Genomic DNA, 55,912 nt, shown 5'->3' with positions numbered 1-55,912 from the left:
CCCTCACCGACCCGTCCCAGCCGCTGGAGGACGTCTGCGACCAGGTCCTCAACACCCTCGACACGCATCACGGCGAGGACGACATCGCGTTGCTGATGGCACGTGTACAGGGGCTGCCGTCCGGCTCCGTCGGCGACTGGACGCTGCCCCGCGAGCCCCGCAGCGTCGGCCGGGCCCGGGAGTACGCGCGCGGCCGGCTGCTCGGCTGGGACCTCGAACCGCTCGTCGACACCACCGAACTCCTCGTCAGCGAGCTGGTCACCAACGCGTTGCGCTACGGCGAGGGCGAGATCAGGCTCCGGCTGCTCCTGGACCGGACGCTGGTGTGCGAGGTGTGGGACGCGGGGCTCGTCCAGCCGCGCCGCCGCCGCGCCCGGGACACGGACGAGGGCGGCCGTGGGCTGCAACTGGTCGGCATGCTCTCCGCGGCGTGGGGTTCGCGCCGTACGCCGCGCGGCAAGACGGTGTGGTTCGAACTCCCGCTGCCGGGCGGTGAGGGCGGTGTCACGGACCCGGCGGAGGCGTTGCTGAGTCTGTTCTAGACGCCGGGTCCGTTTCGGGCGGGGACCCGTTCCCGGCCGGTGCCGTCCGGAACAGCCCGCCGCCGTCCCTGCGCCCCCGGGTGGCAGGCCCGCCGAAGCTCGCGGGTCCGACGCCGCCCGGGTGGTGCCGCGCCTCGAGCAGGATGCCGCCGAGCCGGGCGCCGCCCGTCCACAGGCCCTCGCCGTACGGCGTCCCGTACGCCCGTACGTCCCGCTCCGCGAGCCGGCGGGCCTCCCGGGCGAGTACGTCGGCCTCGCGGGCGTCGGCGAGCGCGTCGGCGGGCGCGGGCGGCACAGCGGTGGCCACCGCGGCGCTCAGCCGCCGCTCGGCCTCCGCGAGCCGCGTCCGCGCCTCCCAGCCGACGGCCCCGCGGTGCGTGGTCACCCGGTCGGCGGCCGCCCCGACGGTACTGCGGGCGACGAGCACGGCCCGCTCGAGCCGTGCCCGCGCCCCCGGACCCCGCGCCACCCGGTGCACGGCCCGGTCCAGCCCCACGGCCACCTGCTCGATGCGCCGCAGCGCGCCCACGGGGTCGAACCGCCCCTCCTCGTCCCTCTCCTCGCGTACCCGCGCCACCACCGACTCCCCGTGGGCGATCGCCCGGGCGGTGTCCGTGCCCAGGAGCCCGCGGGCCTCCGCCAGACCGGCCTCCACGTCGGTCAGGGCCGCGGGCAGGCGGTCCGTCGCCGCCGTCAGCTCCGCCGCGAGCCGGACCACACCGTCCAGGAGGACCGTTGCCTGGCCGGTCGCGGCCTCGGCGGCGCGCAGCAGCGCCACCGCGTCGTCCGTCACGCCGTCCCGCAGCGCCTGCCTCGCCCGGCCCAGGACGGCCGTGGCGAACAGCAGCCGGTCCTTGGCCTGTTCGTCGTGGCCCGCCACCGGCAGACGGGCCGACAGGGCGTACCGCGCGCGCATCCCGGCGAGCGTGCGCTCCGTGTCCGGGACCCGGGCCGCCACCTCCCGCAGCCGCGCCCCGGCACGCTCGAGCGCCTCGGGCGCGGTCCGCTCCAGCGCGCGGATCCGGTCCAACCCGGGCGCCCGGGCGTCCAGCCGCCGCCCGGCCGCCTCGCACCGTTCGACGATCTCCTCCAGCAGCCCCCGCGCCGGGCTCTCCCCGTCGTCGAACCGCTGCCGCAGCCGACACGCCTGTGCCAGCTGAGCCGCGGCGAACTCCACCGCCTCGCCGCACTCCCGTACCGCCTCGCCCCCGAACGCCTCGGCCGCCTGCCGCAGTTCCTCCCGGCTGGTGCGCACACAGTCGTCCGTCTCGACGAGCAACCGCCCCGATCGCCGGTCGAGTTCGTCCAGCGGTACGACGGTGGGCAGCACCCCGCCCGGCGTCGTACGGGTCGCCGTGCGCAACCGGCGCCGCACCGACGCGTACGACGCCACGGCGACGGCGGCGACCGCGGCGACCAGCGGCAGCACCAGATCCCCGGTGGAGACGTGGTGCGGGGCCAGCACCACCGCGAACACGACAGGCACCCTCCGCACGGCTCGGAACACGGCGGCCAGGCGCGGCCGGCGTCGACGGTGGGGCGGCGTCACATTTCGGAGCGTATGGCTGAATACGCTGCACCGCGACCGGGGTGCGGCGCCTGATGTACAGGGGGCGGATCTGGTCCTCCCCAGTGGTTGGTGCCATGATCAGGACAATGGACTCCGGGGGCTCGATGCTGCACATCACCTCACTGATCGCCGTGTACGTGCTCGTGGTGCTCTACGCCGTAGCGGGCGTCCTGGTCCTCACGACCGGCCGGGTCGCACCCTGGGCGCGGGGGGAGGTGCTGCGGCCGCGTCTGTGGGGCCCCGGAGCGCTGCTCTTCGCCGCCGGCACGGGGTTGTGCCGCTACGCCTCCACCGTGCGCGACCTCACCGTCCTCGACATCCTCTTCGCGGTCGGCCTGCCCCTGATGATCTGCGGCGGAGTACTGCAGTCGCTGGGACGGCGCGCCGAACGCGCGTCCTCATGACGCCCGCCCGCACCCCCCGCACCTTCGACGCCGAGGGGGAGCACGCCCTGCTCCGGCTCCCCTTCGGCCCCCGTCGCGGCGCCCCGCGCACCGACGGGCTGGACGAGGACCGGCTGCGCCTGTACCGCCCCGCCCTGCACCCGTCTCCGGTGGCGGGCCCCCTCGGCCTCCTCGACGGCGACTGCCGGGATCCGGCGCCGATGCCGGGCATCGCGGAAGACGGCCTCGAACGAGCACCGGAGTTCGTACGACGGTGCCCAGCACGATGACCGGCATGCCCTGGGCGCTGGTGGGGGTGGCCGCGTCGGCGCTGGCCGCGGACGCGGCGACGGGGGGTCGCCGCGATCGCGACGGGCCGGGTGCCGCGGTGGGGCGGGCGCAGGATCATGCGGCCGAAGCTGGGGGGACACGGCACGCCGGTGAGCGCCGTCGGCATGTCCGGTCACGTGTTCCTCGGCCCCCTCGACGAGGCCCCCTTCGCCCATATGCCCCTCGCGGCCCCGGGCTTCGGGCTGTGGTCCGCCGCGCGGCGGTGCAGATGCCGGCCCGGCACCCCGGCCGCCCCCGGGATCCCGCCGCTACGAAGAACGCCTCCCGATCTTCGAGCCCAGCCACACCAGCGGGTCGTACTTGCGGTCGACCGCCCGTTCCTTCAGCGGGATCAGGGCGTTGTCCGTGATCCTGATGCCCTCGGGGCAGACCTCCGTGCAGCACTTGGTGATGTTGCAGTAGCCGAGGCCGTGTTCGTCCTGGGCCGTGCGCTTGCGGTCCAGGCCCCGCTCGGCCGCCGCGTCCAGCGGATGCATGTCCAGTTCCGCGACCCGCATCAGGTACCGCGGCCCCGCGAACGCCTGCTTGTTCTCCTCGTGGTCGCGCACCACATGGCAGGTGTTCTGGCACAGGAAGCACTCGATGCACTTGCGGAACTCCTGCGAGCGGTCCACGTCCTCCTGCATCATGCGGTACTCGCCCGGGCCCAGCCCGGCGGGCGGGACGAAGGCCGGGACCTCGCGCGCCTTGACGTAGTTGAAGCCGACGTCCGTCACCAGGTCGCGGATCACCGGGAAGGTGCGCAGGGGGGTGACGGTGATCGTTTCCTCCCGGTCGAACACCGACATCCGCGTCATGCACATCAGCCGCGGCCGTCCGTTGATCTCCGCCGAGCAGGAACCGCACTTGCCGGCCTTGCAGTTCCAGCGCACCGCGAGGTCCGGGGCCTGGGTGGCCTGCAGACGGTGGATGATGTCCAGTACCACCTCGCCGTCGTTGACCTCGACCTTGAAGTCCTCCAGGCCGCCACCGCCCGCATCGCCCCGCCACACCTTGAAGCGGGCTTCGTAGCTGCTCATTCGTACAGCTCCTCTTCGGCCAGGTACTTCACCAGCTCCTCCTTCTCGAAGAGGGCGAGCAGGTCGGGGCGGATGGGGTCGGTGGTCTCCCGGGTGAGCGCGATCTGGCCTCGGACCGGGTCCGTCGCCGCCAGGCCCCCCGTCGGGTCGGTGAGCCGGCACAGCAGGTTGACGCGCCGCCACGCGCGGTCCATCGACGGGAAGTCCTCGCGGGTGTGACCGCCGCGCGACTCCGTGCGCTCCAGCGCGGCCCGCGCCACGCACTCGCTGACCAGCAGCATGTTCCGCAGGTCCAGCGCCAGATGCCAGCCCGGGTTGTACTGGCGGTGCCCCTCGACGCCCGCCCGGCGCGCCCGCACCCGCAGCTCCGCCAGCTTCTTCAGCGCCTGCTGCATCTCCGGCTCGCGGCGGATGATGCCGACCAGGTCGTTCATGGTCTGCTGGAGTTCCTGGTGCAGGGTGTACGGGTTCTCCGACGGGCGGCCCTCCTCCCGGACGTCCTCGCCGGGCGCCGGGCCCTCCGCCGAGAACGGGCGCAGCGCCTCGGCCGCCGCCGTGTCCACCTGGACGTCGTCCACGCGGGGCCGCTCGGCCAGTTCCATGGCGTACTGCGCCGCGTGCAGACCGGCCCGGCGCCCGAACACCAGCAGGTCGGAGAGCGAGTTGCCGCCCAGCCGGTTGGAGCCGTGCATGCCGCCGGCCACCTCCCCGGCCGCGTACAGGCCCGTGACCCCGCGGGCCGCCGCCGTGTCCGAGTCGACCGCGACGCCGCCCATCACGTAGTGGCAGGTCGGCCCGACCTCCATCGCCTCGGCGGTGATGTCGACGTCCGCCAGCTCCTTGAACTGGTGGTACATCGACGGCAGCCGGCGCCGGACGACCTCGGCGGGCATGCGCGTCGACACGTCCAGGAAGACCCCGCCGTGCGGGGAGCCCCGGCCCGCCTTCACCTCGGCGTTGATGGCGCGCGCCACCTCGTCCCGGGGCAGCAGCTCGGGCGGGCGGCGGTTGCCGTCCGGGTCGTCGTACCAGCGGTCGGCCTCCGCCTCCGTCTCCGCGTACTTCTCCTTGAAGACGTCGGGGATGTAGTCGAACATGAACCGCGTGCCGTCCGCGTTCATCAGCACCCCGCCGTCGCCGCGCACCGACTCGGTGACGAGGATGCCCTTCACCGACGGAGGCCAGACCATGCCGGTCGGGTGGAACTGCACGAACTCCATGTTCAGCAGTGGTGCCCCGGCGAGCAGCGCCAGCGCGTGCCCGTCGCCGGTGTACTCCCAGGAGTTCGACGTCACCTTGAAGGACTTGCCGATGCCGCCCGTCGCGATCACGACCGCGGGCGCCTCGAGGACGAAGAAGCGGCCGGACTCGCGCTCGTAGGCGAAGACGCCCGACACCCGGCCCGCGGCGGAGCCGTTGTCGGATGCGGTGTCCTTGAGGATCCGGGTGACCGTGCACTCCTGGAACACCTTCAGCCGGGACTCGTAGTCGCCGGTCTCCTCCTTGTCCTCCTGCTGGAGCGCGACCACCTTCTGCTGGAGCGTGCGGATCAGTTCCAGCCCCGTGCGGTCACCGACGTGCGCGAGGCGCGGGTACTCGTGGCCGCCGAAGTTGCGCTGGGAGATCCTGCCGTCCTGGGTACGGTCGAACAGGGCGCCCCAGGTCTCCAGCTCCCAGACGCGGTCGGGCGCCTCGCGCGCGTGCAGTTCGGCCATCCGCCACTGGTTGAGGAACTTCCCGCCGCGCATGGTGTCGCGGAAGTGCACCTGCCAGTTGTCGTGCGGGTTGGCGTTGCCCATCGCCGCGGCGATGCCGCCCTCCGCCATCACCGTGTGCGCCTTGCCGAACAGCGACTTGCAGATCACGGCCGTGCGGGCGCCGCGCTCGCGGGCCTCGATGGCGGCGCGCAGCCCGGCGCCGCCGGCTCCGACCACGACCACGTCCCACTCCTGCCGGTCGACCACGGTCATCACAAGGCCTCACTGTCGTCAGAAGAAGCGCGGATCGGCGAAGACGCCGGACGCCACCAGGTACACGTAGAAGTCGGCGAGGGCCACGCTGACCAGGGACGCCCACGCCAGCAGCATGTGCCGGGCGTTGAGCCGGCTGATGAACACCCACGCCCGGTACCGCACCGGGTGCCGGGAGAAGTGCTTGAGCTTTCCGCCGACGATGTGCCGGCAGGAGTGGCAGGAGAGGGTGTACGCCCAGATCAGCGCGATGTTCACCAGGAAGACCAGGGTGCCGAGCCCCATGTGGCCCCAGTGGTAGTGCCGGTCGCGGAAGGCGAGCACGGTGTCGTAGGTGAGGACGCCCGCCACCAGGAGCGCCGCGTAGAAGAAGTACCGGTGGAGGTTCTGCAGGATCAGCGGGAAGCGGGTCTCGCCGGTGTACTTCCCGTGCGGCTCCGCCACCGCGCAGGCCGGGGGGGACGCCCAGAAGCCGCGGTAGTAGGCCTTTCGGTAGTAGTAGCAGGTCAGGCGGAAGCCCAGCGGGAAGATCAGGATGATGATCGCCGGGGAGATCGCCCACCAGCTGCCGAAGAGGTCCGCGTTGGGCCCCGCGTGCATGGTCCGGCACCGCTCCGCCAGGCACGGCGAGTAGAACGGCGAGACGTACGGCGCCGCGTAGTAGTGCGCGTCGGCGAAGGCGCGCCAGGTCGAGTACACGACGAAGGCCAGCAGTCCGGCGACGGTGCCGGCCGGGGCCAGCCACCAGCGGTCGGTGCGCAGGTGGCGCCCGGGGATCGCGGCGCGCCTGCCGGTCCGCTCGCCGCCGGGCGCGGGGACGTGGGTGTCGGGGGGTTCGGTGCCAGTGGCCAACTTGGGACGCACCTTCTTCGTCAGGGGGCGTGCCGGTCGCGGGCGCCGAGTCCCTCGTCGTCCGAGTCCGTCCACAGGGTGGTGTCGTACGGGGTGTCGGGGATGGTGACGAGATCGGGCCGCCGCACGGTGCCTGCCGCACTGGCCGCCTCGCGCAGCAGCGCCACGCTCTCGCGCAGGTGGTCGGTGTCGGTGCGGACGCGGCGGATGTCGAGCCCGCCGCTGCCGATCTGCCGCTCCAGCCGCCCCACCGACCGGCACAGGTCGTCGAGGCAGCGTTGCACCGATGTCAATTCGTCGTGCACGGACATGACGTGACCTCGCTTCCGCGGATCCCTCGGACCGGGTGGCAACGCTCATGCGCCTGCGAGTGTTGCGCGTCACACCAACCGGAGGGAAGGGACATGCAGCGATTGGCCGACTCACGGGGGTGTGTGCGGGTGCGTTTTCGAATCTCCTGCCACTCCGGGGGCGAAGGGGCGGAGGGCCGGATGTGCCGCCGAATGCGCCATCCGGGTGAGACCGCCCGGCCGTGTCGCCGTGTCGCCGCATCCTGTCGGCCTCCTTCCTCTTCAGTGGGCGCATACATCTGATCAGCTCCAAATACCCTGAATACTCCCAAACCGGATCATATCGCCCTAAGCCCGCTCATCCGCGGAGCGGCCCCTCGGAGGTAGACGTGATGTCCCACGACGGCGTCGGACCGCGCGCGGTACTGCGCTCGGTCGCTTTCCTCACCGCGGGAGCCCTCGCGGCCTCTGCGCTCGCGGCCTGCAGCGCCGACGACGAACAGCAGAGCAAGCCGGTCGCCGCGCAGGACATCGCTCCCGCCGCCCGCTCCCTCGTCGCCGACGGCGGCACCGTGCGCTGGGCCGTCGACGCCGTGCCCGAGACCCTGAACACCTTCCAGGCCGACGCCGACGCCGCCACCACCCGGGTCGCGGGTGCCGTCCTGCCCTCGCTGTTCCGGCTGGACGCGCACGGCCGTCCGCAGCGCGATCCGGACTTCCTCGAGTCCGCCAAGGTGGTGTCGACCGAGCCCAAGCAGGTCGTCGTCTACCGCCTCAACCAGCAGGCCGTCTGGAGCGACGGCCGGGAGATCGGCGCTGACGACTTCGCCGCCCAGTGGCGCGCCCTCGCCGGCAAGGACAACGCCTACTGGACCGCCCGCAACGCCGGCTACGACCGCATCGAGAAGGTGGAGCGCGGCGCGAACAACCTCGAGGTCAAGGTCACCTTCGCCAAGCCGTACGCCGACTGGCGGTCGCTGTTCTCCCCGCTGTACCCGAAGGACGTCACGGGCACCCCGGACAGCTTCAACGACGCCGCGCGACGTGGCCTGAAGGTCACCGCCGGGCCCTTCTCCCTCGCCAAGGTGGACCACAAGGGCGGCGAGGTCACCCTCGCCCGCAATCCGCGCTGGTGGGGACGGCCCGCCAAGCTCTCCCGGATCGTGCTCGTGGCCGTGCCGCTCGACCAGCGGGCCGCCGCGCTCGCCGACGGCAAGGTCGACATGGCGGAGGTCGACCCGGAGGACGCGCAGCGGATCACCCTCGCCGCCCGCGACAAGGGCAGCAAGCCGCTTCAGGGCCCCTCCGCCACCACCGGCGGTGACCCGGGCGCGCCCGGCGCCGCGCAGCAGCAGGACCTGCGCGGCTTCGTGGTCCGCAAGTCCCTGGAACCCGCCTACACCCAGCTCGCCCTCAACGGCTCCCGGGGCCCGCTCGCCGACGAGCGGGTGCGCCGGGCGGTGGCCCGCGCCCTGGACCGCACCGAGCTGGCCGGGCTGGTCCTCAAGCCGCTCGGGCTGCCCGCCGTGCCGGTCGGCAGCCATCTCGCGCTCGCCGGACAGGACGCCTACCAGGACAACAGCGGCTCTCTCGGCAAACAGGACACCGCCCAGGCCCAGGCGCTGCTGACCGAGGCGGGCTGGGTGCCCGGCGGCCCGGTCAAGGGAGAGCAGAAAAAGAAGAAGGGCGTGGCCGGGGCCGAGGGCCACACGGCGCGGCCCGGGGACGGCACGGCCACCGACGGCGCCGGCACCGTCGGCCAGGACGACAAGCCGCCCGCCCACGACCCCCGCGACCACGCGAACAAGCCCGCCGACGAAGGGGCGGGCAGGCACCTCGAAGCCGAGCGCCGCCGGGAGCACGGCCGGCGTCCGGGCGGGGCGCCGGGGGCGTACGCGCCCAAGGGCACGGCCGCTCCGGGCGGTGCCGCCTCCGGGGTGCTCGCCAGGGACGGCAAGGCGCTGCAGCTGCGGTTCGTGCTGCCCTCCGGGCCGGGTTCGAAGACGCTGCGGACCGTCGGTGACCGCATCGCCCGCATGCTGGAGAAGGTCGGGATCAGCACGGAGATCACCACCGTCCCCGACAACAGCTACTTCAAGGACCACATCGCGTCCGGGGACTACGACCTGGCGCTGTACTCCTGGCCCGCGACCGCGTTCCCCGCCACCGACGCCCGGCCGATCTTCGCCAAGCCGGTCCCGGCGGCGGACGGCTCCCTGAGCGTCGAGCAGAACTACACCCGGGTCGGCACCGACCAGGTGGACCAGCTCTTCGACCAGGCGATCGCCACGCTGGACGAGGACGAGGAACGGGACCTGGTCCGCAAGGCCGACGCCCACATCTGGGCCACGTCGGCCTCGATCCCCCTCTACCAGCGCCCCCAGCTCACGGCGACCCGCACCAACCTGGCCAACGCCGGTTCATGGGGCTTCGAGACCCCGGTGTACGAGGACATGGGCTACCTGAAGAAGGCCGCGAAACCCTCACCGAGCGCCTCCTAGTGCCGTGCCGGGCGTCGCGAGCCGGTGAACCTTTCCGGTCACAGCGCTAGCTGCGGGCGGTCGCGCCTCCCCCGGCGCCCCGACGGCCTGGGGGACCCCGGACGGGGCACGGGTGGGCGCCGGTGCGCCCCCTGCTCGAAGAGCTTGGGGGAGGACCCCGTGGCGCCGGGCTGCGGACCCACCCCCCCCCGCCCACCTGCGGCACCGGGGGCCTCGCAAGCACCGTGACCTGCACCGACGTAACCCGGCGCCCCCAAGCGGCAGCGCCCCCGTACCATGGGGTGAGGCCGTGGCACGTTCAGCCCGGCAGGGCGCGCGTACCCAGGAGGTATGCGCAGCCGTCCTCACACTCCGGGAGAACGCCTCAATATGGCTGTGACTGCAACGCGTCACGACATCCGCAACGTCGCCATCGTCGCGCACGTCGACCACGGCAAGACGACCATCGTCGACGCCATGCTGAAGCAGGCCGGCGCCTTCGCCGCGCACCAGCTCGAGCAGGTCGACGACCGCGTCATGGACTCGAACGACCTGGAGCGTGAGAAGGGCATCACGATCCTCGCCAAGAACACGGCGGTGAAGTACCACCCCAAGCACGGCGGGGAACCCATCACCATCAACATCATCGACACCCCCGGCCACGCCGACTTCGGCGGCGAGGTCGAGCGCGGTCTGTCGATGGTCGACGGCGTCGTGCTGCTCGTCGACGCCTCCGAGGGCCCGCTGCCGCAGACCCGTTTCGTGCTGCGCAAGGCGCTCCAGGCCCGGTTGCCCGTCATCCTGTGCATCAACAAGACGGACCGCCCCGACGCCCGTATCGACGAGGTCGTCAACGAGACCTACGACCTCTTCCTGGACCTGGACGCCGACGAGGACCAGATCGAGTTCCCGATCGTCTACGCCTGTGGTCGCGACGGCATCGCCTCGCTGACCAAGCCGGAGGACGGCACGGTCCCGGCGGACTCCACCAGCCTGGAGCCGTTCTTCTCCACGATCCTGGAGCACATCCCGGCCCCGACCTACGAGGAGGGCGGGCCGCTCCAGGCCCACGTCACCAACCTCGACGCCGACAACTTCCTCGGCCGTATCGCGCTGCTCCGTGTCGAGCAGGGCGAGCTGCGCAAGGGCCAGACCGTCGCCTGGATCAAGCGCGACGGGACGATCAGCAACGTCCGCATCAGCGAGCTGATGATGACCGAGGCCCTCACCCGCAAGCCCGCCGAGAAGGCCGGCCCGGGCGACATCTGCGCCGTCGCCGGCATCCCCGAGATCATGATCGGCGAGACCCTGGCCGACCCGGAGAACCCGGTCGCGCTGCCGCTGATCACGGTCGACGAGCCGGCGATCTCCATGGTGATCGGTACGAACACCTCGCCGCTGGTCGGCAGGGGCGGCACCGGCAAGGGGGCCAACGCCAAGGCCACGGTCAAGGACCGCAAGGTCACCGCCCGCCAGGTCAAGGACCGTCTCGACCGCGAGCTGATCGGTAACGTCAGCCTCCGGGTGCTGGACACCGACCGCCCGGACGCCTGGGAGGTGCAGGGCCGCGGCGAGCTGGCGCTGGCCATCCTGGTCGAGACCATGCGCCGCGAGGGGTACGAGCTGACGGTCGGCAAGCCGCAGGTCGTCACCAAGGAGATCGACGGCAAGACGCACGAGCCGTTCGAGCGCATGACGATCGACGTGCCCGAGGAGCACATGGGCGCGGTCACCCAGCTCATGGGCGTCCGCAAGGGCCGTATGGACAACATGTCCAACCACGGCTCCGGCTGGGTCCGCATGGAGTTCGTCGTGCCCTCCCGCGGGCTCATCGGCTTCCGCACCGAGTTCCTGACCAGCACCCGCGGCACGGGCATCGGCCACTCCATCCACGAGGGCTTCGAGCCGTGGGCGGGCCCGCTGCAGACCCGTAACAACGGCTCGCTGGTCGCCGACCGCTCCGGCACGGTCACCGCGTTCGCGATGACGAACCTGCAGGAGCGCGGCACGCTGTTCGTGGAGCCGGGCACCGAGGTGTACGAGGGCATGATCGTCGGCGAGAACTCCCGCTCCGACGACATGGACGTCAACATCACCAAGGAGAAGAAGCTCACCAACATCCGCTCCGCCACGGCCGACATCGCCGAGTCGATCGTGCCGCCGCGCAAGCTGTCGCTCGAGCAGTCCCTGGAGTTCTGCCGCGACGACGAGTGCGTCGAGGTGACGCCGGAGGCGGTCCGCATCCGCAAGGTCGTCCTGGACCAGCGCGAGCGGGCCCGCGCCGCGAGCCGCGCCAAGCACGGCTGATTTCCGGCCATCTGCATCAGGGCCGGGCGTTCCGCGAGACGGGGCGCCCGGCCCTGACGTGTACACGGCGGGATAGGGAAAACCCTTCACTTGGTTGCAGGAGCCGCACGGTCCGGGGATGCGCACTACCCTGCTGCGGAGGTGCATTCCGGCCACGCCGGACGGATCGCTGACGAACGGGCTTCGCGGGGCGGCCGTTTCACGGCACGCGTTCCCCGGAGGCGGACGGCGCGTGCGGGTGCGCATCGGCGTGCGCACACGGCGCCGAGGCCGCTGCACACCTTCCCCGTAACCGCAACCGGTTTTTCCCGACGAGTGTCCGGAATGCGGACACCCAGCCCCGGTAGATGTGTAACAAGTCCGTTTCGCAGGGATCTTTCGGCAAACCGTTTGTCCGGATTTTGGAAGATGTACGCGCCAGGTGTGATGGAACCGAGACCTCAGGGGTGTGGTTCGTCCCCGGTCGATGGCAGATAGTTGGGCGCGTAGAGCTCGGATCAACGGGTCACGCCGCCGGCGGCGCCGACTCACGAGCGCGGGGGCACCTGACCATTTCAGGCACCGGTGACGGTGATGTGTCTCGTGCCCCTCCATGCGGTGAACCAATGGACTCATGAGGAGGAGCCCCATGCGTGGTGCCAAGAGCGCCAAGTGGGTTGCGATAGCGGCGGTAGTGGCGCTGGGTGCGACGGCCTGTGGTGGCGGCGGGGACAACGGCAGCTCGGGCAGCGGCAAGGGCAACGGCACCCTGTCGATGGAGATCGGTGAGCCGCAGAACCCCCTGGTCCCCACCAACACGTATGAGACCGAGGGCGGCCAGGTCATCAACGCCCTCTTCACGGGTCTGACCAAGCTTGACGCCAACAACAAGGTCGTCAACGCCATGGCGCAGTCGATCGAGACCAAGGACAACAAGGTCTGGACGATCAAGCTGAAGCCGGGCTACACCTTCCACAACGGTGAGAAGGTCACCGCCCAGTCCTTCGTCGACGCCTGGAACTACGGCGCCAACCAGACCAACGCCCAGCAGACCAACCCGCTGTTCAGCCACATCCAGGGCTACAGCGACCTGAACCCGGGCCAGGGCAAGAAGCCCAAGACCGACAAGCTGTCGGGTCTGAAGGCCGTCGACGACAACACCCTCCAGGTCACCCTGAGCGGCCCGTTCTCGGCGTTCCCGTCGCAGCTGTCGTTCACCGCGTTCGTCCCGCTGCCCAAGGCGTTCTTCAAGGACCCGAAGGGCTTCGGCGAGGCCCCGATCGGCAACGGCCCCTTCATGATGAAGGGCAAGGTCAAGCACAACCAGGAAATCGACACCGTCAAGTACGACAAGTACCCGGACGCCTCGAAGATCGAGCCCAAGGCCGTCGACTTCAAGATCTACTCGAACCTGGACACGGCCTACAAGGACCTCGTCGCGGGCAACCTCGACATCGACATCAACGTCCCGACCTCGGGTCTGCCGACCTACAAGAAGGACCTGCCGGGCCGCACGATCGACGAGGCCGACTCGGCCGTCGGCTACATCGGCTTCCCGATCAAGTACAACAAGGCGTTCCAGAACGCGGACCTGCGCAAGGCCATCTCCATGGCGATCGACCGCAAGACGATCGCCGACAAGGTCTTCGTCGGTGCCCGTACGCCCGCCGACGACTACATCAGCCCGATCATCGACGGCTACCGCAAGGGCGCCTGCGGTGAGGCCTGCACCCTGAACGTGGCCAAGGCCAAGGAGCTCTACAAGCAGAGCGGTGGTCTGCCCGACAACAAGCTGGAGATCGGCTACAACGCCGACGGCGGCCACAAGGAGTGGGTCGAGGCGGTCGCCAACCAGCTCCAGCAGAACCTGGGCATCAAGGTGACGGCCAAGCCGTTCGAGCAGTTCCAGACCATCCTCAACGACCTGGACGCCAAGAAGTACCAGGGCGCCTTCCGCATGGCCTGGAGCATGGACTACCCGGACATGGAGGACTACCTCCGTCCGATCTTCTCGAAGGACGCCATCACCACCGGCTCCAACTACTCGGGCTACGTCAACGAGGACTTCGAGAAGCTCCTCGTCAAGGGCGACCAGGCCCCGACGCACGAGGATGCCGTGAAGATCTACCAGCAGGCCGACGACGTCCTTCTGAAGGACCTGCCGTACATCCCCGTGTACTTCTACACCCTGAACGCCGGCTACAGCGACAAGATCAAGTCGATGTCGATCGCCGGTCACCAGGTCCTGTGGGACACGGTCAAGCTCGGCTGAGGCCGGTCTGAGCAGTCCCGACACAGCGGACAGGAGGGTGAGCAGGGGGGACGGACGTCTTCCCCTGCTCACCCCCTTCTGCCGTCTCCCGTCCGACAGTGCCGCCGCCCCGGCCACGGGCGGATCGAGCACCCCCCTCTGGAGCACCCATGGGCCGATACGTCGTGCGCCGCCTCCTGCAGGTGATCCCTGTGGTGATAGGCGTCACGTTCATCATCTTCTGCCTGGTCTTCGCGCTGCCCGGCGACCCGATCCAGGCACTGGCCGGCGACAAGCGCGCCGACCCGAACATCGCGGCGATCATCCGCGCGCACTACCACCTCAACGAGCCGCTGTACCAGCAGTACTGGCACTACATCAGTGGTGTCTTCACCGGCGACCTCGGTGAGACCTACAACGGCCGTGCCATCTCGGACATCGTCGCGGAGCGGTTCCCGGTCACCCTCAAGCTGGGTCTGACGGCATTCGGCATCGAGGCCGTCATCGGCATCCTGGCGGGCATCATGTCCGCGCTGAAGAAGGGCAAGTTCCTCGACAACGTGGTGCTGGTCGCCACGCTCGTGCTGATCTCGATCCCGGTCTTCGTGCTCGGCAGCGTGCTCCAGCTGGAGCTCGGAGTGAACCTCAAGGCCACGCCGGTCGCCGGCATCGACAAGGGCTGGCCGCAGAGCTACATCCTCCCGGCCATCGTGCTCGCCTCGACCTCGATGGCGTACATCGCGCGACTGGTACGGACGAGTCTGACGGAGTCGATCCGGGCCGACTACGTCCGCACCGCGATCGCCAAGGGTCTGCCGCGGCGGCGGGTCATCGGCCTGCACGCGATGCGCAACTCCCTGATCCCGGTCGTCACCTTCCTGGGCTTCGACCTCGGCGCCCTGATGGGCGGCGCCATCATCACCGAGCGCGTGTTCAACATGCCGGGCATCGGTGGCCAGCTGGCCCAGTCCGTCTATCTGCGCGAGCGGCCGGTGGTCGTCGGTCTGGTGACCCTGCTGGTGCTGATCTACCTGGCCGCCAACCTCCTCGTAGACCTGATGTACGCCGTGCTCGACCCGAGGATCCGCTATGAGTGAGAAGACGATAGAGAGGCCCACCACCGACGAGGCCTCCCTCGCCAAGGAGATCGAGGCCGAGGAGAAGGCGGCGGCGCGTCAGGCCAGCCTGCTCAAGGACGGCTGGGCGGACCTGCGCAAGCGGCCCATGTTCCTCGTGACCGCCTTCGTCATCGTCTGCCTGCTCGCGCTGGCGGTGGCGCCCAGCCTGTTCACGGCGCGGTCCCCCTTCTCGGACGGCTTCTGCCAGCTGCAGAACTCCATGAACGGACCCTCGTCCGGGCACTGGTTCGGCTTCGACGTGCAGGGCTGCGACATCTACACGCGGACCGTGTACGGCACCCGCAACTCGATCGTCGTCGGTGTGGTGACCACCGTCGCCACCACCCTGATCGGCGGCCTGCTGGGCATGCTGGCGGGTCTGCTCGGCGGCTGGGCCGACGCGGTGCTGTCCCGGATCACCGAGGTCTTCTCCGCCCTGCCGCTCATCGTCGGCGGTCTGCTGATCATGTCGATCTGGGGCGGCGGCGACGTGTGGACGGTGTCGTTCATCATGGCGATCCTCGGCTGGCCGCAGGTCTTCCGGATCATGCGCGGCGAGGTCATCTCGAACAAGTACAACGACTACGTGATGGCCGCCCGTGCGCTCGGCGCGGGCTCGGGGCGGATCGCTTTCCGGCACATCCTGCCGAACACGCTCGCCCCCGTCATCGTCATCACCACGATGAACCTCGGTGTCTACATCGCCGCCGAGGCCGCCCTGTCCTACCTGGGCATCGGCATCCAGTACCCCAACATCTCCTGGGGTCTGATGATCAGTGACGCCCAGGACAGGTTCCTGACCTCGCCGCACGCGCTGCTGTTCCCGGCCAGCGCCCTGAGCATCACCGTGCTGGCGTTCATCATGCTCGGCGACGTCGTCCGCGACGCCTTCGACCCCAAGATGCGCTGAGGGAGGCGTACGTGACCACCATCCAACCGACGGACGCCGTCCCGGCTCCGCGTCCCGGAGACACCGGGAAGACCGGCCCGCTGCTCGAAGTGCGGGACCTGCGCGTCGAGTTCCAGACCCGTGAGGGTGTGGTCCGAGCCGTCAACGGCGTCAACTACTCGGTGAACTCCGGGGAGACGCTGGCCGTGCTCGGCGAGTCCGGGTCCGGCAAGTCCGTGACCGCGCAGGCGATCATGGGCATCCTCGACATGCCGCCGGCCCGCATCCCCCAGGGAGAGATCCTCTTCTACGGCGAGGACATGCTGAAGATGTCCGCCGAGGAGCGGCGCAAGCTGCGCGGCGCGCGGATCGCGATGATCTTCCAGGACGCGCTCTCCGCGCTCAACCCCGTACTCAGCGTGGGTTTCCAGCTCGGTGAGATGTTCCGCGTCCACCAGGGGCTCTCCCGCAAGCAGGCCAAGGCCAAGGCCATCGAGCTGATGGACCGGGTGAAGATCCCGGCGGCCGCGGCGCGCGTGAACGACTACCCGCACCAGTTCTCGGGCGGTATGCGCCAGCGCATCATGATCGCCATGGCGCTCGCCCTGGAGCCGGACCTGATCATCGCCGACGAGCCGACCACGGCCCTCGACGTGACCGTGCAGGCCCAGGTCATGGACCTGCTCGCGGAGCTGCAGCGCGAGTACCACATGGGCCTGATCCTCATCACCCACGACCTCGGGGTCGTCGCGGACGTCGCCGACAAGATCGCGGTGATGTACGCGGGCCGCATCGTGGAGACGGCGCCGGTGCACGAGCTGTACAAGCGCCCGGCCCATCCCTACACCCGGGGCCTGCTCGACTCGATCCCGCGCCTGGACCAGAAGGGCCAGGACCTCTACGCGATCAAGGGACTTCCGCCCAACCTGCTGAAGGTGCCTTCCGGCTGCGCCTTCAACCCGCGGTGCGAGAAGGCGCAGGACATCTGCCGCACGGAGCTTCCGCCGCTGGTCCCGGTGACCGAGCGGGACGGAACGGAACTGCCCGGCCGCGCCAGCGCGTGCCACTTCTGGAAGGAGACGATCCATGGCTGAGCCGACCAAGGCCGGCGAGCCGCAGGACGCGACACCGAACGTCTCCGCCGTGGAGGTCGCCGACGTGCACTCCGAGGAGGAGACGGTCGCCGCCCTCGACGCACAGCTCGACCGGGGCGAGCCGATCCTGCAGGTGCGCAACCTGGTCAAGCACTTCCCGCTCACGCAGGGCATCGTCATCAAGCGTCAGATCGGCGCGGTGAAGGCCGTCGACGGTGTCTCCTTCGACCTCTACCAGGGCGAGACCCTGGGCATCGTGGGCGAGTCCGGCTGCGGCAAGTCGACGGTGGCCAAGCTCGTGATGAACCTGGAGCGGGCGACGGCCGGTGAGATCTTCTACAAGGGCCAGGACATCACCAAGCTGTCCGGCAGGGCCCTGAAGGCCGTCCGCCGCAACATCCAGATGATCTTCCAGGACCCGTACACGTCGCTCAACCCCCGTATGACGGTGGGCGACATCATCGGCGAGCCCTTCGACATCCACCCCGAGGTGGCCCCCAAGGGCGACCGGCGCCGCAGGGTGCAGGAACTCCTGGACGTCGTGGGTCTCAACCCCGAGTACATCAACCGCTACCCGCACCAGTTCTCGGGCGGTCAGCGGCAGCGCATCGGCATCGCCCGCGGCCTCGCGCTGAACCCCGAGGTGATCATCTGCGACGAGCCGGTCTCCGCCCTGGACGTGTCGGTCCAGGCGCAGGTCATCAACCTGATGGAGCGACTGCAGGACGAGTTCGACCTCTCCTACGTCTTCATCGCGCACGACCTGTCCATCGTCCGGCACATCTCGGACCGCGTGGGCGTGATGTACCTCGGCAGGATGGCCGAGATCGGTACGGACGAGCAGATCTACGAGCACCCGACGCACCCCTACACCCAGGCGCTGCTGTCGGCGGTCCCCGTACCGGACCCGGAAGCCCGTGAGCACCGCGAGCGGATCATCCTGACGGGCGACGTGCCCTCCCCGGCCAACCCGCCCTCGGGGTGCCGTTTCCGCACCCGCTGCTGGAAGGCCCAGGACAGGTGCGCCCAGGAGGAGCCCCTGCTGGCGATCCCGGAGCGCTTCAAGGACGCCGACTCCCCGGCGGCCCACGAGTCGGCGTGCCACTTCGCCGAGGAGAAGGACGTCGTGCACGCGGCGTGAGTTCTCCTTGAACGAAGGGTTCCCGGCACCTCGCGCAGGTGCCGGGAACCGGCTTTTCGGCCCCGGCCGGAAGCCGGGGCTACCGGGCGATCGGCCAGAAGGACGCACGGGTACGGGTGCGTACCCGTAGCCCGGTCCCGGAAAGCTGGAAGGGACGCCCGGTCCGCGTGCCCGACCTCAACCCGTGAGGGCGGGGCGGGCCTCGCGGCTGACACCCCGCCTGCGTCCGCGCCCCGTGGCACGCCACCTGCGCTCGGGTCCTGGAGCGCCGGCTGGAGGCGTCTGCGGTACGTCCTCAGCCCCGCGCGGAGTGGTCGAGCGGCCCGTCCGGCGAAGCGGAGGCTTCCCGACGTCGGCGGTACCAGGTCAAGGAGCGTGGGCCGGCGTCGTCTTGCCGCAGCCGGACTCGCCGACCAGCGCCACGATCTCCCCGGGTCGGACGTCGAGGTCCACACCGTCTCCCACCCGGGACGGCGCACCGCCGTGGCGCCCGGGGAAGGCCACGTGCAGTCCCTCCGCGCTCAGCAGAGGCGCTGCCGTCGGTGAGGTCGTCATGGGCCGCTCCTTGCGTCTTCCTCCTCGGCCGCCGCCCGGCCCCGGGGCTACTTGCGCGCAGGCCGCGCGGCGGCCCGGGCCGGTGTCCCGCAGTTCCTGGTCCTCGGCGGCGCAGGTCTCCAGGGCCACCGGGCAGCGCGGGTGGAAGGAGCAGCCGGGCGGCAGGGCGGAGAGGTCGGGAGGATCACCCGCCAGGCCGCGCGGGGCGTAGCGGGAGGCCGGGTCGCCGATGCGCGGGAAGGCGGCGGACAGGGCGGCGGCGCAGGGGTGCCGGGCGTCCTCGTAGAGCTGACGGGCCGGTGCCTCCTCGCCCCCCGTCCCGCGTACATCACCGCCGGCCGGTCGCAGGTCTCGGCGAGGACGGCCAGATCGTGACTGGCACGGGCGCTCGGCGGCGGCCATGCGCACCCGTGTCGTGCTCCACGTGGGCGGCGGCCATTCGGGTGGAATTGCCGGAGAGTTGGACTCTTTGTTCTGTTATTGACCCGTAACGGGCGATGCTCCGATGTCGTTAGCAGGCCCCCACCCCGAGGAGGCACCCCATGCGCGGAGCCAGGCTCGCCCTGTGGGCGGCGGTGACCGTCCTCGTGGTGGCCGCCTGCGGCGGGGGCGCGGACGGCGGCGGCACCGCGCCCGGGGTGTTCAGCTCCTCCTGGGGCGATCCGCAGAACCCGCTGGAGCCGGCCAACACCAACGAGGTCCAGGGCGGCAAGGTGCTCGACATGATCTTCCGGGGTCTCAAGCGGTACAACCCGAGGACCGGCGCGGCCGAGAACATGCTCGCCGAGAAGATCGAGACCTCCGACTCGCGGAACTTCACCGTCACCGTCAAGGACGGCTGGAGGTTCAGCAACGGGGAGCCGGTCACCGCCCGGTCCTTCGTCGACGCCTGGAACTACGGCGCGAGCCTGAGGAACAACCAGAAGAACGCCTACTTCTTCGGGTACATCGAGGGCTACGACAAGGTGCACCCGGCCTCCGGCACCCAGACCGCCGACACCCTCTCGGGACTGAGGGTGACCGGCCCGCGCACCTTCACCGTCCGGCTCGGCCAGAAGTTCTCCACGTTCCCGGACACCCTCGGCTACGTGGCCTTCGCCCCGCTGCCCCGGGCGTTCTTCGACCACCACGCCGACTGGCTGAAGAAGCCCGTCGGCAACGGCCCGTACCAGGTCCGCTCCTACACGCGGGGCTTCATGATGTCCCTGCGGAAGTGGGACACCTACCCGGGCCCGGACAAGGCCCGCAACAACGGCGTGGACCTGAAGGTCTACACCGACAGCAACACCGCCTACACCGACCTGCTGGCCGGCAACCTCGACCTCATCGACGACGTCCCCGCCTCGCAGCTGAGGAACGTGAGGTCCGATCTCGGCGGCCGGTACATCACCGCCCCGGCCGGCATCATCCAGACCCTCGCCTTCCCCTACTACGACCCGCGCTGGAGCAGACCGGGGATGGAGAAGGTCCGCACGGGCCTGTCCATGGCGATCAACCGGAACCAGATCACCGACACGATCTTCCACCACACCCGCACCCCCGCCAGTGACTGGACCTCACCCGTCCTCGGCACCGACGGCGGCTTCAGGAAAGGCCTGTGCGGCGACGCGTGCCACTACGACCCCGGCCGGGCGAAGAAGCTCATCCAGGAGGGCGGCGGACTGCCCGGGGGACAGGTCCGGATCACCTACAACGCGGACTCCGGCTCGCACCGGGAGTGGGTGGACGCCGTGTGCAACTCCGTCAACAACGCTCTGGGCGACGACCGGGCCTGCGTCGGCAACCCGGTCGGCACCTTCGCCGACTTCCGCAACCGGATCGGGCAGCACAAGATGTCCGGGCCGTTCCGCGCCGGTTGGCAGATGGACTATCCGCTCATCCAGGACTTTCTCCAGCCGCTCTACTACACGAACGCCTCCTCCAACGACGGCAAGTGGTCGAACAAGGACTTCGACCGTCTCGTCGACCGGGCGAACGCCGAGAGCGACAAGGCCGCCGCCGTGCGGCTGTTCCAGCAGGCCGAGGGCGTCGTCCGGGACAACATGGCCGCCATCCCGCTCTGGTACCAGAACGGCAGCGCCGGCTACTCCCGGCGCCTCACGAACGTGGCCCTCAACCCCTTCAGCGTCCCCGTGTACGACCAGATCCAGGTCCGCTGAGCCGCACGCCCGCCCGCCACCCCCGGAGGCCCCATGGGACGGTACGTCGTCCGGCGCCTGCTGCAGATGATCCCGGTCTTCTTCGGCGCCACCCTGCTCATCTTCCTGATGGTCAACGTGATGGGCGACCCCGTCGCGGGCCTGTGCGGCGAGCGGCAGTGCGACCCCGCCACCGCCGCCCAGCTGCGCCGGGAGTTCGGCCTCGACAAGCCCCTCTGGCAGCAGTACGCGACCTACATGGGCAACGTCTTCACCGGCGACTTCGGCACCGCCTTCAACGGACAGAAGGTCACCGAGCTGATGGCGACCGCCTTCCCGCCCACCATCCGGCTCACGATCGTCGCGATCGTCTTCGAGGTCGTCATCGGGATCGCGCTGGGCGTCGTCACCGGGCTGCGCCGCGGGCGCCCCGTGGACACCACCATCCTGCTGCTCACCCTCGTCGTGATCTCCGTGCCGACCTTCGTCACCGGTCTGCTGCTCCAGCTGCTGCTCGGTGTGAAGTGGGGCTGGACCAGTCCGTCCGTCTCCCCGGCGGCCACCCTCGGCGAGCTGATCGTGCCCGGCCTCGTCCTCGCCTCGGTCTCCCTCGCCTATGTCACCCGGCTCACCCGGACCTCGCTGGCCGAGAACCGACGGTCCGACTACGTCCGCACCGCCGTCGCCAAGGGACTGCCGCGCCGCCGCGTGATCACCCGGCATCTGCTGCGCAACTCGCTCATCCCCGTCGTCACCTTCATCGGCACCGACATCGGCGCCCTGATGGGCGGCGCCATCGTCACCGAGCGGATCTTCAACATCCATGGCGTCGGCTACCAGCTCTACCAGGGCATCCTGCGGCAGAACACCCAGACGGTCGTCGGCTTCGTGACCGTGCTCGTGCTGGTGTTCCTGATCGCCAACCTCCTCGTCGACCTCCTGTACGCCGTGCTCGACCCGAGGATCCGCTATGCCTGAGCAGCCACGGTACGAGCGGAAAGGGGCCGTCGCGGGGACGGGCATGGGCGGTGCCATGGACCTCGCGGCCGGTGAGGCGGCCACCCTGGAGGGGGGACCCGAGGGCCCGGCCGGCCGGCCGCGCAGCCTCTGGTCCGACGCCTGGCGCGACCTGCGCCGCAACCCGGTCTTCCTCCTCTCCGCGCTGGTGATCCTCTTCCTCGTCCTGATCTCCCTCTGGCCGTCCCTGATCGCCTCGGGCAACCCCCTCACCTGCGAGCTGTCCAAGGCCCAGGAAGGCTCCCAGCCCGGGCATCCGTTCGGATTCGACGGCCAGGGCTGCGACGTGTACACCCGGACCGTCTACGGGGCCCGCACCTCCGTCACGGTCGGTGTCTGCGCCACCCTCGGCGTCGCCGTCCTCGGCTCGGTGCTCGGCGGGCTCGCCGGGTACTTCGGCGGCGGATGGGACGCGATCCTGTCCCGGGCCACCGACATCTTCTTCGCCATCCCGGTCGTCCTCGGCGGGCTCGTCCTGCTCTCCGTGGTGACCAGCAACACCGTCTGGCCGGTCGTCGGGTTCATCGTGCTGCTCGGCTGGCCGCAGATCTCCCGGATCGCCCGCGGCGCGGTCATCACCGCCAAACAGCACGACTACGTCCAGGCCGCCCGCGCCCTCGGCGCCTCCGACACCCGCATCCTGCTGCGGCACATCGCGCCCAACGCGGTCGCCCCCGTGATCGTCGTCGCGACCATCGCGCTCGGCACCTACATCGCCCTGGAGGCCACCCTGTCGTACCTCGGCGTCGGGCTGAAGCCGCCGAGCGTGTCCTGGGGGATCGACATCTCCGCCGCCTCCCCGTACATCCGCAACGCCCCGCACGCGCTGCTGTGGCCCTCCGGCGCCCTGGCGGTCACCGTGCTGGCGTTCATCATGCTCGGCGACGCGGTGCGCGACGCCCTCGACCCGAAGCTGAGGTGACGGCCGTGCTGCTCGAAGTGCGGGACCTGTACGTGGAGTTTCGGACCCGGGAGGGGATCGCCCGGGCCGTCAACGGGGTCGGTTGCAGTGTGGACGCCGGGGAGACGCTGGCCGTGCTCGGCGAGTCCGGCTCCGGCAAGTCCGTCACCGCGCAGGCCGTCATGGGCATCCTGGACACGCCGCCCGGCAGGATCACCGGTGGCCGCGTCCTCTTCCAGGGGCGGGACCTGCTCACCCTCAAGGAGGAGGAGCGGCGCAGGATCCGTGGTGCCGGAATGGCCATGATCTTCCAGGACGCCCTCTCCGCGCTGAACCCCGTCCTCACGGTGGGTGACCAGCTCGGCGAGATGTTCGTCGTGCACCGGGGAACGTCACGCAGGGAGGCCCGTGCCCGGGCGATCGAGCTGATGGACCGGGTACGGATCCCGGCCGCCCGCCAGCGCGCGCGGGACTATCCGCACCAGTTCTCCGGCGGCATGCGCCAGCGCGTCATGATCGCCATGGCGCTGGCGCTGGAGCCCGCGCTGATCATCGCCGACGAGCCCACCACCGCCCTCGACGTCACCGTGCAGGCCCAGGTCATGGACCTGCTGGCCGAACTGCGGCGCGAGTACGGCATGGGGCTGGTCCTCATCACCCACGACCTCGGTGTCGTCGCGGACGTCGCCGACCGGATCGCCGTCATGTACGCGGGCCGGATCGTGGAGTCCGCCCCGGTGCACGACATCTACAAGGCGCCCGCCCACCCCTACACCAGGGGCCTGCTCGACTCCATTCCGCGGCTCGACCGCAAGGGCCGCCGGCTGTACGCCATCGAGGGCCTGCCGCCGAGCCTCACGCACATCCCGCCGGGCTGCCCCTTCCACCCCCGCTGCCCCCTGGCCCGGGACGTGTGCCGCACCGATGATCCGCCGCTGTACGAGGTGGACGAGCGGCGGGGGAGCGCCTGCCACTTCTGGAGGGAGTGCCTGCATGGCCGGTCCTGAGACGCTCCTGGAGGTCGGCGGACTGGTCAAGCACTATCCGCTCACCCGGGGCATCCTCTTCAAGAAGCAGATCGGTGCGGTCAGGGCGGTCGACGGCGTCGACTTCACGCTCGGCCGCGGCGAAACCCTCGGCATCGTCGGGGAGTCCGGCTGCGGCAAGTCGACGCTCGCCCGGCTGCTGGTCAACCTGGAGCCCCCGACGGCCGGTTCGATCCGGTACAGGGGCGAGGACATCACGCGGCTGTCCGGGCGCGCGCTGAAGGCGGTGCGGCGCAACATCCAGATGGTCTTCCAGGACCCGTACACCTCCCTCAACCCCCGTATGACGGTGGGCGACATCGTGGGGGAGCCGTACGAGATCCATCCCGAGGTCGCGCCCAAGGGGGACAGACGGCGGCGGGTCCGGGAACTGCTGGACGTCGTCGGGCTCAACCCCGAGCACATCAACCGCTACCCGCACCAGTTCTCCGGCGGTCAGCGCCAGCGCGTCGGCATCGCCCGGGGGCTGGCACTGCGCCCGGAGATCATCGTGGCGGACGAGCCGGTCTCCGCGCTCGACGTGTCGGTCCAGGCCCAGGTGATCAACCTGATGGCGCGGCTCCAGGAGGAGTTCGGCCTGAGTTACGTCTTCATCGCGCACGACCTGTCGATCGTGCGGCACATCTCCGACCGGGTCGGGGTGATGTACCTCGGGAAGATCGTGGAGATCGGCACCGACGAGGAGATCTACGACCATCCCACGCACCCCTACACCCAGGCCCTGCTGTCCGCGGTGCCCGTGCCCGACCCGGCGGCCCGCGAGCGCCGGGAGCGGATCATTCTCAGCGGTGACGTGCCGTCCCCGGCGGACATCCCCTCCGGCTGCCGGTTCCGCACGCGCTGCTGGAAGGCCCGGGAGCGGTGCGCACTCCAGGTCCCGCCGCTCGCGGTGCCGGAGGAGTTCCGGGGGACGACGGGACCGGCCGCGCACGATTCGGCGTGCCACTTCGCGGAGGAGATGCGGGTGGTGCCGCCTGAGGAGCCCCGCGGGGAACCGCCCGGGGAGCCCCGCGGGGAACCGCCCGGGGAGCCCCGCGGGGAACCGCCCGGGGAGCCGCCCGAGGAGCCCCATAACTCCCCAAACGCGCACGAACTGCGTTAACGCGCAGGCAACTTGGCTGACGCGATTCCGATATACGGACGCACCAGAGTGAACAGCGTACGGCCGTGCGGGTGCCGTAAACGGGCCGGGACGCGCCATGTCGTCCCGGCCCGTCGCCGTGCAGCCCCGGCTCAGTTCGGCTTCAGCGCGCGGCGCAGGAAGTCGCGCTGGAGGAGCAGGAGGTTCTCCGCGACCGTTTCCTGGGGAGTCATGTGCGTCACCCCGGACAGCGGCAGCACCTCGTGGGGGCGGCCCGCGGCCAGGAGGGCCGAGGACAGGCGCAGGGAGTGGGCCACGACCACGTTGTCGTCCGCGAGGCCGTGGATGATCATCATCGGGCGGGCCGGTTCCGCCGCGTCCACCAGGCCCGCGTCGTCGATGAGCGAGTTGCGGCGGTAGACGTCGGGCTGCTCGCCGGGGTGCCCCAGATAGCGCTCCTGGTAGTGGGTGTCGTACAGCCGCAGATCGGTCACCGGAGCGCCCACCACGGCCGCGTGGAAGACGTCCGGGCGGCGCAGCGCCGCCAGCGCCGCCAGATAGCCGCCGAAGGACCAGCCGCGGATCGCGACCCGGGACAGATCGAGCGGGAAGTCGCCGGCCAGGGCGTGCAGCGCGTCCACCTGGTCCTGGAGCACGACCGCCGCGAGGTCGTCCTTGACCGCCTTCTCCCAGGCGGGGGAGCGGCCCGGAGTGCCGCGCCCGTCCGCGACGATCACCGCGAAGCCCTGGTCGGCGAACCACTGCGAGGTCAGGTGCGGGTTGTGCGCGGCCACCACGCGCTGTCCGTGCGGGCCGCCGTAGGGGTCCAGGAGGACGGGCAGGGAGGCGTCACCGGAGTAGTTCGTGGGCATAAGCACGGCGCATGGGATTCGGCGTGCGCCCCCCTGGGTCAGTCGCACGCGCGGGGACAAACCTGGGTGTTCCGCGTGTGACGCCACGGTGGCCAGACGCTTGCCGTCGTGCAGCACCTGCACCTGCACGCCGGGGCGGTGAAGGACCGAGGAGACGAGCACGGTCACGCCCCCCGCGCGCACCGCCGAGTGCACTCCGGGCTCTTGCGACACGCGCTCCACGCCGAGTTCGTTCACGCGGTAGACGTGGACCTCGCCGACCTCCGGGTCGGTCGCGGCCTCGCCCGCCGACGCGGCCACCAGCACATCCGCGTCCGAGACGTCGAGCACCGCGCGCAGGTGCAACTGCGGTCCGGTCAGGGGTCGTTCCCCGACGGCGAGCACCCGCGCGCCGCCTTCGTCGGCGACCCGGACGAGTTGCCCGGCGGGGCTCCAGCACGGCACACCGGCGAAAAGTTCCAGCCAACATGGATCTTCATCGGCGTGCACCATCCGGGTTCCCCCGGTGTCCGGGTCCACCGCCAGGTACAGCTGGCTGCGCTGGTCCCGCGCCTGCACCAGGATCAGCGGTGCGCCCGCCGCTGACCAGTGCACTCGTGCCAGATACGGGTAGCGTTTCCGGTCCCAGACGACCTCCGTGCGCGCCCCGTCGAGGGACACGACGAACAGCCGTACGTCCGCGTTGTCCGTGCCCGCCGCCGGGTACGGAACCCGCTGCGGCTCCCGGTCGGGATGCGCCGGGTCGGAGATCCACCACCGCCGCACCGGCGTGTCGTCCACGCGCGACACGAGCAGCCGGTCGGAATCCGGCGACCACCAGAACCCCCGCGAACGCGTCATCTCCTCGGCCGCGACGAACTCGGCCAGGCCGTAGGTCACCGACTCCCCCTCCGGCTCCGCGAGCACCCGGTCCCCGTCGCCCTCGGCGCCGACCACGCGCAGCGCGCCGCCGCGGACATAGGCGATGTGCCGGCCGTCGGGAGCCGGGCGCGGGTCGATCACCGGCCCGGCGACGGGCAGTTCGCGTGCCGTGCCCGCCCGCAGCTCCGCCGTGAAAAGCCGCCCTGACAAGGCGAAAGACGCCAACTCCACGGCCGCGTCGGTGGCGTACCCGACGATGCCGGCGCCGCCCTCACGGCTGCGCTCGCGGCGGGCGCGCTCCTCGGGCGGCAACTTCTCTGCGGCGCCCCCGAGGAGCGCACCCGGATCGGCCGCGGGGCGCTCCCCGCCGTCCGCCAGATCGAGGACCCACAACTGGTGCGCGCGGTCCGTGCCGGAGGCGGACCGCAGGAACACGACACGGGAACCGTCGGGCGCGACGGTGAACGCACGCGGAGCGCCGAGCGTGAACCGCTGGGTCCGCGCGTGCCGTCGGGGGAAGGAAGCAGGCTCGGTGGTCATGCCTCGACCATATTGGCCATGCGCCCCCTTGTGCGGCCGTGCGCCGATCGATGCGCACGTACGGATAGTTATGATCACTAGCGCATAGTGGGTATGAACGTGCTGCCTGTTGTGTGGATTTATCTGCCCCCATAGTCCGAACCCCCCCGCGTCCTGGGATCTTTGGAGGTGAGCCGCCGTGGCACTCTCGATTTCGGCGGTGGTGCTGCTGGCGATCGTCGTCTTCCTTCTGATCAAGAAGTCCGGACTGAAGGCGGGTCACGCGGTCGTGTGCATGCTTCTCGGCTTCTACCTCGCCTCCTCCACGGTGGCACCCACGATCCACGAGCTGACCACGAACATCGCGGGGATGATCGGCAGCATCAAGTTCTGACCCGCGACGTCGCCGCCTGGCCGGAGCGCGAGGTCAGCCCCGCCGCCGTACGACGGGCACTGACCGCCGACCTGCCGCCCGAGGGACTGCACCGGCCCGCAGCCCTGCCGGCCCACCGCCTCACCGAGCAACTGCCGCCGCAAGGGCTTCGTCCACGGCGAGGACGTCACCATCGCCGACTGGACCGTCTCGACCGAAGGTCTGCCGCGTTACAAGGGCGAAAGCGCCGAGGAGGAGCATCAGGGGTGACACCGGCGCCGAGCCGGGGCACTCGTAGGGTGGTCCCATGACGGATCTGCCCGACCGGCGTCTGCTCCTGGTGCACGCGCACCCGGACGACGAGTCGATCAACAACGGCGCGACCATGGCCAGGTACGCGGCCGAGGGCGCCCGGGTGACGCTGGTGACCTGCACCCTCGGCGAGGAGGGCGAGGTCATCCCGCCGGAGCTCGCGCACCTGGCGCCCGACCGGGACGACACCCTCGGCGCGCACCGGGTCGGCGAACTGGCCGCCGCCATGGCCGAGCTCGGCGTGGGCGACCACCGCTTCCTCGGCGGCCCCGGCCGCTACCGCGACTCCGGGATGACGGGCGCCGAGCAGAACCACCGGCCGGGCTCCTTCTGGTCCGCGGACCTCGACGAGGCGGCCGGCCACCTCGTGGCGGTCGTCCGGGAGGTGCGCCCCCAGGTCCTCGTCACCTACGACCCCGACGGCGGCTACGGCCACCCCGACCACATCCAGGCCCACCGCGTCGCCATGCGCGCCGCCGACCTGGCCGCCGACCCCGCCTTCCGCCCGGACCTCGGCGCGCCCTGGCGGATCGCCAAGATCTACTGGAACCGGGTGCCGCGCTCGGTCGCCCGTGCCGCGTTCGCCCGGCTCGCCGAGGAGCTCGACAAGACGCCCTTCGCCAAGACCGCGGGCATCGACGACGTCCCCGGGGTCGTCGACGACCCGCTGGTCACCACCGAGATCAACGGCACCGGGTTCGCTGCCGCGAAGGCCGCCGCGATGCGCGCGCACGCCACGCAGATCGAGGTCGCCGAGCCGTACTTCGCCTTGTCCAACGCACTGGCGCAACCTCTCTTCACCACCGAGTACTACGAGTTGGTGGGCCAGGAGCACACCGGGACCCGTGAGACGGATCTGTTCCAGGGAGTGGCCCCATGACGACACCGGGCAAACAACCGAGCGCACTCGCACAGCCCCTGACCCTGCCCTCGGCCGGACGGACGGCCGCCTACCTCGGGCTGCTGGTGCTCGGTGCGGTCGTCGGCGCGGCGGGCGGACTGGTGCAGGGTGCATGGTTCCCCGGCGGACTGCTCCTCGCGCTCGCGGGCGCGGCCGGACTCTTCCTGGGCGGCGCCCAGGCCACCGGAGCCCGCACGGGAGCTCTCGCGCCCGCCGTCGGGTGGATGATCGCCGTCGTGCTGCTCACGGCCAGCCGCCCGGAGGGGGACTTCCTGTTCGGTGCGGGCGCCGGCTCGTATCTGTTCCTGCTCGGAGGGATGGCCGTGGCTGTGATGTGCGCCACCTTCGCCCGGGGGCGGCAACCCGGTGGTCCCGGCGCCCGACTTGGTAAGTGACGTACCACTTCGTCACCGGGAGTCATGGGATGCCCGCGGGAAACACGGTGCCGACGTGGGGGTCCCGTGTGGGTTTCCCTCGCGGGCGCGGTCTGCGTGGGGCAAGCGGCCAGTATGGTGGTGCGCGCCGCCGAGCCTCCCCCTCGGCTTCGCTCGAGCAGGGGGGACCCCCACCTGTTGAGGTCGAAACAGGCGGTGGAGCCAACCGGGAGAACCTGCCTTGAGTCGTGAAACTGACAGCTCGTCCGCCGGACCCAACGGGCGTGGGCCAGCCGCGTACCCGTCGGGGACGCCGCCGTACGGAACCCCCCTGGCTGCCGAGGACGGCGTGGACGTGAGCCGTTCGGCCTCGCCGTCGGAGGAGCGCAGGACCGAGACCACGCTGACGACCCGCATCCGGATCAACATCCCCGGATCCCGGCCCATTCCGCCGGTCGTCGTGCGCACCCCCGTCGCGGACGCGGACGGCGCGACGGACCAAGCGGGCCCCGACACCCGGGCGACGGGCTCCGTGAGCGCGCTCGGCCCCTTCGACACGTCCGCCGAGCCCGCCGCGCAGGCCGAGGACAAGCAGGCGGCGAGCGACTGGTTCGCGCCGCGCAAGCCCGCGGCGGCCAAGGGCGCGGCGGGCAGCGGGTCGACCAACGGCGCGGGACTGCCCGGGGTGTCGGGCATACAAAGCGCCAGTGGCGCGCCGGGCGCGGGGGCGTCGGGTGAGAGCACCGGAACGGGTGCGGGCGCGGGAGCGCGCGGCACTGACGGGGCGTTCGGCGGCACCGGTGCGCCGAGTGGTCCCGGCGCGGGCGGCACGCGGCCAGGCGGTCCGGGTGCGAACGGCGCGGGCGGTGCGCGCCCCGGGGCTTCGGGTGTGCCGGGCGCACGCCCCGGAGAGGGCGCGGGCGGCTCGGGCCCCTTCGGCAGGCGCCCGGGCGGTACCAACGGCGCGGGGCTTCCGGGCGCCACCAGTGCCGGGCCTGTCGCGCCGGGGCACGGCGGCGGCACCGGCTCGTTCGACGTGTCCGACGCGGTGGCGGCGAGCACGGCCTCCTTCCCGGTGATCGGCACCGACGAGAGCCCCGAGTCCCGCCGCGACGACCTTCCGTACTTCTCCGAGCCGGGCCGGCGCGGCCCGTCCGGCCCGACCAGCGGCCCGGTCACCGGCGACAGCACGGTCGCCTCGGGCCCCGGCGGCCCCGGCCTGGCCGCTCCCGGCACGAGCCCCGGCGGCCCGGGCCTCCTGGCACCCGGCATCCAGAGCACCCCCGGCGGACCGCTCGGTCCGGGAGCCCCCGGTGTGCCCGGCGCCCACGGAGCCGGTGCGGGCCAGGGCGGCCCCGGCGGCGGGCTCAGCGACGACACCGCGATCCTCACCCCGCAGAAGCCCGCCGCCGAACCGGGCCCCCGGGGCTTCGGCGCCCCCGGCGGCAACGTCTCCGGGCACACCGTCACCAGCGGCATCCCCGTCGTCCCGCCGGGCGACCGGACCGGCCCGTTCGGCCCGGGCTCCCCGGCGGAGGCGCCGGCCCCGCACACGCCCCCGAAGCTGCCCGACGCGCCGAAGCAGCAGAAGGCCGGCGCCGCGAAGCCGGCCAAGAAGAAGGGCCGCAGCAAGCTGGTACTCCTGGGCGGCGGCGTGGTGCTGGTCGCCGGTGTCGGCTACGGCGCCGGACTGCTCATGAACCACTCCGACGTGCCCAAGGGCACCACCGTGCTCGGCGTCGACATCGGCGGCAGCACCCGCGACGAGGCGGTCGAGAAGCTCGACACCGCGCTGGGCAGCCGTACCGGCAAACCGCTGCAGCTGTCGGTCGACGGCAGGACGGTCCCCCTCAGGCCCGACCAGGCCGGCCTGCAGGTCGACAGCAAGGCCACCGTCGCCGCCGCCGCGAAGAGCGACTACAACCCGGTGTCGGTGATCGGCTCGCTGTTCGGGCAGCACCGCGTGGTCCAGCCCGTCATGCCCGTCGACGAGGAGAAGCTGCAGGCCGCCCTGCGTCGCGTCGCGGGCGGCTCCGGGTCGATGGTCGAGGGCACGATCAGGTTCGAGTCCGGCCGGGCCGTCCCCGTGTACGGCAAGGCGGGCAAGGGAATCGACGTGTCCGCGTCCGTCGCGGCCGTCGAGGAGGCGTACCGCACCCAGGTGGAGACCGGTTCCGGCACACCGGTGCGGGTGGCCACCACGACCCGGCAGCCGACCATCACGAACGCCGAGGTCGACCGGGAGATGAAGGAGTTCGCGGAGCCGGCGATGTCCGCGAACGTGACGGTGAAGGCGGCCGCGCACTCGATCGCGATGAGTCCGCAGAAGTCGCTGTGGAAGTTCCTCGGGGTGGCGGCGGTCAACGGCAAGCTGGTCGACAAGCCCGACCTGGCCGCCCTGAAGACGCTCTACGGCCAGACGTTCGACGGCGTGCTCATCACCCGGGGCAACGGCCAGAAGACGCCGGTGACACCCCAGGACGTCTACGTCGCCCTGCGCCAGGCCCTGCTGAGCAGGACCGACCGCGTCGCGGTCATCCACACGAACCCGAGCTGACGGCACCGCACCCGGGGGCGCCCGGTGCTCACGGACGCCCCCAGGACATGCCGCCGGCCATGACATCTGTCATGCGCGAGTGACGACACCTGCCACTGCCATGGGAACCCCGGCTCCCGGGACGATGGCTCCATGACGACGACAGTGGTGGCCACCGACGCGGTGGTCGGGTTCGATCAGGTGACCAAGGCCTACGGGGCCGTACGGGCCGTGGACGGCTTGTCGCTCGAGCTGCACCCGGGCGAGACCGTGGCCCTGCTGGGGCCCAACGGCGCCGGCAAGTCGACCACCCTCGACCTGCTCCTCGGGCTCAAGCCGGCCGACAGCGGCTCCGTGCGCGTGTTCGGGACCAGCCCCCGTGAGGCCATCGTCGCCGGGCGCGTGGGCGCCATGCTGCAGAGCGGTGGCCTGATGGACGAGGTCACGGTCGCCGAACTGGTCAAGCTCGGCTGCGATCTGCACCCGAGGCCGTACAAGGTCCCCGACGTCCTCGCCCGCGCGGGCATCACGCAGATCGCCGACCGCAAGGTGAACAAGCTCTCCGGCGGCCAGGCCCAGCGCGTCCGCTTCGCCCTCGCCACCGCGGGCGACAGCGACCTGATCGTGCTCGACGAGCCGACCACCGGCATGGACGTCTCCGCCCGCCAGGCCTTCTGGGCCACCATGCGGGAGCAGGCGGACCAGGGGCGTACGGTCCTGTTCGCCACGCACTACCTGGAAGAGGCCGACGCGATCGCGGACCGGGTGCTCGTGCTGCACCGAGGGCGGCTCCTCGCCGACGGCACCGCCGCCGAGATCAAGGCCAAGGCCGGCGCCCGCCGTGTCCGTTTCGATCTGGAAGGCCCCATCGACGAGGCCCCGCTGCGCGCGCTGCCCTTCCTGACCGCCGTAGACATCTCCGGGCAGACCGTACGCATCCAGTCCTCCGACGCCGACGCGACCGTCCACGCCCTCTACGGGCTCGGCGTCTACCCCCGCAACCTCGAAGTCGCCGGGCTCGGGCTCGAGCAGGCGTTCGTCGCGATCACCGAGGCCGAGGAGGCCAAGCAGTCATGATCTCGCTCATCAGGCTGGAACTCACCCGCGCCCTGCGCAACCGCAAGTTCCTGTTCTTCTCGGTGATCTACCCGTCAGCGATCTTCCTGCTCGTCGCGGGCAGCGCCGGCAGCAACACCAGGGTCGACGGCACCGGGCTCACCGTCGCGGCCTACGCGATGGTGTCCATGGCCTCCTTCGGCGCCCTGACCGCCGTCCTGATGGGCAACAGCGAGCGCATCGCCAAGGAGCGGGAGAGCGGCTGGGTACGGCAGCTGCGGCTGACCACCCTGCCGGGGCGCGGCTACGTCCTCGCCAAGACGGCCAGTGCCGCCGTCGTCAGCCTGCCGTCCATCGTCGTCGTCTTCGCGGTCGCCGCGGCCGTGAAGCACGTACGGCTGGACGCCTGGCAGTGGTTCGCCCTCACCGGGGCCATCTGGGCCGGCAGCCTCGTCTTCGCCGCGCTCGGCGTCGCCATCGGCTACCTCGCCAGCGGTGACGCGGTCCGGCCGATCACGATGATCATCTACTTCGGGCTGTCCATACTCGGCGGTCTGTGGATGCCGTCGACGGCCTTCCCGCAGTGGTTGCAGGACATCGCCGAGTGGCTGCCCACCCACGCGTACGCAGGCCTGGGCCGGGCGATCGAACAGAGCCAGGCCCCGCACGCCCAGGACATCGCCATCCTCGTCGCCTTCTTCCTCCTGTTCGCGGGCGGCGCGGCCTGGCTGTACCGGAAGGACACGCTGAAGGCGTGAGTGCCATGACGGAAGACCGGCGTTCGAACGAGGAGCGGCTGATGCGCATGGGCCAGCCGCCCCGCAACCGGCGCGAACTGCTGCGCAAGGCCCTGTGGATCGGCATCTGGCTCGTCTTCTTGAGCTCGCCGGTCCAGGACCTCGCCTCCGGCCGCCACACCACCGGCGGCACCGTGGCGGGCTGGCTGGGCCTCGCGGCCTTCGTCGGGGTGTATCTGTCGCTGGTCTTCCGGAACATCGGCAGGCCGTACGCGCAGCGGTTCGTCGTCGGGATACTCGCCGCGCTCGCCGCACTCGCCGCGCTGCTGAACCTCACGCTCGGCCCGTCGCACTGGCTGGGCCTGTTCGTCTACGTCTCCGTGGCCTGCGGAGCGACGCTCCCGCTGCGGGCGGCGTACTGGGCGATCCCCGCGACGGCCGCCATGGTGGCCCTGGTCGGCGTCCAGGGCGCCGCGGCGGACGAGGTGGAGAACCTGCTGCTCCTGGTGGTGCTCATCGGATACGCGATGACGGGCGTCGGCCAGCTCGTACGCACGACGATCGAGCTGCGCAAGGCCCGCGCCACCGTCGCCCAGCTCGCCGCCAACGAGGAACGGCTGCGCCTGGCCCGCGATCTGCACGACCTGCTGGGTCACTCGCTCTCCCTGATCACGCTGAAGAGCGAGCTGGCCGGCCGTATGCTCCCCGACCACCCCGAGAAGGCGGCCCAGCAGGTCGCCGACATCGAACGGGTCAGCCGCCAGGCCCTCGTCGACGTGCGCGAGGCGGTCACCGGCTACCGGCGCCCGCGTCTGTCCGCGGAACTCGCGGGCGCCCAGGTCGCCCTGACGGCGGCCGGGGTCACCGCGGACGTGCCCACGGAACCGGACCTCGCCCGGGTCGACGAGGAGCACGAGTCGGTCCTCGCCTGGGCGCTGCGCGAGGCGGTCACCAACGTCGTACGGCACAGCGGCGCCGGCCGCTGCACGGTGGAGGTGCTGCAACGGCAGACCCTCGACGGGCCGATGCTGGAACTCTCCGTCGAGGACGACGGCCCGGGCGGCCCGGGCGGGGTCGGCAACGGCCCGGGCAACGGCCTGACGGGTCTCACCGAGCGTCTGGAGAAGGTCGGCGGCACACTGGAGGCGGGGCGCGTCCGGCATGGTTTCCGGCTGGTGGCGCGCGTGCCCGTGGGTGCCGCGGCCCGCGTAGGATCCGGGTCATGAGCCGTACGATCAAGGTCCTGCTCGCCGAGGACCAGTCGATGGTCCGCGAGGCGCTGGCCGCGCTGCTCGGCCTGGAGGAGGACATCGAGGTCGTCGCCCAGGTCGCCCGCGGTGACGAGGTGCTGGCGGCGGCGCGCGCCCACGAGGTGGACGTGGCGCTGCTGGACATCGAGATGCCCGGTGCCACCGGGATCGAGGCCGCGGCCCAGCTGCACCGCGAACTGCCGGCGCTGAAGGTGGTCGTGCTGACGACCTTCGGCCGCCCCGGCTATCTGCGCTCCGCGATGGAAGCGGGCGCCGTCGCCTTCCTGGTGAAGGACGCCCCCGCCGCACAACTCGCCCAGGCGGTACGGAAGGTGCTCGCCGGCGAACGGGTCATCGACCCCACCCTGGCGGCGGCCGCCCTGGCCGACGGTGCCAACCCGCTGACCGAGCGCGAACGCGAGGTCCTGCGCGCGGCCGCGAACGGCGCGACGAACGCCGAACTGGCGGCGACGCTCCACCTGTCCCAGGGGACGGTCCGCAACTACCTGTCCACCGCCATACAGAAGCTGGCGGTGAGGAACAGGGCGGAGGCCGTGCGGATGGCCCGGGAGAAGGGCTGGCTGTAGTTCCCCGGTGGGCGAACCTCAGTTGAGCATGGCCCGCGCCGCCCGAGCCTGCTCCCGCACCCGCTCCGCGGCCGTCTCGTCCACCGCGGACACCACCTCGGCATAGGCGTCCAACTCGGCGGCCCCCCGCAGGAACTCCCCCCGCTGCACCAGAAGCTGCGCGTGCTCGTACCGCAACCGAGCCGGATGCGAGGGCACCAGCAACGACAACTCCACCGCCCACAGGGCCACGTCCGATCGCTCGGGCCGCGCCGCGGCCCACGCCCGGACGTTGTTCAGCACCCGCAGCACGACATCCAGCGGATCGGCGGGAGCGAGCATCGAGGGATCGAGCGGCGCCCCCGTCGCCCCGGCGACCAGCGTCTCCGCGTCACCTCCGGTCAGCACCCGGCCCCCGTCGAAGGGATCGGCCAGCACCTGTTCCTCCGGCGGCCCGAACCCGACGACGAAGTGCCCGGGCAGCGCGACCCCGTACACGGGCGCGCCCGCCCGCCGCGCCACCTCGATCCACACGACCGACAGCAGGATCGGCAGCCCGCGCCGCCGCCGCAGCACCGCGTGCAGCAACGACGATTCCAGGCGCTCGTAGTCCGCCGCGGAGCCGCGGAACCCGAGGCGGCCCCCGAGGACGTCCGCCAGCGCCTCGGCCCAGGCCCGCGGGCCGTCCGGCCGGAACGGCACCAGCCCGGCCAGCCGGTCCAGCTCGATCTGCGCGGCGTCGATCGCGGCCTCGTCCAGCCCGCCGTCCGCCGCCGCGCCCACGAGCAGACACAGCGTCGCGAGATCGGGCCGCTCGGACCGTGCCTCCTCGCCGAACCGCCGCCGCACCTCGGCGGCCCGCTCCGGCTGAGGGGGACGGGGGCCACGCGTCACGATCTCGAACCCTCTCACGCCACCGGTCCGCGGGAGCCCTCCGGCTCCCGGTAGTGGTGATATGCATGATGCGCCCCGAAGCCCAGTCCCGCGTACAGGGCCCGCGCACCCTCGTTGTCCGTCTCCACCTGGAGCCAGGCCGCCGAGGCGCCCTCGGCCAGGGCCTGCCGGGCCAGCGCGGCCATCACGGTGGTGGCCAGGCCCCGCCGGCGCTGCTCCGGGTCGACCTCGACGGCCGCGAAACCGGCCCACCGCCCGTCCACCACGCACCGCCCGATCGCCGCGGGAGGGGCGCCCTGAGCTCCCGGCACCGTCGCGAACCACACCGAGGGTCCGCTGCCCAGCACTTTCAGGGCCACCTCGCTCAGCCCCTTGCGCCGGTAACGGCCGAGCCAGGCCGCGTCGGCCGTACGGGACAGCCGGACACCGGGCGCCTCGCGGTCCGCGAGGGGTGCCAGAGCCGCGGTCCACAGTTCTGCGGTCACCTCCCGCGTCCACCCGCGCGCCTCGAGCTCCGCGCACAGCAGCTCCTGGGTGCCCTCGGCCCCGGTGGCGAGCTGTATGCGGGCGGGCAGGCCACGGGCCGCGTACCAGCGCCGTACGGCCGCCAGCGCCCCGTCCAGCGGCAGCCCGGGGTCGCCGAGGGGCAGCACCGAGTTGGCGCGGCGGGTGAAGCCCTCCCGTCGCCCGACCGCCGCCCCCTGCGGACGCTCCCCCGGAGCTGAACGCCTGGCGGGAGCCCCGTGCCGCGGCACCTCCTGCACTGCCGCGCGCAACTCCCACTCACCGAGCCGCTCCCGCTCCACCGGCTGCCAGGCCCGGGCGGAGATCGGTGCCAGCTCCTCGTACGAGGCCGCCGGGCCCCTGCGTCGCGCCGGAGCCGCCGGGACGACCTTTCCCGCGACCAGCGAGGATTCCGCGATCCGGACGCCCTGACCGTTCCGCCGTGTGATCAGCAGCACACCGTCGTCCCATGATGTGAGAACCCCGACCGTGTCGGTGAACCTCTCACCCTCGGCGGCACATTCGTTCCACCGCCGTACCGAGACGCGTTTTCCCACGTCAGCAGTGGTGATACGGATCTCGAGCCGTCCGCCCGCAGATATTTCCACAGGTCAGTTCACCCCTCCTGTTCGGATCATGCCCCGGAACGGAGATACTAGGTGCGGGCATCGACGACGCCGCGCTCCCGCGCGCCAGGCGGCGGAGCCTGAGGAGGCCCGCCAGCGCCCTACCGAGGAGGAACGACAGCGTGACCTACGTCATCGCAGAGCCTTGTGTCGACGTCAAGGACAAGGCGTGCATCGAGGAGTGCCCGGTCGACTGCATCTACGAGGGCCAGCGGTCCTTGTACATCCACCCGGACGAATGCGTCGACTGTGGGGCCTGTGAACCGGTCTGCCCGGTGGAGGCGATCTTCTACGAGGACGACACTCCCGAGGAGTGGAAGGACTACTACAAGGCGAACGTCGAGTTCTTCGACGAGCTCGGCTCGCCGGGCGGCGCCAGCAAGCTGGGGCTGATCGAGCGTGACCACCCCTTCATCGCGGCGCTGCCCCCGATGAACCAGTAAGCGGCCCGGAGGCCGGTCGAATCGGTCCCGTACGGTGCCCGCCCGGCGCCGCACGGGACCGAGGCGTTTGACCCCCGTACGCTCGTACGGGGGCACCCGTCGCACCAGAAAGTGAGCCGATCCCCGTGTCCGCAGTCTCCGACCGCCCTCCCGTCGGCCGCGACCGCCCTTCCAAGGGGTCGCTTCTCGACCTCCTTCCCGCGTTTCCCTGGGACAAGCTCGAGCCGTACAAGAAGACGGCCGCCGCGCACCCCGACGGGATCGTCGACCTGTCGGTCGGCACTCCGGTCGACCCCGTGCCCGAGCTGATCCAGAAGGCACTGGTCGCGGCGGCGGACTCCCCGGGCTACCCGACCGTCTGGGGCACGCCCGAGCTGCGGGACGCGATCACGGGCTGGGTGGAGCGCCGCCTCGGTGCCCGCGGCGTCACCCACCGCCACGTCCTGCCGGTGGTCGGCTCCAAGGAGCTGGTGGCCTGGCTCCCGACCCAGCTGGGTCTCGGCCCCGGCGACAAGGTCGCCCACCCGCGGCTGGCCTACCCCACGTACGAGGTCGGCGCCCGTCTGGCCCGCGCGGACCATGTGGCCTACGACGACCCGACGGAGCTGGACCCCGGGCACCTCAAGCTCCTCTGGCTCAACTCCCCGTCCAACCCGACGGGCAAGGTGCTGGGCAAGGACGAACTGACGAGGATCGTCGCCTGGGCCCGGGAGCACGGCGTACTGCTGTTCTCCGACGAGTGCTACATCGAGCTGGGCTGGGAGGCCGACCCCGTCTCGGTCCTCCACCCGGACGTGAACGGCGGCTCGTACGACGGCATCGTGTCGGTCCACTCCCTCTCCAAGCGGTCCAACCTGGCGGGCTACCGCGCGGCCTTCCTGGCCGGCGACCCGGCGGTCCTCGGCCCGCTCCTGGAGATCCGCAAGCACGGCGGCATGATGACGTCGGCGCCGACGCAGGCGGCCGTGGTGGCCGCGCTGGGCGACGACACGCACGTCCGCGAACAGCGTGAGCGCTACGCGGCCCGGCGTACGGCCCTGCGCGACGCCCTCCTGAAGCACGGCTTCCGGATCGAGCACAGCGAGGCGAGCCTGTATCTGTGGTCGACCCGCGACGAGTCCTGCTGGGAAACGGTCGCGCATCTGGCCGACCGGGGCATCCTGGTGGCGCCGGGCGACTTCTACGGCGAGGCGGGCGAGAAGTTCGTACGGGTGGCCCTGACGGCGACGGACGAGAGGGTACGGGCAGCGGTGGATCGCCTGGCGTGACGCAACGCCGTGGGCGCGGTCCACAGCTGCCGGGCACGGTTTCGGCCAAGTTCGACTGCAACAGACGGAGGGTCCGGGGAAGCCTCCCCGGACCCTCAGCCGTACCACCGCCGGAGGCGTCAGCCGCCCAGCGGCAGCCCCTTCGGCAGCCCGCCCTTGGTCGCGCCCCCGAGCAGCCCGCCGGCCTGCCCCGCCGCGTCCCCGGCCGCCTTCTGCGCGACCGGCGTCGCCGTCCCGACGAGCCTTCCGCCGGTCCGGCTCACCGCCGGCACCGCCTTCCTGGCCGCCTGGCTGCCTGCCTTCACCGCGTGGCCGCCGGTGTCACCCGCGATCCCGGTGACCTGCTGTGCCGCACCGTCGGCCTTCTGGGCCGCGCCGTCGACGGCGGTGCCGGCCTGCGCGGTGTCCAGAGCGGTCAGCCCACCGAGGTTCGGGGCGGCCGGCAGATCGGTCGTCGCCGCGCTGGCGGAGCCGGCCGCACCGACCACGGGCGCCGCTCCCGCTGCGATCAGCAGCGCGGCACGGGCGATCCGGTGGGTCAGGGGGAGGGACATGATGCTCCTTAGACGGAAGAGAACGGTGAAGTGTTCGACCGCGCCCGGGAGTTCGGCCGATTCGGCTGTTCATCGTTCCGGGCTCGGACGCAGTGACTACCGCTCGAAGGCCGCGAAGGTTGCGGTGGGCCAATGTAAAGAGTTGGCAATGCGTCGCATTATCAGGTGGGGATGAAATCGGGCAAACGGCAACCGGCCGGAAAGCCTGCTGAATCCTTACAGCCCTTTGTTCGCACGGGGCCCGTCACATACACCGGTGGCCGCGCAACAAACGGCGCGCCCCGTCGACGAGGCGCGCCGCGCATTACCCGCAGGAGTGAGAACTCGTACGGCTGGCCGGGCTACTCCCCGGTGACGATGCGGACTTCGGCGGCCGACGTCTCCCCGTCACCGGAGCCGGTCGCACGCCACTCGTCGGCGAAGCCTCCACGCGACCACTCACGGCCCGCGAAGGAGACGCGCGCGATGTGCAGCGCCGTGGAGTTGGCCACGGCCCAGTGCGCCAGTTCCCAGCCGCGCTCACGGGCGGTCCCCGAAGCGGTGGACCTCTTCGGCACCGGGATCGTCACCGCGTCGTCGGCGGCCGGTGCCGGCGAGGCCGCGGGGGACGGCGACGAGCGCCGGGGGACCACCTCCGCGCCGGCCGTCTGGAGCACGTCGCGCCCGAAGTCCCGGACCAGCGCGGCCCGTACCGCGTCCGGGCCGCCGGTCGCCGTCGGCGCGGGGCGCCCCTGGCAGGTCAGCGTGCCCGCCGCGCGGCCGGTCAGCGCGGCGGCGAGCAGTATGGCGTCCGGCTCGTGCTTCGCGTACGCCTCCGGAAAGCCGCTGCGCTGCACCCGCTGCGCGGCGACCGTCAGCGGCAGACTCGTGTAGTCCTGCACCCGGGCCAGGTGCTCGTAGAACACGCCCGCCGCGTACGTCGGGTCCATGATCTGCTTCCTGGTGCCCCAGCCCTGGGACGGACGCTGCTGGAACAGGCCGAGCGAATCCCGGTCGCCGTGCTCGACGTTGCGCAGGCCCGACTCCTGCAGGGCGGTCGCGAGCGCGATCGTCACCGCGCGCTCCGGCATGCCGCGGGTGGTGCCCACGGCGGCGATCGTCGCCGCGTTGACCGCCTGCTCCGGAGTGAACTCGTACGAGGCGCCGTCGTCCCTTCCGGAGACGACCCGGCACCTCGGCGCCGCCGAACCGGTGAGGTACTGGACGACGAGATAGCCCGCGAGGGCGAGCAGGACCACGACGGCCGCCCCGAAACGGAGGAGGCGGCCACGTCGCACGGAAGGAGGGGACGGCTCTGACACGCCGTACAAGGTACTGGAGGTGAACAGCGGGTTGTCCGGCGCTGTGGACAACTCCTGGGACAGGTGCGCGCCGTCGGGGCGCGCTAGGGTCGAGGACATGGCCGATACCCCGCTTGACCTCACGCTGGACGCCGCCCGGCTCACCGCGCGGCTCGTCGACTTCCCCTCCGAGAGCGGCACCGAGAAGCCCCTCGCGGACGCCGTCGAGGCGGCGCTGCGCGCCCTGCCGCACCTGAGGGTCGACCGGTACGGCAACAACGTGGTGGCCCGGACGGACCTGGGGCGGCCGCAGCGCGTCATCCTGGCGGGCCACATCGACACGGTCCCGATCGCGGACAACGTGCCCTCCCGCCTGGACGCGGACGGCGTGCTGTGGGGCTGCGGCACCTGCGACATGAAGTCGGGCGTCGCCGTCCAGCTCCGTATCGCGGCGACGGTCCCCGAGCCCAACCGCGACCTGACGTTCGTCTTCTACGACAACGAAGAGGTCGACGCACACCTGAACGGTCTGAAGCACGTGTCCGAAGCCCACCCCGAGTGGCTGGAGGGCGACTTCGCGGTGCTGCTCGAGCCCTCCGACGGCCAGGTCGAGGGCGGCTGCCAGGGCACGCTGCGGGTGCGGCTGAGGACCAGGGGCGAGCGGGCCCACTCGGCGCGCGGCTGGATGGGCTCCAACGCGATCCACGCGGCGGCCCCGGTCCTGGCCCGCCTGGCGGCCTACGAACCGCGCCACCCGGTGATCGACGGCCTGGAGTACCGGGAGGGCCTGAACGCGGTCGGCATCTCCGGCGGGGTGGCCGGGAACGTGATCCCCGACGAATGCGTCGTGACGGTCAACTTCCGGTACGCGCCGGACCGCAGCGAGGAGGAGGCGGTCGCGCACGTCCGTGAGGTGTTCGCGGACTGCGGCGTGGAGGAGTTCGAGGTGGTCGACCTCAGCGGCGGCGCCCTGCCGGGGCTGTCGCACCCGGCCGCGGTGGCGTTCATCGAGGCGGTCGGCGGCACCCCGATGCCCAAGTACGGCTGGACGGACGTCGCCCGCTTCAGCGCGCTCGGCGTCCCGGCGGTCAACTACGGTCCGGGCAACCCGCTCTTGGCGCACAAGCGGGACGAGCGGGTGGAGACGGCGAAGGTCCTCACGGCGGAGGAGCGCCTGCGGTCCTGGCTGACGTCCTGACCTGCCGCCGGACGTGGGGGACGGCGGTCCGAGCCGGACATGCGCACGTCCCCCCTCCGTAACCCGTGCGGATCTACGCTGGGGTGGAACCATCCCCGAGCGGAGGGAGCGCACATGCCTACCGGCAACCCCGAGGGGAAGAAGATCCCGCCGGACGAGCAGCGGCTCGGTCCGGTGCTGCGCAGACGGGGCCAGGTGACGAGGAGCACCACCGACCAGCGGCTGCTGGACGAGCGCGCCCCCACGGACTGGGTCCACACGGACCCGTGGCGTGTGCTGCGCATCCAGTCGGAGTTCATCGAGGGCTTCGGCACACTGGCCGAACTCCCGCCCGCGATCAGCGTGTTCGGCTCGGCGCGGACCCCGGTGGACTCGCCGGAGTACGACGCGGGCGTACGGCTCGGGCGCGGCCTGGTGGAGGCGGGCTGGGCGGTGATCACCGGTGGTGGCCCGGGCGCGATGGAGGCGGCGAACAAGGGGGCCTGTGAGGCGAAGGGGATCTCGGTCGGTCTCGGCATCGAGCTGCCGTTCGAGCAGGGGCTGAACCCTTACGTCGACATCGGCCTGAACTTCCGCTACTTCTTCGTCCGCAAGATGATGTTCGTGAAGTACGCGCAGGGGTTCGTGGTCCTGCCGGGCGGCCTCGGCACGCTGGACGAGATGTTCGAAGCCCTGACCCTGGTCCAGACCCAGAAGGTGACCCGCTTCCCGATCGTGCTGTACGGCACGTCGTACTGGGGCGGCCTGGTGGACTGGCTCAGGAACACCCTGGTGGCGACGGGCAAGGCCTCGGAGAAGGACCTGCTCCTGTTCCACCTCACGGACGACGTGGAGGAAGCGGTGGCCCTGGTCTCCAAGGAGGCGGGACGCTAGGCGCCGAGCCTGAGCCGGGGCGACCGGGCCCACCGGGGGCCGGGCACCTCCCGACGCGAGCGTGCGGTGGACCGGGCGGGTGTGCGGCTGCGGGACGCCGGTGGCCGGTCGCGCGGTTCCCCGCGCCCTTTCCGGGCGCACCCCGGCGGGGCCGGAGCCCGGAGGGGGTAGGCCCGGTCAGGCCAGGCCCCGGCGGGCCACCGCCGGCGGCCGGTGGCCCGCGATCGACGCCACCATGTCCAGCACCTGCCGGGTCTCGGCCACCTCGTGCACCCGGTACACCCGCGCCCCCAGCCACGCGGACACCGCCGTCGTCGCCAACGTCCCCAGAACCCGTTCCCTGACCGGCTTGTCCAGCGTCTCCCCGACGAAGTCCTTGTTGGACAGCGACACCAGCACCGGCCACCCCGTGGCCACCATCTCGTCCAGCCGCCGCGTAGCCTCCAGGCTGTGCCGTGTGTTCTTGCCGAAGTCGTGCCCGGGGTCGATCAGGACCGACTCCTGCGGCACCCCGAGAGCCACCGCCCGCTCCGCCAGCCCCACCGTCACCTTCAGAATGTCGGCCATGACGTCGTCGTACGACACCCGGTGCGGCCGTGTCCGCGGCGGTGCACCCCCGGCGTGCGTGCACACCAGCCCCACCCGGTACCGCGCCGCCACCTCCGCGAGCCGTGGATCGACCCCGCCCCACGCGTCGTTCAGCAGATCCGCGCCCGCCTCGCACACGGCCTCGCCCACCTCGTGCCGCCAGGTGTCCACGCTGATCACGACGCCCGGGAAGCGCCGCCGTACCTCCGCGACGAAACCGACCGTCCGCCGCGCCTCCTCCTCGGCCGAGACCTCTTCCCCCGGCCCGGCCTTCACCCCGCCGATGTCGATGATCGCGGCCCCCTCGGCGACCGCCTGCTCCACGCGCGCGAGGGCCGGCTCTTCGCGGAAGGTGACCCCCTGGTCGTAGAAGGAGTCGGGGGTCCGGTTCACGATCGCCATGATCACCGGCTCGTGCTCGCCGAATTCGCGCCTGCCCAGCCTGAGCATCCCCTGTGACCTCATCCCAGTACGTCCCGTTCCTCGGCAGCCTGCGACCTTAATCGTCAGCGTCGCATGGCACGATCTGACCCAGAGAGAAAGACAGACTCGACATCGGCACTTCCGCGTCGGCGCACAGCGCGCCGGCACCGAGCGTGGGGACGTAAGTGATGCTCATGTTCTTGTTCCTGGTCGTCGCGCTCGCCGTAGTGGTCGCCGCGGTGACACTGGCCGTGGTGGGCGGCGGCGAGAGCACTCCCCTGCCGGAGGCGGCCCCGGAGCGGTTCGACGACCCGCTTCCGCCGGACCGTGCCGTCGGCCGCGACGACGTGGAGGCCCTGCGCTTCCCGCTCGCCGTGCGCGGCTACCGCATGGCCGACGTGGACGACGCGCTCGGCCGCCTCGGCGCCGAGATCGCCGAGCGGGACGCCCGTATCGCCGACCTGGAGGCCGCGCTCGCCGGCGCCCGAGCCGCCCGGCCGTCCGGGGACGAGCGGGCCGAAGGAGACCCCCAGTGAGCGGCGCGGCCATCGCGGCGCCCGACGGCCTGCTGCGCTGCCCCTGGGCGCTGTCCGCCGCGGACTACGTGGCGTACCACGACCAGGAGTGGGGCCGCCCCGTCCGCGGCGACGACGCGCTGTACGAGCGGTTGTGCCTGGAGGCGTTCCAGTCGGGCCTGTCGTGGATCACGATCCTGCGCCGCCGGGAGGGCTTCCGGGCCGCCTTCGCCGACTTCCGCATCGCCGAGGTGGCCGCCTTCACGGACGCCGACCAGGAGCGCCTGCTCGCCGACCCGGGCATCATCCGCAACCGCGCCAAGATCGAGGCGACGCTCGGCAACGCGCGCGTGCTGGCCGAGTGGTCGCCGGGCGAGCTGGACGGGCTGATCTGGTCGTACGCCCCCGACCCGGCATCCCGTCCCGCCCCGAAGACCCCGGCCGACGTCCCCGCGGTCACCGACGAGTCGACGGCGCTCTCCAGGGCGCTGAAGAAGCGCGGCATACGCTTCGTCGGCCCGACCACGGCGTACGCGCTGATGCAGGCCTGCGGCCTGGTGAACGACCACCTGACGGACTGCGCCGCCCGCGGCGACTGACTCCCGGCAGCGGGCGGCGCCCGGCAGCCCCTAGCGCCCCAGGTACTTCGGCTTCTCCTTGTTCACGAACGCCTGTACCGCGATCGCGTGGTCCTCGGACGAGCCCGCCCGTGTCTGCAGCTCGTCCTCCTTCTCCAGGGTCTCGTCCAGGGAGTGGGTCAGCCCGTACGCCACCGCCTCCTTGATCGCCGCGTACGCCGTCGTCGGCCCCTCGGCGAGCGCCACGGCCACCTTCTCCGCCTCGGCCCGCAGTTCGTCCGCGGGGACGACGCGGTTCGCGACGCCCAGCTCCAGCGCCTCCTGGGCGCCGATGCTCCGCGGGAAGAGGAGCAGATCGGCGGCGCGTCCGGGGCCGACCACGCGGGGGAGCGTCCAGGAGACACCCGAATCGGCGGTCAGCGCGACCCCGGCGAAGGACGTGTTGAAGGACGCGGTGCCCGACACGATCCGGTAGTCCGCGGCCAGGGCGAAGCCGAATCCTGCCCCGGCAGCGACCCCGTTGACCGCGGCCACCACCGGCTTGGGCGCGCCCGCCAGCGCCCGGACGATCGGGTTGTAGTGCTCCCGGACCGTGCTCATCGTGTGGCCCGAGCCGGTCTCCCGGTCGGCGGCCAGCAGCCCGATGTGCTCCTTGAGGTCCTGGCCCACACAGAACGCCCGGTCCCCGGCCGCGGTGAGCAGGATCGCCCGTACGGAGCCGTCGTCAGCGGCGGACCGCACCGCGTCCCGGAGGGCGACCTTGGTCGCGATGTTCAGCGCGTTCATCGCCTCGGGACGGTTCAGCGTGATCGTCGCGAGTCCGTCGCTCACCTCGTAGAGCACGGTGTCGGCCATGGCGGTCCCCTCCGGTGTCGCGGCTCGGTCGTACCGGTCGGTACGCCTGCGTCCGAAGACAGCATGGCCGAGATCACCGGCCGCGGAACGGACCGTACGTGTGACCTGCGTCAAAGAATTCACGTCGGGATCCGGTCCGCGGATGTGTGTGCGGGGGCGAAGTATCACAGCCACATCGCCGAATTGAGTGGTTTTGCTCGCGCGTGTTGCCCAAGCGATGCCGACCGATGTTGGTCATCGGGTCATGAGATGCGGGATAATGGCCTGGAAGCAATGTGTTCGACGCCGGTGTCGCGTGTCCTGTGACGGACCGCGTGCCCTTCAAGGGGGCCGTCGGCTGACGATGAGCTGGTTTCAGGAAGGGGAACGAGCATGGCGGCCATGAAGCCGCGGACGGGCGACGGCCCGCTCGAGGTGACCAAGGAGGGGCGGGGCATCGTCATGCGCGTTCCGCTCGAAGGCGGCGGTCGGCTCGTCGTCGAGCTGACCCCGGACGAGGCCGACGCGCTCGGCGACGCCCTCAAGAAGGTCGTCGGCTGACGCGGCAGACCGCGGTTTTCAGCTGCCCCGGCATCGTACGCGGTGCCGGGGATTGCCGTTTCCAGAGGGTGCTCACCGTCTGACCGCGCACAGGAGTCCGTCCCCCACGGGGAGCAGCGAGGGTACGAGGTCCGTGCTCTCGCGCACCGTGCGCAGCAGCTCCCGCAGCCGCAGCACCTCGGTGGGCTGCGGTCCCGAGCCGACCGTGCGGCCGCTGGCGAAGGCGCCCTCGAAGACGACGAGCCCGCCGGGACGCAGCAGACGCAACGATTCAGCGAGGTAGTCGAGCACCTCGAGCCGGTCGCCGTCGCAGAAGACGAGGTCGTAGCCGGCGTCCGCGAGTCGCGGCAGCACCTCCAGGGCGCGGCCCGGGATGAAGCGGGCCCGGTTGCTGGCGAAGCCGGAGGCGCGGAAGGCCTGGCGGGCGAACTGCTGGTGCTCCGGCTCCGGGTCCACCGTGGTCAGCACGCCGTCCGGCCGCATGCCGTGCAGCAGATGGATCCCGGAGACACCGCACCCCGTCCCGATCTCCGCCACCGCCTTGGCGTCCACGGTGGCGGCGAGCAACCGCAGCGCAGCGCCCGTGCCGGGCGACACCGAGCGCAGCCCTGCCTCACGGGCCCGTTCACGGGCCCAGCGCAGCGCGTCGTCCTCGGCGACATAGGCGTCGGCGAACGCCCAGCTCGTCTGCCGGTTGCCGGTAATGACCCTCTCCTGTCCCCGTGATTGCTTGGGCGTGACTGTATCCGTTGACGGCGGGAACCCGCAGATGGGACCGGGCGTTGAGGAGGGTGGGAAGAGAGCGCGGAAAAGGCCGGGGGCGGACGCGTGGAGCCGGATGCCGAGCAAGTGCTGACGCAGCCGTATGAGCGCGCATCAAATTCTCGTAAAACCGCTTATCCGGAGCTAACGGGCGAGGTGGCTATGGTAGGGGCTCCACTGGACACCACCAGAGCTGACAGGGGAGGTGCGGCTGCGCCTGCGGATCGGGGAGGGGTGCTACGGCGCCTCCTCAGGTCATCGGGTGAGCCGAAATCCGTGACCGACATCGCTGACAACCACCACGCTGCCGACACCGCGCAGACCGCGACCTTCGCCACCGACGCGGACGCGCAGGCGTGGACTCCGCCCACCTGGGAGGAGATCGTCAGCACGCACAGCGGCCGGGTCTACCGGCTGGCCTACCGCCTGACCGGAAACCAGCACGACGCCGAGGACCTGACCCAGGAGGTCTTCGTGCGGGTCTTCCGCTCCCTGTCGACATACACGCCCGGCACGTTCGAGGGCTGGCTGCACCGCATCACCACGAACCTCTTCCTGGACATGGTCCGCCGCAAGCAGCGCATCCGCTTCGACGCGCTCGGCGAGGACGCGGCGGAGCGCCTGGCCAGCCGCGAGCCGACGCCGCAGCAGGTCCTGCACGACGCGCACTTCGACGCGGACGTCCAGCAGGCGCTGGACACGCTCGCGCCCGAGTTCCGCGCGGCCGTCGTCCTGTGCGACATCGAGGGACTGTCCTACGAGGAGATCGCCGCGACCCTGGGCGTCAAGCTCGGCACGGTCCGCTCCCGGATCCACCGCGGCCGCTCCCAGCTGCGCAAGGCCCTCGCACACCGGGCGCCTCAGTCCCGCACGGCCGAGCGCCGTTCCTTCGTGCCCCGCGTGCCCGCGCTGGGGGGAGGGGGCGCGACCGCGTGAGTGGATCCCGTCGCCCCACACCGGCAGAGCAGCACCTGGGAGACCGTCTCTCCGCCTTGGTGGACGGAGAGCTCGGTCATGAGATGCGCGAGCGCGTGCTGGCCCATCTGGCCACGTGCGCGAAGTGCAAGGCCGAGGCCGACGCCCAGCGCCGGCTGAAGAACGTGTTCGCCGAGGCGGCCCCGCCGCCTCCCTCCGAGAGCTTCCTGGCCCGCCTCCAGGGCCTGCCCATGGGAGGTGACGTCGACGGCGGTGGCACGCCGCTCGGCGGCGGATTCGGCAGAAGGCCCGAGAGCGGTGCCGGGCTGCCCGAGCGGTCCGGCGTCTTCGGGGTGAGGGGAGAGCCCTTCGGCTACGTCCCGTCGGGCCCGCACGCCACGGCACTGTCGCCGTCCGGGGAGCGTGCCGTCCCCGGGGAGCGTGCCCTGCGCGACGACCGCGGCTTCCGTATCCATCACGTCGGCCGGCCCGAGGGCGAGCGGTCGGGGTCCCGTGGGCGGTGGTTCGCGTTCGCCGCCGCGGGCGCCGTTTCCCTGGCCGCACTGACGCTGGGCGGCGTGTCCGGTGTGGCCGGTGACACCGGCGTGGAGGCGCGCGGCGGTCCCGGTACCGGCAGCAATGCGACCCCGGTGCGCTCACCGGGTACCGGTGGTGTCACGTCGCCCGATGCGCAGCGGCGGCGTTCCACCAAAGCCCTGCTCGGGCAGCGCGCGCTGGAGCGGACGCCCGTCGTGCCCGCGGAGTCCTCGGCGCCGCTGCTGTCCGGACTGCCCTCTCCCGGCATGCGGGACGTCTCGGAGATCCGTGCGCTGACCGCTCCCGTGGTGGCCGGTGCTGCCGCGATGTCCCCGCTCATACGCCCGCTCACCGAGGCCGGACCGTTCACGCTGCCGAGCGCCCCGCAGTTGACGGCTCCCGGCCTGTTGGCCCGTCCGGTGCCGTCCCCTTCTCCCACACCCTCGTCCTCCTCGTCCTCCTCGAGCACCGCCCACTGAGCGGCTACGCGGTTGCGCGCGGACCTGGTTGAATCCGTGGTGCCCGCGCCCGCGCAAGCGTTTCCGGCGCGGCAACGACAGCTCGACGGCGGCCTCCGTGCCGCCGGCCGGATGTGGGGAGACCATGAACGAGGGCAAGCCGGTCCCTGCGGGAGGACCGGAGCAGAGGGCGAGCGAGTCCGGGGCGGCACCCGAGGCCGAGGGGCCGATGGGCGGCGGTACGGCACCGGGCGGACAGTCGGGCGGCGACTTCGAACTGCCCGCCCCTGCCGGGGCACGCCCTTCCGGCGACGCCGACGCCGGCGGCGACTTCGAGCTGGAGCGCCCTGCCTCGGCCCAAACCGGGGACGGAGCCGGTGCCGTCGCGGAGCCCCGTGCCGTCGACGCGGACGGAGACGCCGAGGTGGAGCGCCCGGTCACCGTCGGTGCGGCGCAGGCAGGTCCCGCCGAGCACCTCGACCCTCGGCGGGGCGGCGGCCCCCGGCAGGGCGGCGAGGCGCCCGACGCCCTGGACGGCCGCGTCAAGCCCCTTCACGAACCCGACCCCTACAACACCCCGCCCTACGGCGAACCGGGCCCCTGGGCGCCCGCCCCACCGGTCCAGCACCCGGCGGCGGCCTCCCCGCAGACCGCCGCCCCGCAGAGCGCGCCCGCACCCTCGGGCACGCCCATGCCGCCGCCCGGCCCGCCCGTGCCCGGCGTGACTGCGATGTCCGCGCCGCCCGCCGCCCCGGTGCCCGGCGGCCCCGCCGACCGGAGCGGTGCGCCCTCGTTCCCTTTCCCCTGGCAGAACTACGACCCGTGGGCGCCCCGTGCCCCCTTCCAGCAGACCGGCACTGCGGCGCCCGGCACGGAGCAGCAGCGGCGCGGCCGGAAGACGCTCGTTCTCGCCGGCGTCTTGATCGCGTTGCTGTCCGGAGGGGTCGGCGGTGTCGTCGGCGCCGCGTGGGAGCAGGGCGTCGGCGTCGGCGAGGTGCGGCTGCCGCAGGCGGGGAAGGAGCCCGCGGGGCGTGCCCCGGACAGCGTCGCCGGGATCGCGGCACGGGCGCTGCCCAGCGTCGTCACCCTGCACGTCAAGGGCAGCTCCGAGGAGGGCACCGGCACCGGCTTCGTCCTGGACGGGCGCGGGCACATCCTCACCAACAACCATGTCGTGGAACCGGCGGCGGCCGGCGGCGAGATAACGGTGACGTTCAACGGCGGTCAGAGCGCCAAGGCCACCGTCGTCGGGCATGACGCCGGCTACGACCTCGCCGTCGTCGAGGTCACCGGCGTCCGCGGTCTGACCCCCCTGCCCCTCGGCAACTCCGACAACGTGGAGGTCGGTGACCCCGTCGTCGCCATCGGCGCGCCCTTCGACCTCGCCGGCACCGTCACCTCCGGCATCATCAGCGCCAAGGAACGGCCCATCACCGCGGGCGGCGAGAAGGGCGACGGCGGTGACGTGTCGTACGTCGACGCCCTGCAGACCGACGCCCCGATCAACCCGGGCAACTCCGGCGGTCCCCTCCTCGACGGCAAGGGCCGCGTCGTCGGCATCAACTCCGCCATCCGTTCGGCCGACAGCGGATCCGACCAGAGCGGCCAGGCCGGTTCCATCGGGCTCGGCTTCGCCATCCCCGTCAACCAGGCCAAGCGCGTGGCCGAGGAGCTGATCAACACCGGAAGGGCCACCCACCCGGTGATCGGTGTCACGCTCGACATGAACTACACGGGAGACGGCGCCCGGGTCGGCGCCAAGGGCGCCGGCGGCGGCCCCGCCGTCACCCGGGGCGGTGCCGGCGACAGGGCCGGCATCAAGGCCGGCGACGTCATCACGGAGGTCGACGGCGTACGCGTCCACTCGGGGGAGGAGCTGATCGTCAGGACCCGCGCCCACCGCCCCGGCGACCGGCTGGAGCTGACCGTGGTCCGCGGCGGGGCCGAACGGAGGATCACGCTCGTCCTCGGCGCGGCGGACGGCAGCTGACGCGGACCCCCACAAGGCCGGGCGGAACCGCCCCACAGGCAAACAACCCGGAAAACCCGTCGTGCACACGCGGCCGGCGTGCCGGGACAGTACCGGTACGACGGGAACGCCGGGTACCGTGGAGCCGGCCCGGACCACGGAAGACCCGCACAGACCACCGAGGGCCGAGGACCGAGGACATCGCAAGGAGCTTCAGGTGTTCAATGACATAGGGCCGCTCGAGCTGGTCACGCTCGCGGTCATCGCCGTGCTCGTCTTCGGTCCGGAAAAGCTCCCGAAGGCCATCCAGGACGTCACGCGCACGATCCGCAAGATCCGCGAGTTCTCGGAGAGCGCCAAGCAGGACATCCGCAATGAACTGGGCCCGGAGTTCAAGGACTTCGAGTTCGAGGACCTCAACCCCAAGACGTTCATTCGCAAGCACCTGGACAACGACGAGCTGGGGCTCAAGGAGATCCGCAACGGCTTCGACCTGAAGAAGGAGATGGCCGAGGTCACGGACGCGGTCCACGGCCGCGAGCCCGAGTCCTCCTCGTCCTCCTCGCCGACGTCCTCCGGTCCCACCGGCGGCGGGGTCGACATGACGAAGAAGCCCGCGAGCACCGACCCCGACGAGCGCCCGCCCTTCGACGCGGACGCCACCTGAGCCCTACGCGCCACGCCGGCCCGGCGTCCCCCGGACCGGCGTGATGTGACGCAGCCCATACGCCCATCGGCGTGCGTACGGCCGTATTGCGCCGTGCCATGGGTGGCACGCGCCGGGCGTTTCCCTGCTGTTCGGAGCGCTGTGGCTATGCTGCCCAGTTGTTGTGCGGACCGATTGGAGCGAGGACGCCCGTGGGGGGCGGGCCGCTCGGGTCCGACGAGAGCGAGGAGGCGTCCGGGCAGATGGAGACGACGAGTCGGGTGGACGCGCAGGCGTCGGCCGCGGAGGGCGGACCACAGCTCCCCTTCGCCCGCCGCACGGTCGACGGCTATCTCCGGGCACCCTTCCCGTGGTACGGCCTCGACGAGGCGTTCACGGGGCAGCGCTGGCTGATGCAGGTGGGCACCGCGGCCGACGGGACCGTGGAACACGGGTCCATCGGACACGGGGACGAGCCGTCCGTGCGGAACGAGGCCACCGAGGACAAGGAGAAGTTCGCGGTCGTGGTCACCGTCGCGGCGAACCCCGTACGGCACAGTCCGGACGGCACCGGCGTGCTGGAGGCCACGTCGGTCTCGTCCGCGGCGTGGCTGGCGGGCGTGGGACTGCTGTCGTTCACCTGGCCGGGCCAGCTGGACCACACCCTGCGTGACGACTGGCTGGACCAGCAGACCGAGACGGCGTGGGTCCTCGCGGACGACCTGGCCGGGCCCGCGTGGTCGACGCTGTCCCTGCCGGTGGACGGTGCGCCGACGTCGTTCCACTACCGGGAGTCCGAGTTCGGCTGGGTGCTCGCCGGGTCCACGGAGGCCGGGGTGCATGTCGGGGCGTACGGCAGAGGCATGAGCGCGTACGGCCTGGGCTTCGCCGTGGTTAAGGACATCTCGGCGTACGCGTAGCGGTGGGGCACCGTCGGCCGCGGTGCCTCCCGCCTCGGAACGCCAGGCCGTCAACGGGTGCGGGCCGTGCGTGGCTGGTCGCGCCGTTCCCCGCGCCCCCTGCGGGGCGCGGGGAAACACCCTAGAACTTGTTCTTGGGCGTGATCCCCAGCGACAGCCCGGCCAGGCCCCGCTGCCGTCCCCCGAGCTTGCCCGCGATCGCGCGCAGGGCCGAGCCCGCCGGGGAGTCCGGGTCCGTGAGGACCACCGGCCTGCCCTCGTCGCCGCCCTCGCGCAGGCGGACGTCGATGGGGATGGAACCGAGGACCGGGACCGTGGTGCCGGTCGTGCGGCTGAGGCCGTCGGCGACCAGCTGGCCGCCGCCCGTTCCGAAGACGTCGACCATCTCCCCGCAGTGCGGGCAGGGCAGGCCGGACATGTTCTCGACCACGCCCACGATCTTCTGATGGGTCTGCACGGCGATCGAGCCCGCCCGCTCGGCCACCTCGGCCGCCGCCTGCTGCGGGGTCGTCACCACCAGGATCTCGGCGTTCGGGACCAGCTGGGCCACGGAGATGGCGATGTCACCGGTGCCGGGCGGCAGGTCGAGCAGCAGCACGTCCAGGTCGCCCCAGTACACGTCCGCGAGGAACTGCTGCAGCGCGCGGTGCAGCATCGGGCCGCGCCAGACGACGGGTGCGTTGCCCGGGGTGAACATGCCGATCGAGATGACCTTCACACCGTTCGCGGACGGCGGCATGATCATGTTCTCGACCTGGGTGGGGCGTCCGTCCGCACCCAGCATGCGCGGCACGCTGTGGCCGTAGATGTCGGCGTCCACGACACCGACCTTCAGACCGTCCGCGGCCATCGCCGCCGCCAGGTTCACCGTCACCGAGGACTTGCCGACGCCGCCCTTGCCGGAGGCCACCGCGTAGACCCGGGTGAGGGAGCCCGGCTTGGCGAAGGGCACCTCACGCTCGGCCTGACCGCCGCGCAGGGCGGTCGCCAGTTCCCGGCGCTGTTCGTCGCTCATCACGTCCAGCGTGACGTCGACGCGGGTGACGCCCTCGACGCGCGAGACCGCCTCGGTCACGCGCTGCGTGATCGTGTCCCGCATCGGGCAGCCCGAGACCGTCAGGTACACGGTGACCGCGACCGCTCCGTCCGCGCCGATCTCCACCGATTTGACCATCCCCAGCTCGGTGATGGGTCGATGGATCTCGGGGTCGTTCACCGTCGCCAGCGCTTCGCGCACCGCGTCTTCCGTAGCCATAAGGAGATGGTACGGCCCGCCCCGGTGGCTGCGGGAAGCCCGTCAGCGGTCGTCTGCGTCACGTCCGCGCGCCCGTTCCGCCGGGAATACGACATGCCCGTCGGAGCGCCGCCGGTCCTCCAGTTCCTTCATGAGGTCCTGGAGTTCGGACCGTATCCAGTCCCGGGTGGCGACCTCGCCGAGACCCGTACGCAGCGCTGCGATCTCCCGGGTCAGGTACTCGGTGTCCGCGATCGACCGCTCGTTCTGCTTGCGGTCCTGCTCGAGGTTCACCCGGTCGCGGTCGTCCTGCCGGTTCTGCGCGAGCAGGATCAGCGGAGCGGCGTAGGAGGCCTGCAGTGACAGCACCAGCGTCAGGAAGATGAACGGGTACGGGTCCCAGCGCAGGTGGACCGGGGCGGTGATGTTCCAGCCCAGCCACACCACGATGACGACCGTCATCCAGACGATGAACCGCCCGGTGCCCAGGAAGCGCGCGATGCGCTCGGAGAGGCGTCCGAAGGCCTCCGGGTCCCACTCGGGCAGCAGGCGGGCGCGCCGACGCGGCTGCGGCTGGTCGAGCCTGAGGCGCCGGGTGGCTGCGGTCGCGCCGGAGGGGAGCTTCTCGCGGTCAGGAGCCATCGGTGACCCCCTCCTCGTGCAGGTCGAACTCCGTCTCGCGCCAGTCCTCGGGGAGCATGTGGTCCAGTACGTCGTCCACGGTCACCGCGCCGAGCAGCGAGCCGGCCTCGTCGACGACGGGCGCCGCGACCATGTCGTAGGTCGCGAAGAAGCCGGCCACCACGGGAAGCGGCGCGTCGGGCGCGAGCGGCTGCAGGTCGTCGTCGACGAGCGAGCTGACCAGCGTGTACGGCGGGTCCCGCAGCAGCCGCTGGAAGTGCACGGTTCCCAGGTACTTCCCGGTGGGCGTCTCGTCCGGCGGACGGCAGACGTACACCTGCGCGGCGAGCGCGGGGGACAGGTCGGGATTGCGGACCCGGGCGAGCGCGTCGGCGACGGTGGCGTCGGGCCGCAGCACGATCGGCTCGGTGGTCATCAGGCCGCCCGCGGTCTTCTCCTCGTACGCCATCAGACGGCGCATGTCGGCCGCGTCGGCGGGCTGCATCAGGCTCAGCAGCCGCTCCTTCTCCTCCTCCGGCAGCTCGGCGAGCAGGTCGGCGGCGTCGTCCGGGTCCATCGCCTCCAGGACGTCCGCGGCGCGCTCCTCCTTCAGCTTGCCGAGGATCTCGATCTGGTCGTCCTCGGGGAGCTCTTCGAGCACATCGGCGAGCCGGTCGTCGTCGAGGGCGGCGGCGACCTCGGCGCGGCGCTTGGGGGACAGGTGGTGCAGCACGTTGGCGAGATCGGCAGCCCGCAGCTGTTCGAAGGTGGCCAGCAGGCTCTCGGCGCCCTGCCCGTGCTCCTCCAGAGAGAACCCGGTCACCGCCGACCACTCCACCGTCAGCGTTTCGCCCCTGCTGCGCCGGAACGCGCCGCCCCTCCCCTTGCGCACGAAGACCCGGTCGAGCTCCCAGTCGCGGCGGGCCGGGAGCTGCTGCACGGACAGATCCAGGACGGTGACCTCCTCGCCGGTCTCGACGAGTGTGACGTGCCGGTCGAGCAGCTCCCCGAAGACCAGCCGCTCGGTGGGCCGCTGTTCGAAGCGGCGCACGTTGAGGACGCCGGTGGTGATGACCTGGCCGGACTCGATGCCGGTCACCCGGGTCATGGGCAGGAAGATACGGCGGCGGGTGGCGAGTTCGACGACCAGGCCCAGCAGCCGCGGGGGGCGACGCCCCACCCGCAACATGACGACCAGGTCGCGCACGCGCCCCACCTGGTCGCCGGTGGGGTCGAAGACGGCGACTCCGGCCAGGTGTGAGACGAAGATCCGCGGGGCGCTCGCGGCCATGCCCGCGCCTCCTTTTCCTGCTGATTTGTCCGCTCACGTGGGCTTCAGGCTAGCCCGTCCCGGTGCGCCGCGCCCTTGCGGGGGGTGCG

General features: G+C 71.7%; 52 protein-coding genes and 2 pseudogenes (1 of these 54 only partly in view). 36 read left to right on the top strand and 18 right to left on the bottom strand.

All coding sequences use genetic code 11. The annotated features are described in order from the left end of the window. Nucleotides 1-542, top strand: the 3' portion of a protein-coding gene (locus AC5WS8_RS19930) for a SpoIIE family protein phosphatase (protein WP_496104759.1). The gene continues 2,068 nt to the left of window position 1, outside the view; only the last 542 of its 2,610 coding nucleotides appear in the window; its start codon lies off the left edge, out of view; its stop codon occupies nt 540-542. On the opposite strand, the gene AC5WS8_RS19925 is transcribed toward AC5WS8_RS19930, so the two are convergent. Next, nucleotides 505-2,019, bottom strand: a complete 1,515-nt coding sequence (locus AC5WS8_RS19925; protein WP_496104758.1) for a TPM domain-containing protein — start codon at nt 2,017-2,019, stop codon at nt 505-507. The two genes, AC5WS8_RS19930 and AC5WS8_RS19925, sit on opposite strands and share 38 nt — an antisense overlap. Nucleotides 2,020-2,186: 167 nt before the next feature. Between AC5WS8_RS19925 and AC5WS8_RS19920 the strand changes: the two genes are divergently transcribed. Together AC5WS8_RS19920 and AC5WS8_RS19915 are read left to right on the top strand one after the other, a co-directional pair. Then, entirely contained in the window at nt 2,187-2,516 is a 330-nt protein-coding gene (locus AC5WS8_RS19920; RefSeq protein WP_496104757.1) for a hypothetical protein, read from the top strand. Beyond that, a complete protein-coding gene (locus tag AC5WS8_RS19915) occupies nt 2,513-2,785 on the top strand; it encodes a hypothetical protein (RefSeq protein WP_496104756.1) in 273 nt (90 codons plus the stop codon). Before AC5WS8_RS19920 ends, AC5WS8_RS19915 begins: the two co-directional genes overlap by 4 nt. Before the next feature lie 309 nt (nt 2,786-3,094). Here the strand turns inward: AC5WS8_RS19915 and AC5WS8_RS19910 are convergent, their stop codons facing one another. From AC5WS8_RS19910 to AC5WS8_RS19895, 4 genes are read right to left on the bottom strand one after another with little or no spacing between them, the layout of a single operon-like run. Further along, nucleotides 3,095-3,865: a succinate dehydrogenase/fumarate reductase iron-sulfur subunit gene (locus AC5WS8_RS19910; protein WP_496104755.1), complete on the bottom strand. Its 771-nt coding sequence runs from the start codon at nt 3,863-3,865 to the stop codon at nt 3,095-3,097. After that, nucleotides 3,862-5,835, bottom strand: a complete 1,974-nt coding sequence (locus AC5WS8_RS19905; RefSeq protein ID WP_496104754.1) for a fumarate reductase/succinate dehydrogenase flavoprotein subunit — start codon at nt 5,833-5,835, stop codon at nt 3,862-3,864. The genes AC5WS8_RS19910 and AC5WS8_RS19905 overlap by 4 nt, the downstream gene beginning before the upstream one ends. 18 nt (nt 5,836-5,853) lie before the next feature. Beyond that, the gene (sdhC, locus tag AC5WS8_RS19900; protein ID WP_496104753.1) at nt 5,854-6,687 is read right to left on the bottom strand and encodes a succinate dehydrogenase subunit SdhC; all 834 of its coding nucleotides are present in this window, start codon (nt 6,685-6,687) and stop codon (nt 5,854-5,856) included. A gap of 20 nt (nt 6,688-6,707) precedes the next feature. Then, nucleotides 6,708-6,998: an Rv0250c family protein gene (locus AC5WS8_RS19895; protein WP_496104752.1), complete on the bottom strand. Its 291-nt coding sequence runs from the start codon at nt 6,996-6,998 to the stop codon at nt 6,708-6,710. 371 nt (nt 6,999-7,369) lie between these two features. Here AC5WS8_RS19895 and AC5WS8_RS19890 point away from each other — a divergent pair, with 371 nt between their 5' ends. From AC5WS8_RS19890 to AC5WS8_RS19860, 7 genes are all read left to right on the top strand, one after another. Next, nucleotides 7,370-9,478: an ABC transporter family substrate-binding protein gene (locus AC5WS8_RS19890; protein WP_496104751.1), complete on the top strand. Its 2,109-nt coding sequence runs from the start codon at nt 7,370-7,372 to the stop codon at nt 9,476-9,478. Nucleotides 9,479-9,847: 369 nt separating this feature from the next. After that, on the top strand, nt 9,848-11,764 hold the full coding sequence (gene typA, locus AC5WS8_RS19885) for a translational GTPase TypA (RefSeq protein ID WP_496104750.1): 1,917 nt from the start codon (nt 9,848-9,850) through the stop codon (nt 11,762-11,764). A gap of 628 nt (nt 11,765-12,392) precedes the next feature. Next, nucleotides 12,393-14,015, top strand: a complete 1,623-nt coding sequence (locus AC5WS8_RS19880; protein ID WP_496104749.1) for a peptide ABC transporter substrate-binding protein — start codon at nt 12,393-12,395, stop codon at nt 14,013-14,015. 149 nt (nt 14,016-14,164) lie between these two features. Then, complete coding sequence (locus AC5WS8_RS19875; RefSeq protein WP_496104748.1) at nt 14,165-15,091, top strand: ABC transporter permease; 927 nt, start codon at nt 14,165-14,167, stop codon at nt 15,089-15,091. Next, the gene (locus AC5WS8_RS19870; protein ID WP_496104747.1) at nt 15,084-16,022 is read left to right on the top strand and encodes an ABC transporter permease; all 939 of its coding nucleotides are present in this window, start codon (nt 15,084-15,086) and stop codon (nt 16,020-16,022) included. Before AC5WS8_RS19875 ends, AC5WS8_RS19870 begins: the two co-directional genes overlap by 8 nt. An 11-nt stretch (nt 16,023-16,033) precedes the next feature. Beyond that, complete coding sequence (locus tag AC5WS8_RS19865) at nt 16,034-17,095, top strand: ABC transporter ATP-binding protein (protein ID WP_496104746.1); 1,062 nt, start codon at nt 16,034-16,036, stop codon at nt 17,093-17,095. Continuing rightward, nucleotides 17,088-18,236, top strand: a complete 1,149-nt coding sequence (locus tag AC5WS8_RS19860) for an ABC transporter ATP-binding protein (RefSeq protein WP_496104745.1) — start codon at nt 17,088-17,090, stop codon at nt 18,234-18,236. Before AC5WS8_RS19865 ends, AC5WS8_RS19860 begins: the two co-directional genes overlap by 8 nt. 366 nt (nt 18,237-18,602) lie before the next feature. Here the strand turns inward: AC5WS8_RS19860 and AC5WS8_RS19855 are convergent, their stop codons facing one another. Beyond that, nucleotides 18,603-18,791, bottom strand: a complete 189-nt coding sequence (locus tag AC5WS8_RS19855) for an ATP-binding cassette domain-containing protein (RefSeq protein WP_496104793.1) — start codon at nt 18,789-18,791, stop codon at nt 18,603-18,605. A gap of 30 nt (nt 18,792-18,821) precedes the next feature. Then, nucleotides 18,822-19,168: pseudogene (locus tag AC5WS8_RS19850) on the bottom strand (oligopeptide/dipeptide ABC transporter ATP-binding protein); the annotation flags it as partial. A 165-nt stretch (nt 19,169-19,333) separates the two neighbouring features. Here AC5WS8_RS19850 and AC5WS8_RS19845 point away from each other — a divergent pair. Genes AC5WS8_RS19845 through AC5WS8_RS19825 form a run of 5 tightly spaced genes read left to right on the top strand, consistent with a single transcriptional unit; the run spans nt 19,334 to nt 24,995 of the window. After that, on the top strand, nt 19,334-20,950 hold the full coding sequence (locus AC5WS8_RS19845) for a peptide ABC transporter substrate-binding protein (protein ID WP_496104744.1): 1,617 nt from the start codon (nt 19,334-19,336) through the stop codon (nt 20,948-20,950). Between the two features lie 33 nt (nt 20,951-20,983). Continuing rightward, nucleotides 20,984-21,907 carry an ABC transporter permease gene (locus tag AC5WS8_RS19840; protein WP_496104743.1) on the top strand — a complete coding sequence of 308 codons (924 nt, stop codon included), beginning with the start codon at nt 20,984-20,986 and terminating at the stop codon, nt 21,905-21,907. Further along, on the top strand, nt 21,900-22,868 hold the full coding sequence (locus AC5WS8_RS19835; protein WP_496104742.1) for an ABC transporter permease: 969 nt from the start codon (nt 21,900-21,902) through the stop codon (nt 22,866-22,868). The genes AC5WS8_RS19840 and AC5WS8_RS19835 overlap by 8 nt, the downstream gene beginning before the upstream one ends. 5 nt (nt 22,869-22,873) lie before the next feature. Further along, complete coding sequence (locus AC5WS8_RS19830) at nt 22,874-23,854, top strand: ABC transporter ATP-binding protein (RefSeq protein ID WP_496104741.1); 981 nt, start codon at nt 22,874-22,876, stop codon at nt 23,852-23,854. Continuing rightward, nucleotides 23,841-24,995: an ABC transporter ATP-binding protein gene (locus AC5WS8_RS19825; RefSeq protein WP_496104740.1), complete on the top strand. Its 1,155-nt coding sequence runs from the start codon at nt 23,841-23,843 to the stop codon at nt 24,993-24,995. The genes AC5WS8_RS19830 and AC5WS8_RS19825 overlap by 14 nt, the downstream gene beginning before the upstream one ends. Before the next feature lie 131 nt (nt 24,996-25,126). Here AC5WS8_RS19825 and AC5WS8_RS19820 read toward each other — a convergent pair whose 3' ends face one another. Continuing rightward, nucleotides 25,127-27,247, bottom strand: a complete 2,121-nt coding sequence (locus AC5WS8_RS19820; RefSeq protein ID WP_496104739.1) for a S9 family peptidase — start codon at nt 27,245-27,247, stop codon at nt 25,127-25,129. 178 nt (nt 27,248-27,425) lie between these two features. On the opposite strand from AC5WS8_RS19820, the gene AC5WS8_RS19815 reads away from it, so the two are divergent. From AC5WS8_RS19815 to AC5WS8_RS19775, 9 genes and pseudogenes are all read left to right on the top strand, one after another. Next, entirely contained in the window at nt 27,426-27,620 is a 195-nt protein-coding gene (locus AC5WS8_RS19815; RefSeq protein ID WP_496104738.1) for a hypothetical protein, read from the top strand. Continuing rightward, nucleotides 27,617-27,760, top strand: a pseudogene (locus AC5WS8_RS19810) (helix-turn-helix domain-containing protein); the annotation flags it as partial. The gene AC5WS8_RS19815 and the pseudogene AC5WS8_RS19810, both read left to right, overlap by 4 nt. Nucleotides 27,761-27,906: 146 nt before the next feature. Then, a complete protein-coding gene (gene mshB, locus AC5WS8_RS19805; protein ID WP_496104737.1) occupies nt 27,907-28,791 on the top strand; it encodes an N-acetyl-1-D-myo-inositol-2-amino-2-deoxy-alpha-D-glucopyranoside deacetylase in 885 nt (294 codons plus the stop codon). Next, nucleotides 28,788-29,207, top strand: coding sequence for a DUF6113 family protein (locus AC5WS8_RS19800; RefSeq protein ID WP_496104736.1), 420 nt, complete (start codon nt 28,788-28,790; stop codon nt 29,205-29,207). The genes mshB and AC5WS8_RS19800 overlap by 4 nt, the downstream gene beginning before the upstream one ends. Nucleotides 29,208-29,427: 220 nt before the next feature. Further along, nucleotides 29,428-31,743 carry a hypothetical protein gene (locus AC5WS8_RS19795; protein ID WP_496104735.1) on the top strand — a complete coding sequence of 772 codons (2,316 nt, stop codon included), beginning with the start codon at nt 29,428-29,430 and terminating at the stop codon, nt 31,741-31,743. A gap of 132 nt (nt 31,744-31,875) precedes the next feature. Continuing rightward, nucleotides 31,876-32,799 carry an ABC transporter ATP-binding protein gene (locus AC5WS8_RS19790; protein ID WP_496104734.1) on the top strand — a complete coding sequence of 308 codons (924 nt, stop codon included), beginning with the start codon at nt 31,876-31,878 and terminating at the stop codon, nt 32,797-32,799. Beyond that, nucleotides 32,796-33,536, top strand: a complete 741-nt coding sequence (locus AC5WS8_RS19785; protein ID WP_496104733.1) for an ABC transporter permease — start codon at nt 32,796-32,798, stop codon at nt 33,534-33,536. The genes AC5WS8_RS19790 and AC5WS8_RS19785 overlap by 4 nt, the downstream gene beginning before the upstream one ends. A 5-nt stretch (nt 33,537-33,541) precedes the next feature. Beyond that, nucleotides 33,542-34,741 carry a sensor histidine kinase gene (locus tag AC5WS8_RS19780; protein WP_496104792.1) on the top strand — a complete coding sequence of 400 codons (1,200 nt, stop codon included), beginning with the start codon at nt 33,542-33,544 and terminating at the stop codon, nt 34,739-34,741. Beyond that, on the top strand, nt 34,738-35,352 hold the full coding sequence (locus AC5WS8_RS19775; protein WP_496104732.1) for a response regulator transcription factor: 615 nt from the start codon (nt 34,738-34,740) through the stop codon (nt 35,350-35,352). The genes AC5WS8_RS19780 and AC5WS8_RS19775 overlap by 4 nt, the downstream gene beginning before the upstream one ends. A gap of 18 nt (nt 35,353-35,370) precedes the next feature. On the opposite strand, the gene AC5WS8_RS19770 is transcribed toward AC5WS8_RS19775, so the two are convergent. Continuing rightward, a complete protein-coding gene (locus AC5WS8_RS19770; protein WP_496104731.1) occupies nt 35,371-36,225 on the bottom strand; it encodes a transglutaminase family protein in 855 nt (284 codons plus the stop codon). A 14-nt stretch (nt 36,226-36,239) separates the two neighbouring features. After that, nucleotides 36,240-37,337, bottom strand: coding sequence for a GNAT family N-acetyltransferase (locus AC5WS8_RS19765; RefSeq protein ID WP_496104730.1), 1,098 nt, complete (start codon nt 37,335-37,337; stop codon nt 36,240-36,242). A gap of 140 nt (nt 37,338-37,477) precedes the next feature. On the opposite strand from AC5WS8_RS19765, the gene fdxA reads away from it, so the two are divergent. Beyond that, nucleotides 37,478-37,798 carry a ferredoxin gene (fdxA, locus tag AC5WS8_RS19760; protein WP_043443616.1) on the top strand — a complete coding sequence of 107 codons (321 nt, stop codon included), beginning with the start codon at nt 37,478-37,480 and terminating at the stop codon, nt 37,796-37,798. 125 nt (nt 37,799-37,923) lie between these two features. Beyond that, on the top strand, nt 37,924-39,066 hold the full coding sequence (locus AC5WS8_RS19755) for a bifunctional succinyldiaminopimelate transaminase/glutamate-prephenate aminotransferase (protein WP_496104729.1): 1,143 nt from the start codon (nt 37,924-37,926) through the stop codon (nt 39,064-39,066). Nucleotides 39,067-39,185: 119 nt separating this feature from the next. On the opposite strand, the gene AC5WS8_RS19750 is transcribed toward AC5WS8_RS19755, so the two are convergent. Both AC5WS8_RS19750 and AC5WS8_RS19745 read right to left on the bottom strand, forming a co-directional pair. Next, a complete protein-coding gene (locus AC5WS8_RS19750; RefSeq protein ID WP_496104728.1) occupies nt 39,186-39,620 on the bottom strand; it encodes an ATP-binding protein in 435 nt (144 codons plus the stop codon). A 341-nt stretch (nt 39,621-39,961) separates the two neighbouring features. Then, nucleotides 39,962-40,921: a heavy metal transporter gene (locus tag AC5WS8_RS19745; protein WP_496104791.1), complete on the bottom strand. Its 960-nt coding sequence runs from the start codon at nt 40,919-40,921 to the stop codon at nt 39,962-39,964. A gap of 97 nt (nt 40,922-41,018) precedes the next feature. On the opposite strand from AC5WS8_RS19745, the gene dapE reads away from it, so the two are divergent. Beyond that, the gene (gene dapE, locus AC5WS8_RS19740) at nt 41,019-42,098 is read left to right on the top strand and encodes a succinyl-diaminopimelate desuccinylase (RefSeq protein ID WP_496104727.1); all 1,080 of its coding nucleotides are present in this window, start codon (nt 41,019-41,021) and stop codon (nt 42,096-42,098) included. 114 nt (nt 42,099-42,212) lie between these two features. Continuing rightward, on the top strand, nt 42,213-42,971 hold the full coding sequence (locus tag AC5WS8_RS19735) for an LOG family protein (protein WP_496104726.1): 759 nt from the start codon (nt 42,213-42,215) through the stop codon (nt 42,969-42,971). Between the two features lie 177 nt (nt 42,972-43,148). On the opposite strand, the gene folP is transcribed toward AC5WS8_RS19735, so the two are convergent. Beyond that, entirely contained in the window at nt 43,149-44,009 is an 861-nt protein-coding gene (gene folP, locus AC5WS8_RS19730; protein WP_496104790.1) for a dihydropteroate synthase, read from the bottom strand. Between the two features lie 161 nt (nt 44,010-44,170). Here folP and AC5WS8_RS19725 point away from each other — a divergent pair, with 161 nt between their 5' ends. Both AC5WS8_RS19725 and AC5WS8_RS19720 read left to right on the top strand, forming a co-directional pair. After that, nucleotides 44,171-44,518, top strand: coding sequence for a DivIVA domain-containing protein (locus AC5WS8_RS19725; RefSeq protein ID WP_496104725.1), 348 nt, complete (start codon nt 44,171-44,173; stop codon nt 44,516-44,518). Further along, on the top strand, nt 44,515-45,096 hold the full coding sequence (locus AC5WS8_RS19720) for a DNA-3-methyladenine glycosylase I (protein WP_496104724.1): 582 nt from the start codon (nt 44,515-44,517) through the stop codon (nt 45,094-45,096). Before AC5WS8_RS19725 ends, AC5WS8_RS19720 begins: the two co-directional genes overlap by 4 nt. Before the next feature lie 30 nt (nt 45,097-45,126). On the opposite strand, the gene chcB is transcribed toward AC5WS8_RS19720, so the two are convergent. After that, entirely contained in the window at nt 45,127-45,930 is an 804-nt protein-coding gene (gene chcB / locus AC5WS8_RS19715; protein WP_496104723.1) for a 2-cyclohexenylcarbonyl CoA isomerase, read from the bottom strand. A gap of 372 nt (nt 45,931-46,302) precedes the next feature. Here chcB and AC5WS8_RS19710 point away from each other — a divergent pair, with 372 nt between their 5' ends. Continuing rightward, entirely contained in the window at nt 46,303-46,470 is a 168-nt protein-coding gene (locus AC5WS8_RS19710) for a DUF3117 domain-containing protein (RefSeq protein WP_003966491.1), read from the top strand. Nucleotides 46,471-46,542: 72 nt separating this feature from the next. Here AC5WS8_RS19710 and AC5WS8_RS19705 read toward each other — a convergent pair whose 3' ends face one another. Further along, entirely contained in the window at nt 46,543-47,241 is a 699-nt protein-coding gene (locus AC5WS8_RS19705; protein ID WP_496104789.1) for an O-methyltransferase, read from the bottom strand. 225 nt (nt 47,242-47,466) lie between these two features. Between AC5WS8_RS19705 and sigE the strand changes: the two genes are divergently transcribed. The 5 genes from sigE (at nt 47,467) to AC5WS8_RS19680 (ending at nt 52,677) form a co-directional block, all read left to right on the top strand. After that, the gene (sigE, locus tag AC5WS8_RS19700) at nt 47,467-48,168 is read left to right on the top strand and encodes an RNA polymerase sigma factor SigE (protein ID WP_496104722.1); all 702 of its coding nucleotides are present in this window, start codon (nt 47,467-47,469) and stop codon (nt 48,166-48,168) included. Then, entirely contained in the window at nt 48,165-49,163 is a 999-nt protein-coding gene (locus tag AC5WS8_RS19695) for an anti-sigma factor family protein (RefSeq protein WP_496104721.1), read from the top strand. Before sigE ends, AC5WS8_RS19695 begins: the two co-directional genes overlap by 4 nt. A 124-nt stretch (nt 49,164-49,287) precedes the next feature. Next, a complete protein-coding gene (locus AC5WS8_RS19690; protein WP_496104720.1) occupies nt 49,288-51,132 on the top strand; it encodes a S1C family serine protease in 1,845 nt (614 codons plus the stop codon). Between the two features lie 196 nt (nt 51,133-51,328). After that, nucleotides 51,329-51,778 carry a sec-independent translocase gene (locus AC5WS8_RS19685; RefSeq protein WP_496104719.1) on the top strand — a complete coding sequence of 150 codons (450 nt, stop codon included), beginning with the start codon at nt 51,329-51,331 and terminating at the stop codon, nt 51,776-51,778. A gap of 242 nt (nt 51,779-52,020) precedes the next feature. Then, on the top strand, nt 52,021-52,677 hold the full coding sequence (locus tag AC5WS8_RS19680) for a hypothetical protein (protein WP_496104718.1): 657 nt from the start codon (nt 52,021-52,023) through the stop codon (nt 52,675-52,677). A 121-nt stretch (nt 52,678-52,798) separates the two neighbouring features. On the opposite strand, the gene AC5WS8_RS19675 is transcribed toward AC5WS8_RS19680, so the two are convergent. The 3 genes from AC5WS8_RS19675 to AC5WS8_RS19665 are packed head-to-tail and all read right to left on the bottom strand — an operon-like array spanning nt 52,799 to nt 55,823. Next, nucleotides 52,799-53,932: an Mrp/NBP35 family ATP-binding protein gene (locus tag AC5WS8_RS19675; RefSeq protein WP_496104717.1), complete on the bottom strand. Its 1,134-nt coding sequence runs from the start codon at nt 53,930-53,932 to the stop codon at nt 52,799-52,801. 42 nt (nt 53,933-53,974) lie between these two features. Beyond that, the gene (locus tag AC5WS8_RS19670) at nt 53,975-54,553 is read right to left on the bottom strand and encodes a DUF1003 domain-containing protein (RefSeq protein ID WP_496104716.1); all 579 of its coding nucleotides are present in this window, start codon (nt 54,551-54,553) and stop codon (nt 53,975-53,977) included. After that, entirely contained in the window at nt 54,543-55,823 is a 1,281-nt protein-coding gene (locus AC5WS8_RS19665) for a magnesium transporter MgtE N-terminal domain-containing protein (protein WP_496104715.1), read from the bottom strand. The genes AC5WS8_RS19670 and AC5WS8_RS19665 overlap by 11 nt, the downstream gene beginning before the upstream one ends. Nucleotides 55,824-55,912: the final 89 nt, after the last annotated feature.

The organism is Streptomyces sp. PTL18 (assembly GCF_059510295.1).
Note: the sequence above shows the minus strand (reverse complement) of the source record. Positions and strands in the feature narration are given on the sequence as shown.

What these genes read in the sequence shown, in the direction of transcription:
- AC5WS8_RS19785 (WP_496104733.1), top strand. Translation starts at nt 32,796, where the DNA reads ATGATCTCGCTCATCAGGCTGGAACTCACCCGCGCCCTGCGCAACCGC.
- dapE (WP_496104727.1), top strand. Translation starts at nt 41,019, where the DNA reads ATGGCCGATACCCCGCTTGACCTCACGCTGGACGCCGCCCGGCTCACC.
- AC5WS8_RS19915 (WP_496104756.1), top strand. Translation starts at nt 2,513, where the DNA reads ATGACGCCCGCCCGCACCCCCCGCACCTTCGACGCCGAGGGGGAGCAC.
- AC5WS8_RS19855 (WP_496104793.1), bottom strand. Translation starts at nt 18,791, where the DNA reads ATGACGACCTCACCGACGGCAGCGCCTCTGCTGAGCGCGGAGGGACTG.
- AC5WS8_RS19775 (WP_496104732.1), top strand. Translation starts at nt 34,738, where the DNA reads ATGAGCCGTACGATCAAGGTCCTGCTCGCCGAGGACCAGTCGATGGTC.
- AC5WS8_RS19790 (WP_496104734.1), top strand. Translation starts at nt 31,876, where the DNA reads ATGACGACGACAGTGGTGGCCACCGACGCGGTGGTCGGGTTCGATCAG.
- AC5WS8_RS19860 (WP_496104745.1), top strand. Translation starts at nt 17,088, where the DNA reads ATGGCTGAGCCGACCAAGGCCGGCGAGCCGCAGGACGCGACACCGAAC.
- AC5WS8_RS19895 (WP_496104752.1), bottom strand. Translation starts at nt 6,998, where the DNA reads ATGTCCGTGCACGACGAATTGACATCGGTGCAACGCTGCCTCGACGAC.
- AC5WS8_RS19665 (WP_496104715.1), bottom strand. Translation starts at nt 55,823, where the DNA reads ATGGCCGCGAGCGCCCCGCGGATCTTCGTCTCACACCTGGCCGGAGTC.
- AC5WS8_RS19825 (WP_496104740.1), top strand. Translation starts at nt 23,841, where the DNA reads ATGGCCGGTCCTGAGACGCTCCTGGAGGTCGGCGGACTGGTCAAGCAC.
- AC5WS8_RS19880 (WP_496104749.1), top strand. Translation starts at nt 12,393, where the DNA reads ATGCGTGGTGCCAAGAGCGCCAAGTGGGTTGCGATAGCGGCGGTAGTG.
- AC5WS8_RS19890 (WP_496104751.1), top strand. Translation starts at nt 7,370, where the DNA reads ATGTCCCACGACGGCGTCGGACCGCGCGCGGTACTGCGCTCGGTCGCT.
- AC5WS8_RS19710 (WP_003966491.1), top strand. Translation starts at nt 46,303, where the DNA reads ATGGCGGCCATGAAGCCGCGGACGGGCGACGGCCCGCTCGAGGTGACC.
- AC5WS8_RS19690 (WP_496104720.1), top strand. Translation starts at nt 49,288, where the DNA reads ATGAACGAGGGCAAGCCGGTCCCTGCGGGAGGACCGGAGCAGAGGGCG.
- AC5WS8_RS19675 (WP_496104717.1), bottom strand. Translation starts at nt 53,932, where the DNA reads ATGGCTACGGAAGACGCGGTGCGCGAAGCGCTGGCGACGGTGAACGAC.
- AC5WS8_RS19835 (WP_496104742.1), top strand. Translation starts at nt 21,900, where the DNA reads ATGCCTGAGCAGCCACGGTACGAGCGGAAAGGGGCCGTCGCGGGGACG.
- AC5WS8_RS19875 (WP_496104748.1), top strand. Translation starts at nt 14,165, where the DNA reads ATGGGCCGATACGTCGTGCGCCGCCTCCTGCAGGTGATCCCTGTGGTG.
- folP (WP_496104790.1), bottom strand. Translation starts at nt 44,009, where the DNA reads ATGCTCAGGCTGGGCAGGCGCGAATTCGGCGAGCACGAGCCGGTGATC.
- AC5WS8_RS19780 (WP_496104792.1), top strand. Translation starts at nt 33,542, where the DNA reads ATGACGGAAGACCGGCGTTCGAACGAGGAGCGGCTGATGCGCATGGGC.
- AC5WS8_RS19800 (WP_496104736.1), top strand. Translation starts at nt 28,788, where the DNA reads ATGACGACACCGGGCAAACAACCGAGCGCACTCGCACAGCCCCTGACC.
- AC5WS8_RS19725 (WP_496104725.1), top strand. Translation starts at nt 44,171, where the DNA reads ATGCTCATGTTCTTGTTCCTGGTCGTCGCGCTCGCCGTAGTGGTCGCC.
- AC5WS8_RS19870 (WP_496104747.1), top strand. Translation starts at nt 15,084, where the DNA reads ATGAGTGAGAAGACGATAGAGAGGCCCACCACCGACGAGGCCTCCCTC.
- typA (WP_496104750.1), top strand. Translation starts at nt 9,848, where the DNA reads ATGGCTGTGACTGCAACGCGTCACGACATCCGCAACGTCGCCATCGTC.
- AC5WS8_RS19920 (WP_496104757.1), top strand. Translation starts at nt 2,187, where the DNA reads ATGATCAGGACAATGGACTCCGGGGGCTCGATGCTGCACATCACCTCA.
- AC5WS8_RS19670 (WP_496104716.1), bottom strand. Translation starts at nt 54,553, where the DNA reads ATGGCTCCTGACCGCGAGAAGCTCCCCTCCGGCGCGACCGCAGCCACC.
- AC5WS8_RS19840 (WP_496104743.1), top strand. Translation starts at nt 20,984, where the DNA reads ATGGGACGGTACGTCGTCCGGCGCCTGCTGCAGATGATCCCGGTCTTC.
- AC5WS8_RS19680 (WP_496104718.1), top strand. Translation starts at nt 52,021, where the DNA reads ATGGAGACGACGAGTCGGGTGGACGCGCAGGCGTCGGCCGCGGAGGGC.
- AC5WS8_RS19820 (WP_496104739.1), bottom strand. Translation starts at nt 27,247, where the DNA reads ATGACCACCGAGCCTGCTTCCTTCCCCCGACGGCACGCGCGGACCCAG.
- chcB (WP_496104723.1), bottom strand. Translation starts at nt 45,930, where the DNA reads ATGGCCGACACCGTGCTCTACGAGGTGAGCGACGGACTCGCGACGATC.
- AC5WS8_RS19750 (WP_496104728.1), bottom strand. Translation starts at nt 39,620, where the DNA reads ATGTCCCTCCCCCTGACCCACCGGATCGCCCGTGCCGCGCTGCTGATC.
- AC5WS8_RS19905 (WP_496104754.1), bottom strand. Translation starts at nt 5,835, where the DNA reads ATGACCGTGGTCGACCGGCAGGAGTGGGACGTGGTCGTGGTCGGAGCC.
- AC5WS8_RS19735 (WP_496104726.1), top strand. Translation starts at nt 42,213, where the DNA reads ATGCCTACCGGCAACCCCGAGGGGAAGAAGATCCCGCCGGACGAGCAG.
- AC5WS8_RS19845 (WP_496104744.1), top strand. Translation starts at nt 19,334, where the DNA reads ATGCGCGGAGCCAGGCTCGCCCTGTGGGCGGCGGTGACCGTCCTCGTG.
- AC5WS8_RS19910 (WP_496104755.1), bottom strand. Translation starts at nt 3,865, where the DNA reads ATGAGCAGCTACGAAGCCCGCTTCAAGGTGTGGCGGGGCGATGCGGGC.
- mshB (WP_496104737.1), top strand. Translation starts at nt 27,907, where the DNA reads ATGACGGATCTGCCCGACCGGCGTCTGCTCCTGGTGCACGCGCACCCG.